This is a genomic window from Cupriavidus sp. 207A1, assembly GCF_057798955.1.
The window spans coordinates 1-56,386 of the sequence record NZ_JBYOJO010000017.1; the positions used below are offsets into that span (position 1 = coordinate 1).

General features: G+C 68.0%; 51 protein-coding genes, 1 tRNA gene and 1 pseudogene (1 of these 53 cut by a window edge). 17 read left to right on the forward strand and 36 right to left on the reverse strand.

Annotated elements, in window-relative coordinates; translation table 11 throughout:
* Both AC3FMM_RS25805 and AC3FMM_RS25810 read right to left on the reverse strand, forming a co-directional pair.
* Positions 1 to 482: amino acid permease (locus AC3FMM_RS25805; protein ID WP_488687661.1), on the reverse strand; the 482-nt coding region annotated here is incomplete at its 3' end.
* A 267-nt stretch (positions 483 to 749) separates the two neighbouring features.
* Entirely contained in the window at positions 750 to 1,844 is a 1,095-nt protein-coding gene (locus AC3FMM_RS25810; protein WP_116312484.1) for a branched-chain amino acid aminotransferase, read from the reverse strand.
* A 543-nt stretch (positions 1,845 to 2,387) separates the two neighbouring features.
* Here AC3FMM_RS25810 and AC3FMM_RS25815 point away from each other — a divergent pair.
* The 3 genes from AC3FMM_RS25815 (at position 2,388) to AC3FMM_RS25825 (ending at position 4,829) form a co-directional block, all read left to right on the forward strand.
* Positions 2,388 to 3,755: a patatin-like phospholipase family protein gene (locus tag AC3FMM_RS25815; protein WP_240987666.1), complete on the forward strand. Its 1,368-nt coding sequence runs from the start codon at positions 2,388 to 2,390 to the stop codon at positions 3,753 to 3,755.
* Between the two features lie 188 nt (positions 3,756 to 3,943).
* Positions 3,944 to 4,423 carry a carboxymuconolactone decarboxylase family protein gene (locus AC3FMM_RS25820; RefSeq protein WP_115709274.1) on the forward strand — a complete coding sequence of 160 codons (480 nt, stop codon included), beginning with the start codon at positions 3,944 to 3,946 and terminating at the stop codon, positions 4,421 to 4,423.
* A 4-nt stretch (positions 4,424 to 4,427) separates the two neighbouring features.
* On the forward strand, positions 4,428 to 4,829 hold the full coding sequence (locus AC3FMM_RS25825; RefSeq protein WP_326348163.1) for a cupin domain-containing protein: 402 nt from the start codon (positions 4,428 to 4,430) through the stop codon (positions 4,827 to 4,829).
* Positions 4,830 to 4,927: 98 nt separating this feature from the next.
* On the opposite strand, the gene AC3FMM_RS25830 is transcribed toward AC3FMM_RS25825, so the two are convergent.
* The 8 genes and pseudogenes from AC3FMM_RS25830 to cyoA form a co-directional block, all read right to left on the reverse strand.
* Positions 4,928 to 5,719: a transporter substrate-binding domain-containing protein gene (locus AC3FMM_RS25830; RefSeq protein ID WP_115709277.1), complete on the reverse strand. Its 792-nt coding sequence runs from the start codon at positions 5,717 to 5,719 to the stop codon at positions 4,928 to 4,930.
* Positions 5,720 to 5,843: 124 nt separating this feature from the next.
* A complete protein-coding gene (locus AC3FMM_RS25835) occupies positions 5,844 to 6,704 on the reverse strand; it encodes a MipA/OmpV family protein (protein ID WP_240987667.1) in 861 nt (286 codons plus the stop codon).
* Positions 6,705 to 6,843: 139 nt separating this feature from the next.
* On the reverse strand, positions 6,844 to 7,077 hold the full coding sequence (locus tag AC3FMM_RS25840) for a hypothetical protein (protein WP_115709281.1): 234 nt from the start codon (positions 7,075 to 7,077) through the stop codon (positions 6,844 to 6,846).
* A gap of 3 nt (positions 7,078 to 7,080) precedes the next feature.
* A pseudogene (locus AC3FMM_RS25845) lies at positions 7,081 to 8,812 on the reverse strand (nitrite/sulfite reductase).
* A 26-nt stretch (positions 8,813 to 8,838) separates the two neighbouring features.
* Positions 8,839 to 9,216, reverse strand: coding sequence for a cytochrome o ubiquinol oxidase subunit IV (gene cyoD / locus AC3FMM_RS25850; protein ID WP_116312488.1), 378 nt, complete (start codon positions 9,214 to 9,216; stop codon positions 8,839 to 8,841).
* Positions 9,213 to 9,854: a cytochrome o ubiquinol oxidase subunit III gene (gene cyoC, locus AC3FMM_RS25855; protein ID WP_116312489.1), complete on the reverse strand. Its 642-nt coding sequence runs from the start codon at positions 9,852 to 9,854 to the stop codon at positions 9,213 to 9,215. The genes cyoD and cyoC overlap by 4 nt, the downstream gene beginning before the upstream one ends.
* 3 nt (positions 9,855 to 9,857) lie before the next feature.
* Complete coding sequence (cyoB, locus tag AC3FMM_RS25860) at positions 9,858 to 11,834, reverse strand: cytochrome o ubiquinol oxidase subunit I (RefSeq protein WP_488687662.1); 1,977 nt, start codon at positions 11,832 to 11,834, stop codon at positions 9,858 to 9,860.
* Between the two features lies 1 nt (position 11,835).
* On the reverse strand, positions 11,836 to 12,846 hold the full coding sequence (gene cyoA / locus AC3FMM_RS25865; RefSeq protein WP_326348164.1) for a ubiquinol oxidase subunit II: 1,011 nt from the start codon (positions 12,844 to 12,846) through the stop codon (positions 11,836 to 11,838).
* Positions 12,847 to 12,995: 149 nt separating this feature from the next.
* Here cyoA and AC3FMM_RS25870 point away from each other — a divergent pair, with 149 nt between their 5' ends.
* Positions 12,996 to 14,396 (forward strand): aminotransferase-like domain-containing protein, encoded by a 1,401-nt coding sequence (locus AC3FMM_RS25870; RefSeq protein WP_442784921.1) that lies wholly within the window; start codon positions 12,996 to 12,998, stop codon positions 14,394 to 14,396.
* Here AC3FMM_RS25870 and AC3FMM_RS25875 read toward each other — a convergent pair.
* Positions 14,393 to 14,614 carry a DUF2798 domain-containing protein gene (locus AC3FMM_RS25875; RefSeq protein ID WP_115706793.1) on the reverse strand — a complete coding sequence of 74 codons (222 nt, stop codon included), beginning with the start codon at positions 14,612 to 14,614 and terminating at the stop codon, positions 14,393 to 14,395. The two genes, AC3FMM_RS25870 and AC3FMM_RS25875, sit on opposite strands and share 4 nt — an antisense overlap.
* 98 nt (positions 14,615 to 14,712) lie before the next feature.
* A complete protein-coding gene (locus AC3FMM_RS25880) occupies positions 14,713 to 15,516 on the reverse strand; it encodes an SDR family NAD(P)-dependent oxidoreductase (RefSeq protein WP_116312493.1) in 804 nt (267 codons plus the stop codon).
* Positions 15,517 to 15,691: 175 nt separating this feature from the next.
* On the opposite strand from AC3FMM_RS25880, the gene AC3FMM_RS25885 reads away from it, so the two are divergent.
* From AC3FMM_RS25885 to AC3FMM_RS25910, 6 genes are all read left to right on the forward strand, one after another.
* On the forward strand, positions 15,692 to 16,642 hold the full coding sequence (locus AC3FMM_RS25885; protein WP_326348167.1) for a GlxA family transcriptional regulator: 951 nt from the start codon (positions 15,692 to 15,694) through the stop codon (positions 16,640 to 16,642).
* 136 nt (positions 16,643 to 16,778) lie between these two features.
* On the forward strand, positions 16,779 to 18,914 hold the full coding sequence (ppk1, locus tag AC3FMM_RS25890; protein ID WP_488687663.1) for a polyphosphate kinase 1: 2,136 nt from the start codon (positions 16,779 to 16,781) through the stop codon (positions 18,912 to 18,914).
* A 48-nt stretch (positions 18,915 to 18,962) separates the two neighbouring features.
* Complete coding sequence (locus AC3FMM_RS25895; protein WP_488687664.1) at positions 18,963 to 19,859, forward strand: AraC family transcriptional regulator; 897 nt, start codon at positions 18,963 to 18,965, stop codon at positions 19,857 to 19,859.
* A gap of 125 nt (positions 19,860 to 19,984) precedes the next feature.
* Complete coding sequence (locus tag AC3FMM_RS25900) at positions 19,985 to 20,653, forward strand: 2Fe-2S iron-sulfur cluster-binding protein (protein WP_488687665.1); 669 nt, start codon at positions 19,985 to 19,987, stop codon at positions 20,651 to 20,653.
* Complete coding sequence (locus tag AC3FMM_RS25905) at positions 20,650 to 21,648, forward strand: FAD binding domain-containing protein (RefSeq protein WP_488687666.1); 999 nt, start codon at positions 20,650 to 20,652, stop codon at positions 21,646 to 21,648. The genes AC3FMM_RS25900 and AC3FMM_RS25905 overlap by 4 nt, the downstream gene beginning before the upstream one ends.
* Positions 21,649 to 21,729: 81 nt before the next feature.
* Positions 21,730 to 24,009, forward strand: coding sequence for a molybdopterin cofactor-binding domain-containing protein (locus AC3FMM_RS25910; RefSeq protein WP_488687667.1), 2,280 nt, complete (start codon positions 21,730 to 21,732; stop codon positions 24,007 to 24,009).
* Positions 24,010 to 24,077: 68 nt separating this feature from the next.
* Here the strand turns inward: AC3FMM_RS25910 and AC3FMM_RS25915 are convergent, their stop codons facing one another.
* From AC3FMM_RS25915 to AC3FMM_RS25940, 6 genes are all read right to left on the reverse strand, one after another.
* Positions 24,078 to 24,947: a phosphodiesterase gene (locus AC3FMM_RS25915; protein ID WP_488687668.1), complete on the reverse strand. Its 870-nt coding sequence runs from the start codon at positions 24,945 to 24,947 to the stop codon at positions 24,078 to 24,080.
* Positions 24,944 to 26,029 (reverse strand): ABC transporter ATP-binding protein, encoded by a 1,086-nt coding sequence (locus tag AC3FMM_RS25920; RefSeq protein ID WP_488687669.1) that lies wholly within the window; start codon positions 26,027 to 26,029, stop codon positions 24,944 to 24,946. The genes AC3FMM_RS25915 and AC3FMM_RS25920 overlap by 4 nt, the downstream gene beginning before the upstream one ends.
* Positions 26,022 to 26,942 (reverse strand): ABC transporter permease, encoded by a 921-nt coding sequence (locus AC3FMM_RS25925; protein WP_414249111.1) that lies wholly within the window; start codon positions 26,940 to 26,942, stop codon positions 26,022 to 26,024. The genes AC3FMM_RS25920 and AC3FMM_RS25925 overlap by 8 nt, the downstream gene beginning before the upstream one ends.
* A gap of 8 nt (positions 26,943 to 26,950) precedes the next feature.
* Positions 26,951 to 27,784 (reverse strand): ABC transporter permease, encoded by an 834-nt coding sequence (locus tag AC3FMM_RS25930; protein ID WP_062799089.1) that lies wholly within the window; start codon positions 27,782 to 27,784, stop codon positions 26,951 to 26,953.
* Between the two features lie 56 nt (positions 27,785 to 27,840).
* The gene (locus tag AC3FMM_RS25935) at positions 27,841 to 28,863 is read right to left on the reverse strand and encodes an ABC transporter substrate-binding protein (RefSeq protein ID WP_473704073.1); all 1,023 of its coding nucleotides are present in this window, start codon (positions 28,861 to 28,863) and stop codon (positions 27,841 to 27,843) included.
* An 83-nt stretch (positions 28,864 to 28,946) separates the two neighbouring features.
* Positions 28,947 to 30,032 (reverse strand): LacI family DNA-binding transcriptional regulator, encoded by a 1,086-nt coding sequence (locus AC3FMM_RS25940; protein ID WP_488687670.1) that lies wholly within the window; start codon positions 30,030 to 30,032, stop codon positions 28,947 to 28,949.
* Between the two features lie 363 nt (positions 30,033 to 30,395).
* Between AC3FMM_RS25940 and AC3FMM_RS25945 the strand changes: the two genes are divergently transcribed.
* Positions 30,396 to 30,472 (forward strand) — tRNA-Asp (locus AC3FMM_RS25945).
* Between the two features lie 152 nt (positions 30,473 to 30,624).
* Entirely contained in the window at positions 30,625 to 32,559 is a 1,935-nt protein-coding gene (locus AC3FMM_RS25950; protein WP_488687671.1) for a SurA N-terminal domain-containing protein, read from the forward strand.
* Between the two features lie 74 nt (positions 32,560 to 32,633).
* Here AC3FMM_RS25950 and AC3FMM_RS25955 read toward each other — a convergent pair whose 3' ends face one another.
* On the reverse strand, positions 32,634 to 33,320 hold the full coding sequence (locus tag AC3FMM_RS25955) for an arylesterase (RefSeq protein WP_116312513.1): 687 nt from the start codon (positions 33,318 to 33,320) through the stop codon (positions 32,634 to 32,636).
* On the opposite strand from AC3FMM_RS25955, the gene AC3FMM_RS25960 reads away from it, so the two are divergent.
* Positions 33,319 to 34,017 carry an ABC transporter ATP-binding protein gene (locus AC3FMM_RS25960; RefSeq protein WP_018005892.1) on the forward strand — a complete coding sequence of 233 codons (699 nt, stop codon included), beginning with the start codon at positions 33,319 to 33,321 and terminating at the stop codon, positions 34,015 to 34,017. The genes AC3FMM_RS25955 and AC3FMM_RS25960 overlap by 2 nt on opposite strands.
* Before the next feature lie 3 nt (positions 34,018 to 34,020).
* On the opposite strand, the gene pgi is transcribed toward AC3FMM_RS25960, so the two are convergent.
* The 11 genes from pgi to AC3FMM_RS26015 all read right to left on the reverse strand — a co-directional run bounded on the left by pgi (position 34,021) and on the right by AC3FMM_RS26015 (position 45,668).
* Positions 34,021 to 35,664: a glucose-6-phosphate isomerase gene (gene pgi / locus AC3FMM_RS25965; RefSeq protein WP_115709331.1), complete on the reverse strand. Its 1,644-nt coding sequence runs from the start codon at positions 35,662 to 35,664 to the stop codon at positions 34,021 to 34,023.
* A 239-nt stretch (positions 35,665 to 35,903) separates the two neighbouring features.
* Positions 35,904 to 37,493, reverse strand: coding sequence for an NAD(P)H-hydrate dehydratase (locus tag AC3FMM_RS25970; protein WP_488687672.1), 1,590 nt, complete (start codon positions 37,491 to 37,493; stop codon positions 35,904 to 35,906).
* A 7-nt stretch (positions 37,494 to 37,500) separates the two neighbouring features.
* Positions 37,501 to 38,808, reverse strand: a complete 1,308-nt coding sequence (locus tag AC3FMM_RS25975; RefSeq protein ID WP_115709335.1) for a D-amino acid dehydrogenase — start codon at positions 38,806 to 38,808, stop codon at positions 37,501 to 37,503.
* A gap of 46 nt (positions 38,809 to 38,854) precedes the next feature.
* Positions 38,855 to 40,165, reverse strand: a complete 1,311-nt coding sequence (locus AC3FMM_RS25980; protein WP_115709336.1) for a TRAP transporter large permease — start codon at positions 40,163 to 40,165, stop codon at positions 38,855 to 38,857.
* Complete coding sequence (locus AC3FMM_RS25985) at positions 40,165 to 40,716, reverse strand: TRAP transporter small permease subunit (RefSeq protein ID WP_414249118.1); 552 nt, start codon at positions 40,714 to 40,716, stop codon at positions 40,165 to 40,167. The genes AC3FMM_RS25980 and AC3FMM_RS25985 overlap by 1 nt, the downstream gene beginning before the upstream one ends.
* 94 nt (positions 40,717 to 40,810) lie before the next feature.
* Positions 40,811 to 41,776, reverse strand: coding sequence for a TRAP transporter substrate-binding protein (locus AC3FMM_RS25990; RefSeq protein WP_115680151.1), 966 nt, complete (start codon positions 41,774 to 41,776; stop codon positions 40,811 to 40,813).
* A gap of 124 nt (positions 41,777 to 41,900) precedes the next feature.
* Positions 41,901 to 43,277, reverse strand: coding sequence for an amidase (locus AC3FMM_RS25995; RefSeq protein ID WP_326348179.1), 1,377 nt, complete (start codon positions 43,275 to 43,277; stop codon positions 41,901 to 41,903).
* Positions 43,278 to 43,439: 162 nt separating this feature from the next.
* Complete coding sequence (locus tag AC3FMM_RS26000) at positions 43,440 to 44,555, reverse strand: ATP-binding protein (RefSeq protein ID WP_488687673.1); 1,116 nt, start codon at positions 44,553 to 44,555, stop codon at positions 43,440 to 43,442.
* 179 nt (positions 44,556 to 44,734) lie between these two features.
* Complete coding sequence (locus AC3FMM_RS26005) at positions 44,735 to 45,067, reverse strand: DUF2188 domain-containing protein (protein WP_326348181.1); 333 nt, start codon at positions 45,065 to 45,067, stop codon at positions 44,735 to 44,737.
* 68 nt (positions 45,068 to 45,135) lie between these two features.
* Positions 45,136 to 45,417: a hypothetical protein gene (locus tag AC3FMM_RS26010; RefSeq protein ID WP_115680154.1), complete on the reverse strand. Its 282-nt coding sequence runs from the start codon at positions 45,415 to 45,417 to the stop codon at positions 45,136 to 45,138.
* Between the two features lie 2 nt (positions 45,418 to 45,419).
* Positions 45,420 to 45,668, reverse strand: coding sequence for a hypothetical protein (locus AC3FMM_RS26015; protein WP_116312519.1), 249 nt, complete (start codon positions 45,666 to 45,668; stop codon positions 45,420 to 45,422).
* A 244-nt stretch (positions 45,669 to 45,912) separates the two neighbouring features.
* Here AC3FMM_RS26015 and AC3FMM_RS26020 point away from each other — a divergent pair, with 244 nt between their 5' ends.
* The 4 genes from AC3FMM_RS26020 (at position 45,913) to AC3FMM_RS26035 (ending at position 53,182) form a co-directional block, all read left to right on the forward strand.
* On the forward strand, positions 45,913 to 46,509 hold the full coding sequence (locus tag AC3FMM_RS26020) for a winged helix DNA-binding protein (protein ID WP_115709348.1): 597 nt from the start codon (positions 45,913 to 45,915) through the stop codon (positions 46,507 to 46,509).
* 189 nt (positions 46,510 to 46,698) lie between these two features.
* Entirely contained in the window at positions 46,699 to 50,745 is a 4,047-nt protein-coding gene (gene purL, locus AC3FMM_RS26025; RefSeq protein ID WP_488687674.1) for a phosphoribosylformylglycinamidine synthase, read from the forward strand.
* 308 nt (positions 50,746 to 51,053) lie between these two features.
* Positions 51,054 to 52,409 carry a purine-cytosine permease family protein gene (locus AC3FMM_RS26030; RefSeq protein WP_473704064.1) on the forward strand — a complete coding sequence of 452 codons (1,356 nt, stop codon included), beginning with the start codon at positions 51,054 to 51,056 and terminating at the stop codon, positions 52,407 to 52,409.
* Positions 52,406 to 53,182: a creatininase family protein gene (locus tag AC3FMM_RS26035; RefSeq protein ID WP_116312522.1), complete on the forward strand. Its 777-nt coding sequence runs from the start codon at positions 52,406 to 52,408 to the stop codon at positions 53,180 to 53,182. Before AC3FMM_RS26030 ends, AC3FMM_RS26035 begins: the two co-directional genes overlap by 4 nt.
* A gap of 8 nt (positions 53,183 to 53,190) precedes the next feature.
* Here the strand turns inward: AC3FMM_RS26035 and AC3FMM_RS26040 are convergent, their stop codons facing one another.
* The 6 genes from AC3FMM_RS26040 to AC3FMM_RS26065 form a co-directional block, all read right to left on the reverse strand.
* Positions 53,191 to 53,490 (reverse strand): hypothetical protein, encoded by a 300-nt coding sequence (locus tag AC3FMM_RS26040; RefSeq protein WP_115709356.1) that lies wholly within the window; start codon positions 53,488 to 53,490, stop codon positions 53,191 to 53,193.
* A 42-nt stretch (positions 53,491 to 53,532) separates the two neighbouring features.
* On the reverse strand, positions 53,533 to 54,327 hold the full coding sequence (locus AC3FMM_RS26045) for a peptidylprolyl isomerase (protein WP_115680161.1): 795 nt from the start codon (positions 54,325 to 54,327) through the stop codon (positions 53,533 to 53,535).
* Between the two features lie 4 nt (positions 54,328 to 54,331).
* Positions 54,332 to 54,658, reverse strand: a complete 327-nt coding sequence (locus AC3FMM_RS26050) for a BolA family protein (protein ID WP_062799129.1) — start codon at positions 54,656 to 54,658, stop codon at positions 54,332 to 54,334.
* A 50-nt stretch (positions 54,659 to 54,708) separates the two neighbouring features.
* Entirely contained in the window at positions 54,709 to 55,248 is a 540-nt protein-coding gene (locus AC3FMM_RS26055; RefSeq protein ID WP_115706832.1) for a septation protein A, read from the reverse strand.
* Positions 55,249 to 55,293: 45 nt separating this feature from the next.
* Complete coding sequence (msrB, locus tag AC3FMM_RS26060) at positions 55,294 to 55,749, reverse strand: peptide-methionine (R)-S-oxide reductase MsrB (RefSeq protein WP_115709359.1); 456 nt, start codon at positions 55,747 to 55,749, stop codon at positions 55,294 to 55,296.
* A gap of 156 nt (positions 55,750 to 55,905) precedes the next feature.
* Positions 55,906 to 56,386, reverse strand: the final stretch of a protein-coding gene (locus AC3FMM_RS26065; protein WP_488687675.1) for a protein adenylyltransferase SelO. It continues 1,106 nt past the right edge of the window; 481 of the gene's 1,587 nt are visible here — the last part of the coding sequence; the start codon falls outside the window, past its right edge — the gene reads right to left on this strand; its stop codon occupies positions 55,906 to 55,908.

The following is a 56,386-nucleotide window of genomic DNA, read 5'->3' on the forward strand; positions in this document are numbered from 1 at the left end:
GCCGGCAGGTTCAGCACGGTGTGCACGCCCGGCACCGAGCCCGGCGCCGCGCTCAGCGCCGCCGGCAGCTTCATGCCGAAGCCCGCCATCAGCGACTGGAAATAGCCCGACCAGCCCACCGACACGGCCGAGGTGGCCAGCCCGTATTCCAGCAGCAGGTCCCAGCCGATCATCCACGCGACGATCTCGCCCAGCGTGGCGTAGCTGTAGGTATAGATCGAGCCCGACACCGGGATCGCCGAGGCGAACTCCGCATAGCACAGCGCGGCAAAGCCGCACGCCAGCGCCGCGATCACGAACGACACCGTCAGCGCCGGCCCCGCGGTCAGCGCGCCGGTGCCGGTCAGCACGAAGATGCCGGTGCCGATGATGGCGCCGATGCCCATCAGCACCAGGTCGACCGGACCCAGCACCTTCCTCAGGGTGGCAGCGTGCGTCTGCGCCAGCATGGCGTCGATGTTCTTGGTTCGGAACAAGCTCATATAGGGATCTCCTGCATGGGTTGTGCCGCGCGCGCGCACGGATCCGCGCCGGAGATGGCGACGAGGCATGCGGTGCGGTGGCATCCGGGCAGCGTGCCGACGGGTAGACGACAGCGCTTGCCGGCATGCAGGTCGCGCGCCGGTCCCGGTAATTTTTTTGGAATTGCCCAGACCGCAGAGGCGGCGGGGACAGATGTCAAGCCAAATCAACGCGGCGAGCGTTGCCCTGCGATGCCTTGCTCGCCGCCGAGGTCAATCACGCCGGTCTCAGTCGACGTGGTGCACCCATCCGAACGGGTCGGCGATGCTGCCGCGCTGGATGCCGGTCAGCAAGGTACGGAGCCGTTGCGTGACTTCGCCTTCGCCGCCGTTGCCGATGGTGAATTCGCCGCCGGCGTGGCGCACCTGCCCGATCGCGGTGACGACCGCGGCGGTGCCGCAGGCGAAGGTTTCCCTGACCCGGCCACTGGCTGCATCGGCGCGCCACGACTCGAAGTCGTAGGGCGTTTCGTCGACCGGAATGCCCTCGTGCCGCGCCAGTTCGATGATCGAAGCGCGGGTAATGCCCGGCAGGATGGTCCCTTTCAGGGGCGGCGTGCGCAGCGAGCCGTCATCCATCACGAAAAACACGTTCATGCCGCCGAGCTCCTCGATCCAGCGGTGCTCCGCCGCGTCCAGGAACACCACCTGGTCGCAGCCCTTGGCCGCGGCCTCGGTCTGCGCAATCAGGCTGGCCGCGTAATTGCCGCCGCACTTGGCGGCGCCGGTGCCGCCGGAAGCCGCGCGGGTGTATTGATCCGACACCCAGACGGTCACGGCGGACTTGCCCGGCTTGAAATAGGGGCCGACCGGACATGCGATCACGCAAAATATGTATTCGGCCGAGGCGCGCACCCCGAGAAAACTCTCCGAGGCGAACATGAACGGGCGCAGGTACAGGCTGCCCTCGCTGCCGGGAATCCAGGCACGGTCAATATCGACGAGCGCTTCCACGGCTTGCAGGAAGGTGGCTTCGGGCAGTTCCGCCATCGACATGCGGGCGGCGGAGGCACGAAAACGCCTGGCGTTTTCCTGCGGCCGGAACAGCGAAATCCTGCCGCCCTCGCCACGGTATGCCTTCATGCCTTCGAAGATCTCCTGCGCATAGTGCAGCACTGCGCAGGCGGGGTCGATCTGGAAAGGTCGGCGTGCTTCCACCCTGGCGTCATGCCAGCCGCGACCGTCGGTCCAACGGATCGTGACCATGTGGTCGGTGAACACGCGACCGAAGACGGGGCTCTCCAGCCTGGCAGCGATCTGCTCGGCGGGGGTGGGGCCGGGATGGGGCTCCAGAACGAACTGCAGTGGATTTTCGGTGCTCATGCTTCAGTGCTCGGGGGGTGTTGGGCCGTACGGCCTGGCCGCCGCGGTAGCGTTGCCGGGGCGGGTGCGCTGCAAGGGAGTATCGGGCAAAGGTGCGGCTTCGGGCAACCGACCGCGGCCTGGTGCGGGCTGGCGCGTGGGGTGGGATTCACGATGTCTGTCTCCGGATGCTTCTTTTTGTTCGGAGCAGTGTATGAAGCGGTCGACACGCAGTAAATTGAAGAATTCCGACATCTGGTATCTGCAAAACGCATAGCGGGCGATGGGTTCCGCTGCCGCCCCGAGGTCTTCGGGTCAGCGATCGTGACGGCGATCCCGTCGGTGGCGAGGTATGTGCCGTGGCCGACGTGATGCCATATCATGCTGAGGCATCCGCCACCGGATGCTTGCGGCAACGCATCTCGACCATCCCATCCAGCAGCCTACGCCACGCCAAGCATGTCTTGTCACGATCCCTCTCTCCGCCGGAACAACTGCCTGCCCGGTCCACCGGGCCGGCCAGGAAGCGGGCGCGGCACCTTCGGCAAGGCCGGCCGCGCCCTGATGGTGCTCCTGCTTGCGGGAGTCGGCGCCTGCGGCTCGCTTTCTCACAATGTCCCCCGCAACCTGCCCCAGGCGGCGGCCGCCAGCGCCACCGTACCGCTGCGTGAACCCGCCGATGTCGCCGGGCCGACTACCGTCGCCATGGCGTTCTCCGGCGGCGGCACGCGCGCCGCGGCGTTCGCCTTCGGCGCGCTGCAGGGGCTTGACGCCATGCGGGGTTCCGGCGGCGCGTCCTTGCTCGACGACGTGGCCTTCATCAGCAGCGTGTCCGGAGGCTCGCTCACCGCCGCCTACTACGGCCTGCACGGCAAGGACAGCCTGGCAACGTTCCGGTCGGTGCTGCTGAAGGACGGCGAGGCCCGGCTGCGCTTCAGCCTCCTTAACCCCTTCAATATTGCGCGGCTCTTTGGCGGGGGCCTCAATAATCGGGAAGACCTCCGGACCTGGCTGGACGAGGACGTGTTCCAGGGGGCCACCTACGCCGACATGTTCCGCCGCGGCAAGCCGCTGGTGTGGATCAACGCCACCAACGTCTATTATCGGGTCGCATTTCCGTTCAGCCAGCTCGCCTTCGATGCGCTTTGCAGCGATCTCGCCAGCTTTCCCGTCTCCGAGGCGGTCGCGGCGTCGATGGCGGTGCCGCTGTTCTTCGCGCCCATCGTGCTGGAGAAACATCCCGAGGCTTGCCGCGCGCCGCTGCCCAACCTGGATCACGCCGAGGCGCCGGGGCAATCGCTGCTGATTGGCGCGTTGGCGGTTGCCGTGCGCGGCCACCGGGATCTGTCCAAGGGCAAGTACATCAAGCTGGTCGACGGCGGCGTGACGGACAACTACGGGCTAGCCACCATTTTCCAGTCGCGCCTGCTGCTGGGCACGGCCTACGGGCCCATGAGCGAGAACGACGCCATCAAGGTGCGCCGGCTGCTGTTTGTCGTGGTCGATGCCGGCCAGGGCCCGCGTGGCGACTGGAACCAAAGCCAGGTTGGCCCGTCGGGGATCGAAGTGGCAAACGCGTCCATCGACGCCGCCATGGCCACCAACGTGCGCATGAGCTATGACGCCTTCGTGCCCATGACGCGCCAGTGGCGCAACGACCTGGTCGCCTATCGCTGCGCCATGCCGTTTGCACGGCAGCAGGCCATCGCCGCAAGCCGTCCAGGCTGGCGCTGCGACGATGTCGAATTCTTCGTCACGCGGATCGCATTCGACTCCCTCGACAAGGCGCGTGCCGCGAGCCTGAACGAGCTGCCGACCCGGCTTCGGTTGCCCGAGCAGGATGTCGATCGCCTGATCGAAGCCGGCCGGGACGCCATCCTGGGCAACCCGGTGATCCGCGAGTTCGAGCGCGAAGCCAACGCGGTCCGGTAGTTCCGCTGCCGGCAGACCCGGCGCAGCCGCATCGTGCCCGACGATTGGTGCCGGCGAGGTAACAGTGCGTGTACTGCTGCGGCACTACCGGTGCGTCCGGCCCACGGCTACGCTTCGTTCCAAGCGGTACCTGCCTGCCATCCGGCGCAGCGCCGCCAGGCATCCCCGCCATCTCAGCAGGAGCGATCATGACGCAACGCCTCAACTACTTCCAGCAGTCTCCGGAGCTGTCCAAGAAGCTCATGGAGCTCAACAGCCTGTTCCCTAAAACGACGGTCGAGCAGCACATTCGCGAGCTCGTCGAGATTCGCGCGTCGCAGCTCAACGGCTGCGCGTTCTGTGTCGACATGCACATCAAGATGGCCAAGATCCACGGCGAGCGCGAGCTTCGGCTGCATCACGTGGCGATCTGGCGTGAATCGACGCTGTTCTCGGCGCGCGAGCGCGCCGCGCTGGCCTGGACCGAGGCCCTGACCCAGCTGCCCGCGCAAGGGGTGCCGGACGATGTCTACGAGCGCGTGCGCACGCAGTATTCCGAGAAGGAGCTGTCCGACCTCACTTTCCTGGTGGGCGCCATCAATACCTGGAACCGGTTGAACGTAGCGTTCCGCATGGTCCCCGGTTCCTCCGACAAGGCCTTCGGGCTGGACAAGGCCAACCTGGAGTAATGCCATGAAACAGTCGATTGCCATGGCGGCGAGCCTGGTGCTGCTGCTGTCGGCGCCGCTGGCCAGCGCCGCGCCGCCGGAAGTGGTGGTCCAGTCTCTGACCACCAGGGCGCTGCCCGACTACGCGGGCAAGGAAGTGCAGATGATCACGGTGGAGTACCCGCCCGGCGGCTTCGACCCGGTGCATCGCCATGACGCGCATGCGTTCGTCTATGTGCTCGAAGGCAGCATCGTGATGGGCGTGAAGGGCGGCAAGGAGGTTACGCTGAAGGCGGGCGAGACCTTCTATGAAGGCCCGGACGACCTCCACACCGTCGGTCGCAATGCCAGCAAGACCAGGCCAGCGAAGTTTGTCGTGTTCCTGCTCAAGAAGCAGGGGGCGCCGGTCTTTACGCCGGTGAATTAGCGCGGTCGTTCTCCCGGGCCGGTCACGGCCCGGGTGCCCGGGTCACGGGGCCAGGATCCGCCGGTATTGCGTCGGGCGGCCGGGCGCCATGCGCCATGCTACTTCCCCAGCCATACCGCACGGCGCGCATCGAACTCCCCGCCGGCCCTGGCCAGGTGCAGCCACTGGTCGACGTACCGCTTGAACACCTCGTCGCCATTCGGCAGCAGATAGCCCATCTCAGCGTACTGCAGCGGCTTGTCGGGATTGACCGCGCACAGCTCGGGATGGGCCTTGCTCTGGACGATGGCTTCGGCGGCCTCGGTGACGAAGACGTCGGCGCGGCCCTGGATCACCTCGTCGAAAATCGTCAGGTTGTCCTTGTGCATGGTCAGCCTGGCCTGGGACAGGTGGGTGCGGGCGAAGCGCTCGTTGCTGCCGCCGGGATTGGCGATCACGCGCACGCCGGGCCGGTTGATGGCCTCCACGGTCTGGAAGCGCTGCACGTTCTCGCAGCGCGTGATCGGTGTCTTGCCATTGACCATGTAGGGCGCACTGAAATAGGCCTGCTTCTGGCGTTCCAGCGACACCGAGATGCCGCCGGCGCCGATATCGCACTTGCCGCCGACGAAGTCCGGCATCAGCGTGGCCCAGCTGGTCTTGACGAATTGCGGTTTGGCGCCGAGCGAACTGGCCAGCGACGTCATCAGGTCCACGTCGAGCCCTTCGTACTGGCCTTCCGACTTCATGAAGCTGAAGGGTTTGTAGTCGCCCGGCGTGCAGACGCGCAGCACGCCCGATTGGGCGACGCGGGTCAATGTGGGCGACAGCCCGGCGGCCGGCGCGGCCGGCTGCGAGAACACCGGGGCGGCGCAGAGCAGGGCAACGGCGCTGACGATCGTCCTTGTCATTGGCATTTTCGTTTTTCTCTGTGTTGGGTTCGGGAAATGTGGCCACGGCGGCATGCGGAAATATATCGCATGCGCCTGCCCCGGCGCCGGTCTCGCGCCGATATGCCATGAGCCGGCCGCGGCCTTATTCCCGGCTTGGTACGTAGGTCGACGACTGACCGAAGATCCAGCTTAGTGCCAGTCCGGCGGCCAGGGCGTCTTTCCGGCGCACCAGCGGGCTGTTCTCGAAGCTGGCGCCGTCGAGCCGGTCGTAGCGGACGAAGGCGCCGAACCAGACATGGCGAAAGCGCTTGGACAGCGAAGCCAGCGCCATGCTGCCGGAATAGCCACCCTGCGCGCTGTAGGCCGGACGTGCCGCGGTCGCGAATTGTTCTTCGACGGAATAGAAATACTGGTTGTAGCGCGCGGTCGAGAACAGTGGCCCCGCCATCAGGCCCAGGTTCCAGCCGGGCAGGCCGCCGACGTTGGCAACGTCGAGGTTCAGGTTGGGCGAGAAGATCCAGCCGATCGCCTTGGGCGACGATTCGACGGTGATGGCCAGCCGTATGGGAAGCCGCAGATCGAGCCTGGTACGGTCCTCGGCGGAACGCCAAAGCGTCACTGCCAGCGACGGCCCGATTTCCACCGCGGTCTTGAGATCCGGCATGCCGCGTCGGACTTCATCCTCGCTGCTCTTGACCGGGAGCGAGAGGCCGAGGCTGACATTGAGCTCGATCCGGTCGCTGTCGAACAGCTTGCCACGCACGCCGTTGCGGTCCGCGCGCAGATGCTCGCCGCGATAGACGAAGTAGGGCACCGGGAATAGCAGGTTGGCGCGTGCATCCGAGCCTCGGTAGTGCGGCAGGGTGATGCCGCCGACTCCGAGCCCGGCTTCCCACAACGGCCGTTCGATGGCATCGAAATCCTGTGCCCCGCAGGCCGTTGCGAAGGCCGCGGCAAAGGCCGGGAGCGCGCGGTAGCGTTTGCGCAGCCTCTTCTCTGGCAAGGCATGCCGTGAACGGCTGGCGCAATGCCCGGTTCGCATGGCGTGGCTCCGGAGAACTTTGGTGGAATTGCGGGGGAAAACCGAACAGGAGCAAAACTTGGCCAAGTATAACCAGAGTGGCTGGCTGCGCGGTTCCCGTTCAGCCTCGGTATTTCTCCCACATCTCCCGCACGATCGGTTCCGGCGGCGGCGCCGGGGCGAAGCCGGCGACATTGGCGAACACGCCGGCAATGCGGCGCCTGAACGAATCGAGGTCCTCGGTCGGCCCCGGCGCGGCATTGGCGATATCGAGAATCGTGTGCAGCTGCTCGGCGGAGAGGCCGGCGATCGCACTCCAGAGGTCTTCGGGGGTGGCACTGGGCAGGGCTAGCATCGGTCATCTCCTCGCGGATGCTGCAGGGCTAGCGCACCGCCGCGCCGCGCTTGCCGCCGTCCGGGTACACGGCCGCCTGGAACGGTGCCAGGCCGATCCGTGCGACCACGTCGACGAAGCGCTCGGCATCGCTGTCGCGATGCGCCAGGTAGGTGCCGATCAGCGTCTCGATCACGTCAGGCACCTGTTCCTGTGCGAACGAGGGGCCGATGATGCGGCCGATCGCCGCGCCGCCGCCGCCGTCCTGGCTGTCGGCGCCGTTCTGCCGGCCGCCCAGGGTGACCTGGTACCAGGCCTCGCCGGCCTTGTCGACGCCGAGGATGCCGATATGGCCGACATGATGATGCCCGCACGAGTTGATGCAGCCCGAGATGTTGAGGTCGAGCTCGCCGATGTCGTGCACGTGGTCCAAGTCCTCGAAACGCTCCTGGATTGCCTGCGCCAGCGGGATCGACACCGCATTGGCGAGCGAGCAGAAGTCGCCGCCCGGGCAGGCGATGATGTTAGTGATCCGGCCGACGTTGGGCGTGGCCAGGCCCGCCGCATCCAGCGCGCGCCACAGCGCAGGCAGGCCGCTGCGCCGCACGTCGGCGAGGATCAGGTTCTGTTCGTGCGAGACCCGCAGCTCGCCAAAGCCGTGGCGCTCGGCGAGGTCGGCCATCAGCTCCATCTGGTCGGCGGTCATGTCGCCCGGCGCGCGGCCGGTTGCCTTTAGCGATGCCGTCACCGCGGCATAGCCGGATACGCGGTGCGGATGGGCGTTGCTGCGCAGCCAGAGCCGGAACGCACGGTCGGTCTGCGCGAGCCGGGCGCTTTCATCGGCATCGTCCGCCGCGGCGGGGTCATAAGGCGGCACGGTGAAGCGCGCCGCCACCGACTCGACGAAGTCTTCGGTGACGGTATCCGGGCCGCCCCGGATGCGCTGCCACTGCTCGGCAACCTGTTCGCGGAAGACCTCGGGGGTGAGGTCCTTCACCAGGATCTTGATGCGCGCCTTGTACTTGTTGTCGCGCCTGCCATGCAGGTTGTAGACGCGCAGCGTGGCCTGCAGGTAGGTCAGCAGGTCCTGCCAGGCGACGAAGGGATTGATCAGCTTGCCGACCATGGGCGTGCGCCCCATGCCGCCGCCGACCCATACGCGGAAGCCGACCTGTCCTTCCTGCTCGACCGCCTGCAGCCCGATATCATGCACGCCGACCGCGGCCCGGTCGGTGGTGGCGCCGCTGATCGCGATCTTGAACTTGCGCGGCAGGTAGGCAAACTCGGGGTGCAGCATCGACCATTGCCGCACGATCTCGCACCACACCAGCGGATTCACCAACTCGTCGGGCGCGATACCGGCAAAGTGGTCGGTAGTGGTGTTGCGGATGCAGTTGCCGCTGGTCTGGATCGCGTGCATCTGCACCGTGGCGAGTTCCGCGAGGATGGCGGGCGCGTCTTCCAGGCGCGGCCAGTTGAACTGCAGGTTCTGCCGCGTGCTGAAGTGCCCGTAGCCACGGTCCCAGCGGCGCGCGATCTGCGCCAGCTTGCGCAGCTGCGTCGACGACAGCATGCCGTAGGGGATGGCCACGCGCAGCATCGGCGCATGGCGCTGGATATACAGCCCGTTCTGCAGCCGCAGCACGCGAAACTCTTCCTCGTCGAGCTCGCCATCGAGAAAGCGGCGGGTCTGGTCGGTGAACTGCACGACCCGCTCGTCGACCAGCCGCTGGTCGATCTCGTCATAGACATACATGGTGAAGGTCTCCTCGCGCCCGTGCGCTAGTCTTTGGCCCGTGCCCGTTCGATCGACATGTCGGTCGGCATCATGTTGAGGTCGGCGTTGTGCATCACCCACAGCGAGCCGGCGACGACGATGACGATCAGGAAGCCGGTGCAGGCGAAGATGGCGGTATTGCCGCGCTGCCCGGGACCGGTGCCCAGGTGCAGGAAGTAGACCAGCTGCACCAGCAGCTGCGCGACGCACAGGCCCACCACCAGCGCGATCGCGGCGTGGCTTTGCAACGCGCCGGTCATCACCGAGGCAAACGAGGCCACGGTCAGCGCCACCGACAGCAGCAGGCCGATGGTGTAGCTGCGCACGCTGCCGTGGGTGGCGTGCTGGTCCGGATGGACGGAATGAAGGTGGGACGGCTTCATGCGAACTCCCGCAGGTAGACGAAGGTGAAGACGCAGATCCAGACCAGGTCCAGGAAGTGCCAGAACAGGCTCAGGCACGCCAGCCGGCGGCGCACGATGTCGTCGAGGCCAAAGCGCCGGATCTGGTGGATCATCACGGCCAGCCAGCACAGGCCCGCGGTGACGTGCAGGCCGTGGGTGCCGACCAGCGTGAAGAACGCCGACAGGTAGGCGCTCACGCCGGGGCCGGCGCCCTGGTGCAGCAGGTGGGCAAACTCGTAGACCTCCATGGCGATGAACACTGCGCCCAGTACGAAGGTGGCCGCCAGCCAGCGGATCATGCGCGGCGCGGCATTGGCGTCCTGGCGCAGCATGGCCAGGCCGAAGGTGTAGCTGCTGAGCAGCAGCACCATGGTCTCGGCGAACACGAACGGCAACTCGAACAGTTGCTGCCCCCCAGGGCCGCCGGCGGTGTTGCCGGACAGCACGCCGAAGGTGGCGAACAACACCGCGAAGATCAGGCAGTCGCTCATCAGGTAGAGCCAGAAGCCCAGCGTGGTGTGCGCGGCGGCATCGTGATGGCCGTGGTCGGCGGGTGCGGTCGCGTGTGCGGCGTCCGGGCCCGGGCGGTGCAGGGTAGGGGATAGCGTCGGGTTCATGGCTCAGGCAGCTTGCTGCAGTTGGGCGTAGCGGGCGCGCTCGATGCGCTCGACTTCGGCGGCCGGGACGTAGTAGTCGACATCGCGGTCGTAGCTGCGCAGCACGAAGGTCGCGATCGCGCCGAGCAGCCCGGCCACGGCGACCAGCCACATGTGCCAGACCAGCGCGAAGCAGGACACCAGTCCGAACACCGACACCAGGAAGCCGGCCGCGGTGGGGCGCGGCATGTGGATGTCCTCGTACCGGGCGGGCTGGCGCCAGGCTCGTCCCGCCTCCTTGTCATCCCAGTGCTGTTCCAGCGAGGTGATGTTCGGGACCTTGGCGAAGTTGTAGAACGGCGCCGGCGATGCGGTCGACCATTCCAGGCTGCGGCCGTCCCACGGGTCGCCGGTCAGGTCGCGGTTGTGCTTGCGGTCGCGGATGCTGACGGCCAGCTGCACCATCATCGCCAGGATGCCGGCGCCGATGACGAAGGCGCCGATCATCGCCACCACCAGGTAGGGATGCCAGTCGACGTTGGCGTAGTGGTTCATCCGGCGGGTCATGCCCTTGAAGCCCAGCACGTAGAGCGGCATGAAGGCCAGGAAGAAGCCGGCCAGCCAGCACCAGAACGACACCTTGCCCCAGAACTCGTTGAGCTTGAAGCCGAACACCTTCGGGAACCAGAAGCTGATCGCCGCCAGGCAGCCGAACAGCACGCCGCCGATGATCACGTTATGGAAGTGGGCCACCAGGAACAGGCTGTTGTGCAGCACGAAGTCGGCGCCCGGCACCGCCAGCAGCACGCCGGTCATGCCGCCGATCGCGAACGTCACCATGAAGCCGATGGTCCACATGGTCGAGGTATGGAAGCGGATCCGGCCCCGGTACATGGTGAACAGCCAGTTGAACAGCTTGACGCCGGTCGGAATCGAGATGATCGACGTCATGATGCCGAAGAAGGCATTGACGTTGGCGCCCGAGCCCATGGTGAAGAAGTGGTGCAGCCAGACGAAGAACGACAGCACGCCGATCGACGAGGTCGCATAGACCATCGACTTGTAGCCGAACAGCGGCTTGTGCGAGAACGTGGCGATGATTTCCGAGAACGCGCCGAACGCGGGCAGGATCAGCACATAGACCTCGGGGTGCCCCCAGATCCAGATCAGGTTCACGTACATCATGGCGTTGCCGCCCAACTCGTTGGTGAAGAAATGCATGCCGAGGTAGCGGTCGGCGGTGAGCAGGGCGAGCGTGGCGGTCAGCACCGGGAAGATGGCGACGATCAGGATGTTGGTGATCAGCGCGGTCCAGGTGAACACCGGCATCTTCATCAGCGTCAGGCCCGGCGCGCGCATGCGCAGGATGGTGACGATGAAGTTGATGCCGGTCAGCGTGGTGCCGAGCCCGGATATCTGCAATGACCAGATGTAGTAGTCGACGCCTACGGTCGGGCTGTAGCCGAGCTCGGACAGCGGCGGGTAGGCCACCCAGCCGGTCGCGGCGAAGTCGCCGACGAACATCGACAGCATCACCAGCACCGCGCCCATCGCCGACAGCCAGAAGCTGAGCGAGTTGACGAACGGAAAGGCCACGTCGCGCGCGCCAATCTGCAGCGGCACGATCACGTTCATCAGCCCCACCACCAGCGGCGTGGCGACGTAGAAGATCATGATCACGCCGTGGGCGGTGAAGATCTGGTCATAGTGGTGCGGGGGCAGGTAGCCGGCCGCATCGCCGTAGGCGATGGCCTGCTGCGTGCGCATCAGGATCGCGTCGGCAAAGCCGCGCAGCAGCATGACCAGGGCCAGGATGATGTACATCACCCCGACCTTCTTGTGGTCGACCGAGCAGATCCACTCGGTCCACAGGTATTTCCACTTGCGGTAGTAGGTGATGGCGCCGAGCAGCGCGGCGCCCAGCACGATCACCACGGCCAGCGTCCCCATGATGATCGGCTCGTGGTAGGGGATGGCCTCGAGGTTCAGTTTTCCTAGCATGTCATTGCTCCATGCGGCCGGGCAGCGCCGAGGAGACGCGCTGGAAGGCCTGCAGAGATTCAGGAGTGTCCGCGCGGCACACCGCGCCGTAGGCCTGCATGTACTTGTCGACCACCTGGTCGAACAGCTTCGGCGTCACCGATGCGTACAGCGTGACCGGGTCCTTGCTGCTGGGCTGCTCCAGCGCGCGATAGGTGTTCGCATCGAGCGCCTGGCCCGAAGCGCGGGCCTTGCCGATCCACGCGTCGAATTCCTCGCGCGAGCTCGCCAGGGTCTTGAAATGCATGTCCGAGAAGCCCGCGCCGCTATAGGCCGCCGACTGGCCGAGATAGACGCCGGGCGACTCGGCGATCAGGTGCAGGCGGGTCTGCATGCCGGCCATGGTGTAGACCATGCTGCCAAGCTGCGGGATGAAGAACGCGTTCATCATCGACTCCGAGGTCAGCCGGAAACTGACGGGCGTGCCGACCGGGATCGCCAGCTGGTTCACCGAGGCGACGCCGTACTCCGGATAGACGAACAGCCATTTCCAGTTCAGCGCGATGACGTCGACCTGCAGCGGCCTGACCTCGGATTCCAGCGGGCGGTACGGGTCGAGCTTGTGCGTGGAGTCCCAGATCAGCACCGCCAGGCAGGCCACGATCACGCACGGGATGCCCCACACCACGATCTCGATCCTGGTCGAGTGCGACCATGTGGGCGCGTAGGTCGCGCGCGTGTTGCTTTCGCGGTAGCGCCAGGCAAACCACAGCGTCAGGAAGATCACCGGGATCACCACCATCAGCATCACGAACAGCGATATCAGGATCAGCGATTTCTCCTGCGCGCCGATGCTGCCCTTGGGATCGAGCAGTTCGAGGTTGCAGCCGCTGAGCAGGGCGCTCAGGCCGGCTGCGAGCAGCAAGACGCCGATACGGTGCGGCCGGGTTGGCGATGGACTGTGGCGGGAGGGCTGGCGGGGCAGCGGGCCTTGTCGGTTCTGGTTTGCCGGCCCGGCGGTAGGTTTGAGCATGTCGGACACCTTGGTTACGGATTACCGAAGGCATCCGGCCACGCGCCCGATTCAAGTGCTGCGTCAGCCCCGCGCGGGCGTGGCTTGTATGGATTCCTTCGGCAATGTCTGGCATGCTATTCGAAGACAAAGGCCATACATCTAGGAAAATTTTGGCAACAGAACCCATACAAGAGGGCGCGATCACGGCCGGATGGGATCTGCGGATCACCACCTCCGGCATCGCCCGCTACCTGCAGATCGTCGAATACATCGAACAAGCCATCGGCGACGGCCGGCTCGTGGCCGGCGACCGCGTGCCGCCGCAGCGCAGCCTGGCGCAAGCGCTCGGCGTCGACCTGACCACGGTCACGCGCGCCTACAACGAGGCCCGGCGGCGCCAGCTGATCGAGGCCAGGGGCGCGCTCGGGACGTTTATCGCCGCGCCGCGAGCGGAGCTGGCGCGGGTGGTCGACATGAGCATGAACGTGCCGCCGCCGCCGGCGGGCGTGGATTTCCATGACCTGTTGCGGCGCGGCCTGAACCAGGTGCTGCTGCGCAGCGACCCGCAGTTGCTGATGACCTATCAGCTTGGCGGCGGCAGTGCTTCGGACCGGTCGGCCGGCGCGCTCTGGCTGGCGCCGATGTTCGGGCCGGTCGACACCGCGCGGCTGGTGGTGTGTCCCGGCGCGCAGGCCGCGCTGGCCGCCGTGATCCTCAGCCGCACCCGGCCCGGCGATGCGATCGTGACCGAACCGCTGGCCTATCCGGGCATCCGCGCCGCGGCGGCGCAGCTGGGCCGGCGCGTGGTGGTCGCGCCGTGCGACGCGGACGGGATGCTGCCCGACGCGCTCGTCGCCGCCCGCGCCGAGGGCGCCACGCTGGCCTACCTCAACCCGACCGCGCAGAACCCCACCACCCACACCATGCCGGCCTCGCGCCGGGCCGAGCTGGCCAGCGCGGCGGAGCGCTGCGACATCGCGCTGCTCGAGGACGATCCCTACTGGCTGCTGACGCCGTCCGCACCGCCGCCGCTGGCGCGCTTTGCTCCCGCCCGCACCTATTACGTCGCGACGCTGTCCAAGGCGCTGAGCCCGGGCTTGCGCACCGCCTATGTGCTGTTGCCCGAAGGCCGCGGCAGCGACGACCTGCTGGCGCCGCTACGCGCCTTTGCGCTGATGCCCGCGCCCATGACGGCGGCCCTGGCGACGCAATGGATCCACGACGGCTCGGCCATGCAGCTGCTCGAAGGCATCCGCGCCGAAGCGCTGGCGCGCTGTGCCCTGGCCAGCCGCTGGCTGAGCGGGATGGGCCAGCTGCCGCCCAGCGGCATCCACGTATGGCACCGGCTGCCGTCCCACTGGTCCGCGCAGCAGCTGGCCAGCGCCGCGCTGGCGGAAGACCTGCGGGTCACGCCCTCCGATGTGTTCTGGGATGGCGCGGGCGCACCCAATGCCATCCGGATTTCGCTGGGCGGGGTGGATGACCGGGCCCAGTTGGCGCACGCGCTGCGCAGGCTGGCGGCGCTGCTGGAGCGCGGACCGCGGCAGCATCCCATCACGATCGTCTAGCGGACCCAGCGCTCGACCCGCGCTTGCAGACGCGGCCCGACCAGCAGGATGGCGGGGATGACGATCACATAGCCGACGCCCCAGGAACGCAACCAGGTCAGTGCAAAGTCCTCGGTGAATCCCACATTGAGAGCGAGCAGGGCGAAGGAGATGATCCCCGTGGTCACCACGCCCATCGACAGCGCGAAGGCGATTTTCCGTTTCAGTTCTACGTTCATGGCGGCTTTCATGGCATAAAAATCAGGAGCGGCAGGTTGCCGGAGGCCGCATGTCCAGCGGATATGGCGCGGACGGCGGGCACTCCGGAGGCGGACCCTTACCGCGCAATGCCGTACCGCGCGGCCGGCTGCGAACGCGAAAGATTTGGCCCCAGCGCGGCGCGTGCCGCCTCGAAGGCCTGCCAGTCCCCGGCGTCAGGCAACGACGGCAGCGTGATCACCTCGCCCTGGTCCAGACCCGCCAGTGCCGCATCGACCAGGTCGTCGCCGTCCATCACCAGCGCTTGCGGCAGGTTCTCGACAGGCTGCCCGGCAACGTCCCAGAACGCCGTGCGGGTCGCCCCTGGCAGCACCGCCTGGACGCGTACGCCGTGGCCGGCAAGCTCATGCTGCAGCGACTGGGTAAAGGCCAGCACAAAGGCCTTGGAGCCGCCGTACACGCCGTTCAGCACCTCGGGCGCGATCGCGACGATCGACGCAATATTGATGATCGTGCCCTGGCCCCGCGCCACGAAGGCCGGCGCTGCGGCGTAGGTGAGGCGGGTCAGCGCCGTGACGTTCAGTTCGATCATCGCCTGCATGGTGTCCGCATCCGACGCCAGCAACGGCGACGCCCCACCGAACCCCGCGTTGTTGACCAGCGTGGTGATGCTGGCGTCCGTCCTCAGGATGTTCTCGACGCGCCGTACCTCGGCCGCCTGGCCCAGGTCGGCGGTCACGATCTCGACGGAACGCCCGGTCTGGTCGGTGATCCGCCGTGCCAGGGTCTCGAGCCGGCCCCGGTTGCGCGCCACCAGGATCAGGTCATGGCCGCGGCGCGCGAGCCGATCCGCGTAGATGGCGCCGATGCCCGAAGACGCCCCGGTGATCAGGGCGGTGCCAGCGTAGGTATGAGTTGTCACGTTGAAGCTCCATAACAGTGGGAAGGCGGTGAGAAGGTCCGTGGCAGCCGGCGGTGCGTATCGCCGCTGCGTGCATCGAAGATTAGGTGCACAATGGCGATGGCAACAATGTCGTAGATCCCACCTTTTATGCCATGGATGGAAATGTGCCTTCCGCCGCCACCAGGAGTTCGCCATGCACCATGTGGCCCTAGCCCTCTATCCCGGCTTCCAGGCGCTGAACCTTGCGGTGTCGACGGTGCTCGAGTTCGCCAACCGGGCGCTTGGCGAGCCGCTGTACCAGGTTCACTTGCTGTCCGAACATGGCGGCCCCGTGGCGAGTTCCGGGGGCTTTGCCGTCAGCACCGCGCCCTTTGGCCGGCGTCGCTTCGATACCGTGCTGGTCGTGGGAGACAATGACGTCATGCCCGCGCCGCCGGCGCTGGTGAAGTTCCTGCAGCGCGCGGCGCGCACGTCGCGACGCATCGGCGCCACGTGTACCGGCGCCTTCACCCTGGCCGAGGCGGGCTTGCTGGCCGGCCGCCGTGCCACCACGCACTGGTATTACGCCGAGGAGCTGCGGCGCCGCTTCCCGGACGTCAGCGTGGAAGAGGACCGCATCTTCATCATCGACGGTCCGGTCTGGACCTCGGCCGGAATGTCGGCCTGCATCGACCTCGCGCTGGCACTGGTGGAGAAGGACGCCGGCGCCGCCGTCGCGCGAGGCGTGGCCAAGAGCCTGGTTGTTTACCATCGCCGCGCCGGCGGCCAGTCGCAATTTTCGGCGCTGCTTGACCTGGAGCCGCGCTCCGATCGCATTCGCGGCGCGCTGGATTTCGCGCGGCAGAACCTGCAGCAGGACCTGTCGGTGGAGCAGCTGGCGAATGCCGCGCACCTCAGCGCCCGCCAGTTCTCGCGCGCATTCCGCGACGAAACCGGGCAAAGCCCGGCCAAAGCCGTGGAGCGCCTGCGCGTGGAGGCGGCGCGGCTGATGATGGAAAGCGGACGCCACCCCATCGACGTGGTGGCCCGGGATACCGGCTTTGGCGATGCCGAGCGCATGCGGCGGGCCTTCCTGCGGGCGTTCGGGCAACCGCCGCAGGCGATCCGGCGCATGGCGCGGGGTGGCGCCTTGCAGACGGCCTAGCTGGTGCAGGCGTCACATTGGCTGGATATGCGTGTTCCGGGGCAGGGCGTCCTTCGCCAACGCCGGAAGCGGAATCGCGCCGGTATGCGCAATACGCCAGCTAGAATCTGAAAACAGCTTCTCTTGGCACGGCATCATGAAACACGAATCCAGCGTTATGCATGACGAGCCGCCGGCCCCGCGCGGGGAGGGCCAGCCGGGCGACCTGGCGGATGCGGCTACGGTGTCCAACGGCAATGCGCTCTATATCAACCGCGAACTCAGCCAGCTGGCGTTCTTTGAGCGGGTCCTGCAACAGGCGGCCGATCCTGCCATGCCGCTGCTCGAGCGCCTGCGTGCGCTGTGCACCTTCAGCAGCAACCTTGACGAGTTCTATGAGATCCGCGTGGCGGGGTTGAAGGAACAGTGCGTGCTGTCGTCGCCGGTGGTCGGCCCGGACGGGCTGACGCCGCAGGCCGTTTACGCCGCGGTCAACCAGCGCGTGCGCGAGCTGGTCAGTCAACAATACCGGCTGTTCAATGACGTGCTGATTCCCGCCATGGCCCGGGAGCAGATTTGCTTCCTGCGGCGGCCATCGTGGAATGCCGCGCAGCAAGACTGGATTCGCGAGTTCTTCTTTGCCGAGCTGATGCCGGTCCTGACGCCAATCAGGCTGGACCCGGCGCATCCGTTTCCGCGGGTGCTGAACAAGAGCCTGAACTTCGCCGTGGAGCTCGAGGGCAAGGATGCGTTCGGCCGCAGCTCCGGCAATGCCATCGTGCAGGCGCCCAGGGCGCTGCCGCGCGTGATCGCGCTGCCAGCGCAGGTGGCCGGATGCGAATACGGCTTCGTGTTCCTGTCTTCGATCCTGCATGCCCACGTCGGCGAGCTGTTCAGCGGCATGACGGTGCGCGGCTGCTACCAGTTCCGGGTTACCCGCAACAGCGAGCTGTTTGTCGACGAGGAAGAGGTCAAGAACCTGCGCGAGGCGCTGCAGGGCGAACTGCCGCACCGGCACCTCGGCGATGCGGTGCGGCTCGAGGTGGCCGACAACTGCCCGCGCGCCATGACCGCGTTCCTGCAAGAACAGTTTGGCCTCGCACCCGCCGAGGTGTTCGCGGTCAACGGCCCGGTCAACCTGGTCCGCCTGATGCAGGTGCCGGACCAGGTCGACCGGCCGGACCTGAAATACCCGCCGTTCCGGCCGGGCTTGCCCAAGGCGCTGCGGGACCAGCCCGATGTCTTCCGCGCCATGCGCGATGGCGACATCCTGCTGCACCATCCATTCCAGTCGTTTGCGCCGGTGGTCGATTTTGTCAGGCAGGCGGCGCAGGATCCGGATGTGGTGGCGATCAGCCAGACGGTGTATCGGGCCGGGCATGACTCGGCGCTGCTGTCGTCGCTGATCGAGGCCGCGCGCAACGGCAAGGAGGTCACGGCCGTGGTGGAGCTGATGGCGCGCTTCGACGAAGAGGCCAACATCGGCTGGGCCGGGCAACTCGAGGAAGTGGGGGCGCATGTGGTCTACGGCGTGGTCGGCTTCAAGGCGCACGCCAAGATCCTGATGGTGGTGCGGCGCGAGGACGGACGGCTCAGGCGCTATGTGCATCTCGGCACCGGCAACTATCATCACGAGACCTCGCGCAGCTATACGGATTTCGGCTTGCTGACCTGCGATGAAGCGCTGACCCAGGACGTGGCTCAGGTCTTCAGCCAGCTGACCGGCCGCGGCCAGACGCAAAGCATGACCCATGTCTGGCAATCGCCGTTTACGCTGAAGCAGCAGCTGCTGGCGGCGATCCGGGGCGAGGCCGAACACGCCCGGGCCGGGCGCAAGGGGTGCATCATCGCCAAGATGAATGCGCTGCTCGAGCCCGAGCTGATCCAGGCGCTGTACGACGCGTCAGGCCAGGGGGTGCGCATCGACCTGATCGTGCGGGGCGCGTGCGCGCTGCGTCCGGGTGTCGCCGGACTGTCCGAGCACATCACGGTGAAATCGGTGATGGGCCGGTTTCTCGAGCACTCGCGCATTTTCTGCTTCCACGACGGCGGCGCCGACAAGGTCATGCTGTCGAGCGGGGAATGGATGGAACGAAGCCTGTCGCGTCGCATCGAAATAAGTTTTCCGGTGCTCGATCCCCGCTTGAAGGAGCGCGTCTTCTCCGAGGGCCTCGAGCCGTACCTGTCCGATCGGTGCGAAGCGTGGATGATGACGCCTGAAGGAAACTATGAGCGCCCGCCCGTGCCGGACGGCGAGTCGGCGCAGCGCATGCTGCTGGCTGCACTGACCTGAGTGCGCCACTGCCACGTATCGCCCCCAGTCCCTGCAAAAGGAACGACCATGACCCTGACTCCAGCCATCGGTCAAGGCCGCCTCAAGGCACGCCAGGCCAGGACCGCTGCCGCGTACACGACCTCCATGCTCGACGGCGGCCTGGTGTTCGACCATCGCCACTGGGCCTGCGGCGAGGCGGAGTTTCGCTGGAAGGCGCCGCGCCACCTGATCGTGCTGACCGAGCGCGGCTCGACCGGCCGCACTTGCTTCTACAGCGAAGGTCGCCTGATGCACGACGGGCGCGACCGGCCCGGCACGCTCAGTTTCGTGCCTGCCCACGCGGAACGCAGCGGGCATTTCCGCGACGCCGACCTGGTCTACACGGCGCTGTGGCTCGATCCGGCGCTGGCGCTGCCGGGTTGCGACCGGCTGGCGCAATTGCCGATGCGCATCAACGGCACCGCCGATGCGGTGGTGCAGGCACTGCTGACCTCGCTCAGCGCCGACATGGCCGCTGGCCGCGTGCCCGAAGCGGTCTACCTGGAGCAGCTGGTGTCGCTGGTGGCGCTGCGCCTCGCCGGCGCCGCGCCGGCCGCGCCCGCGCGCCGCGTGCAGGGGCTGGGCCAGCGATTGCTGGCGCGCCTGACCGACTATATCGATGCGCGGCTGGACGCGTCGCTGTCGCTGTGCGACCTGGCCGGCGTCGCGGGCATGCCGGTGGACACCTTCGCACGGCGCTTCAAGGCGGAGACCGGCATGGCCCCGTATGCCTACGTCATCGACCGGCGCGTGCGGCGCGCGCAAGCCCTGCTGCGCGGCAGCGCGCTGCCGATCAGTGCCGTGGCGCTCGAACTGGGATTTTCGAGCCAGAGCCATTTCACCTCCACCTTCCAGCGCCTGACCGGCACGACGCCGCGCAGCTATCGGCAGCACTTGCGCCGGGATTCTGATAGTTCCGCCTGATATGTGAAAGAAACGCCCCGCTGGCGCCGACATACTGCCGGTGCCGGCCGTGGCGGCTTCCGCTGGGGAAGTCTGTCGCGCCGCGCGGCAGGGACAGGCCCTGCCGTCCTCACCAGGAGCAGGCCATGGATCAGGCGGACCATCCGCAAAACCCCGGTCGCCGCGCGGTGCTGCGCGCCAGCGCGGCGAGCGGCATGCTGTTCGCCGTCGGCCCTGCGCCGGCGCAGGGCGCTGCGCGCCCATCGTCAGCCTCGAACGCCGCGCCCGCCGCCGTGCCGCTCCGCCCGCTGACCTTGCGCATCAACGGCGCGGAACATGCGGTGCAACTGGATGTGCGCACGACCCTGCTGGATGCGCTGCGCAACCAGCTCGGCCTGACCGGCACCAAGAAGGGCTGCGACCACGGCCAGTGCGGCGCCTGCACAGTGCTGGTGAACGGCCGCCGCATCAATTCCTGCCTGACGCTGGCGGTGATGCACGATGGCGACTCCATCACCACCATCGAAGGACTGGCGGACGGCGATACGCTGCATCCCCTGCAAACCGCATTTATCGCGCGTGACGCGTTCCAGTGCGGCTACTGCACGCCCGGCCAGATCTGCTCGGCCGTCGGCATGCTGGCCGAGGTGCGCGCCGGCTGGCCCAGCCATGCCAGCCGCGATGTCGCCGCGCGGACGTTCGCGCTCGACGAGGCCGAGGTCCGCGAGCGCATGAGCGGCAACCTGTGCCGCTGCGCGGCCTATCCGAACATCGTCGCCGCGATCCGCGATGCAGCCGACGGAGGCCGGGCATGATGAGCTTCAGCTACGAGCGCGCCGGCAACGCGGCAGAGGCGGCGCAGGCCGTCGCCAGCCGGGACGGCGCCCGCTTTATCGGCGGCGGCACCAACCTGCTCGACCTGATGAAGCTGGGCATCGAGCAGCCGCGCCACCTGGTCGACATCAGCCGGCTGCCGCTCGCCGCGATCGAGGATACCGCGGACGGCGCGCTGCGCATCGGCGCGCAGGTACGCAACAGCGACCTGGCGGCGGACCCGCGCGTGCGGGCGCGCTATCCGCTGCTGTCGCAGGCGCTGCTGGCGGGCGCATCTGCTCAGATCCGCAACAAGGCGTCGACCGCCGGCAACCTGCTGCAGCGCACGCGCTGCGCCTATTTCTACGATCCGCACATGCCCTGCAACAAGCGCACGCCCGGCAGCGGCTGCGCGGCGATGCAGGGCCACAACCGCATGAACGCCATCCTGGGCGGCAGCGAAGCCTGCATCGCCGTGCATCCGTCCGACATGGCGGTGGCGATGGCGGCGCTGGACGCGCGCGTGCATACCGTGTTGCCGCAGGGCGGCGGGCGCGTCATCCCGGTGCGCGAGCTGCACCGGCTGCCGGGCGCGACGCCGCACCTCGAGACCCAGCTCGCGCATGGCGAGATGATTGCCGCGGTCACGCTGCCGCCCCCGCCGGCTGGCCGCCAGCTTTACCGCAAGGTGCGCGACCGTGCCTCGTATGCGTTTGCGCTGGTGTCGGTGGCGCTGGTGCTCGATGTGGCCGGCGGCCAGGTGCGCGGCGCCCGCATCGCGCTGGGCGGCGTGGCGCCGCGCCCGTGGCGGGCCGACGGCGCCGAACTGTCACTGCCCGGCAGGGCGGCGGATGCCGCCAGCTGGCAGGCCGCAGCCGACGCGGCGCTCGCGGGCGCGCGCGGCCATGGCGGCAACGATTTCAAGATTCCGCTGGCGCTACGCACGGTGCGGCAGGCATTGGCCGCCGCGGCGCAGGGCGTTCCGCAGCGGACCTGACACGGACTGGTGCCCGGGTGCGCGGCTGGATCGGGCCGCCGACCGCTTGCCGCCACGGGCACATGGCGACGGACACGAACCATGACGACAAAGATGCAGGGTAATGCGGGCCGGGGGCCGGGCGCTCCGGTGGGCCTGCCCATCGACCGGGTCGACGGCAGGCTGAAGGTGACGGGCCGCGCCACCTATGCCTATGAACAGCCCGCGGCAGGGCCGGTGCCGCCGGCTTACGGCTATATCGTGGGCGCCACCATCGCGCGCGGCCGCATCGTTGCCATCGATACCCGGCAGGCGCGGCAGGCGCCGGGGGTGATCCATGTGATGACGTATCGGAACGCGCCGGCGCAGCCGGCCTTCGGGCCATCGGTGCCACCCACGCCGCGCGACGTGTTCACGCGCGCGCGGCCCTACCTGGCATCGGACCGCGTGCGCTATTACGACGAGCCGGTGGCGCTGGTGGTGGCCGAGAGCTTCGAGGCGGCGCGCGCCGCCGCCGCGCTGGTGCAGGTGCGCTACCAGGCCGAGCGCGGCGAATTCGAACTGGCGCCGCGGCTGGCCGGGGCCTACAAGCCCCCGCGCACCAATGCCGGATTCACGCCCGACAGCGCGACCGGGGATTTTGCCAGCGCGTTCTCCCAGGCACCGGTGGCGCTCGACGTGACCTATGCCACGCCGTACCAGAGCCACAACCCGATGGAGCCGCACGCCACCATGGCGGTATGGTCGGATGCGGGGCTGACCGTCTACACCGGGTCGCAGACGCTGGGCAACTTCCAGGCGGGCCTGGCCGCCACGCTGCGCATCCCGCCGGAACGGGTGCGCATCGTCAGCCCCTTCACCGGCGGCGGCTTCGGCGCCAAGCTGATCGTCCATGCCGACACCGTGCTGGCCGCGCTGGCGGCGCGCGAACTGCGGCGGCCGGTCAAGATCGCGCTGACGCGCCAGCAGATGTATGCGAACGCCGGCCATCGCGCGGCCATGTCGCATCGCGTGCGCCTGGGCGCGGACCGGGACGGAAGGCTGTCGGCAATGGGCTATGAGGTCTGGTCGGCCACCTGCCGGTTCGAGGAGTATTGCGAGCAGACCGCGGTGTTCGCGCGCGCGCTGTACGCCGCGCCCCACCGCGCGACGCGGCACCGGCTGGTGCCGGTCGACCTGAACCGCGGCGAATGGATGCGTTCGCCGGGCGAGGCGCCGGGCATGCAGGCCTTCGAGTGCGCCATGGATGAGCTGGCCGAGCGCCTGGGGCTCGACCCGATCGAATTGCGCGTGCGCAACGAGCCCGAGCGCGAGCCCGAGACCGGCCTGCCGTACTCGACCCGCAACCTGTTGGACTGCATGCGCACCGGCGCCGCGCGCTTCGGCTGGCAGCACCGCCGCGCCGCGCCCCGCAGCGTGCGCGAAGGACGCTGGCTGGTCGGCATGGGCATGGCCGCGGCGATACGGCCGAACTACCTTGGCGCCGCGGCGGCACAGGTCGCCATGGACAGCCGCGGGCGCATCACGGTGCGGCTCGACATGACCGACATCGGCACCGGCACCTACACCATCCTGACGCAGATCGCCGCCGAGAGCCTGGGTGTGCCGCTGAGCTGGGTGCGGGTCGAACTGGGCGACAGCGGCTTCCCGCGCACGGCGGGCTCCGGCGGATCCTGGGGCGCGGCCAGCGCGGGTTCCGCGGTGGCCGACGCCTGCACCCAACTGAAGGCCCGCATCGTGGCCGCCGCAAGCGGGGCGCACCAGGCCGCGCCCGCGGCGGTGCGCTTCGCCGATGCCAGCGTTACCCTCGGCGCGCAGACGCATCGGCTGGACGACCTGATGGCAAGCGTCGCGCCCGGCGGGCTGCAGGCGCAAGGCCAGGTGGCCGGCATGGGCGAAGCGTACAAGGCGCATTCGCACCACGCCTATGGCGCGCATTTCGCCGAAGTCGCGGTCGACGCCGATACCGGCGAGATCCGCATGCGGCGCATGCTGGCGGTGATCGGCGCCGGCCGCATCCTCAACCCCAAGACCGCGCGCTCGCAGATCCTGGGCGGCATGACCTGGGGCATCGGCGCCGCGCTGATGGAACAGACCCTGCTGGATCCGCGCTACGGCAGCTTTATCAACCACGACCTGGCCGAGTACCTGGTGCCGGTCAACGGCGACGTGGCGCAGATGGAGGTGGTGTTCCTGGACCAACCCGACCCGAACGCCAACCCGTTGGGCATCAAGGGGCTGGGCGAACTGGGCGTGTGCGGCGCGGGGGCGGCGGTGGCCAACGCGGTCTACAACGCCACCGGGGTGCGGGTGCGGGAATTTCCGGTGACGCTGGACAAGGTGCTGGCGGGGATGGAGGCGGCGCAGCGGCTGGCCTTGTGAGGCCGCTCACTGGGCACTGCGGCAAGTATTTTTCCTGGCCGCTGCGCAGGGTTGTACAAGCTATTGCCTCAGTCGATCAGCTTCCCCTGTGCATCGAAGAACGGATACGCAGGTCCGTGGTCCCCGATTGCAACGGCATGGGTGACCAGTCCGTGCACGGGATGCCACCAGTGCAGCAGCAGGCCCGGCGGCTCCATCCGGAAGCGCGAAGCCGCCTGCAGGTCGAGGTCCAGCGCGACCTGGTGCGCCGGGCCGGGCGCGGTCATGGCGATGGTGCCGCCGAAGCGCCGCGTGATATGCCGATGCAGATGGCCGCACAGCACTCGCTCGATCTGTGGATGGCGCCGCACCACGGCTTCGAGCAGCGCGGCGTTCTCCAGGCCCTGCCGGTCCATATGGCCGATGCCGGTGTGGAAAGGCGGGTGATGCAGCATCAGCAGGGTGGGACGCTGCGGGGCGGCGGCCAGCGCGGCTTCCAGCCATGGCAGCGCATCCGGGTCCACGCGCCCGCCGCTATGGCCGGGGACGGTGCAGTCGAAGGCGATCAGCGTCAAGGGCCCCGCGTCGATGCGGTAATGGACCGGGGCGTCGGCATCGCCCGCGGCGAACAGATAGGCGTGATCGGCGTGATCTGCGAATACGCGGCGCAGTGCGCCGCGGCTGTCGTGATTGCCCGGCATCAGCCGCACCGGCATCGGCAAGGATTCAAGGATCCCTCGCAGAAAGCGATATTCATCCTCGCTGCCGAAGTCGACCAGGTCGCCGGTCACCACCGCAACGTCTGGGCGCTGAGGCAACGCCAGCAGCGTGTCGATGCACTGGCGCAGGGCGCCCGCGGTATCCACGCGCCGGTAGGAGAGCCTGCCGCCCGCCTTGATATGCAGGTCCGTGATGTGGGCGACCAGGTAGGGCGTGGCCTGGGGCGCGCTCTGCCTCATGCCGCGCTCCCTACTGACACGGAGGGCGCAGCAGGCACCGTCAACAGATGGCCGGTATCGATGCGCAGGCCAACGCGGTCGCCGGCTACCCAGCGGTCGCGTCGCGCGGTATCGAGCACGATCGGGGCAGGTGCGCCAACATCGACCAGCAGCCGGGTTGCATGGCCAAGGAACAGGGCCGTGACGACACTGCCGGCCACATGGACGTCGGGCGCATTCGGTGCGTCGGCCAGCGCTACGTCCTCGGGCCGGAACATCAGCTCCACCTGCGCCACCTCCATGTGCCGCGGCTCACGCGGCAATGCGCCACCAGGCACGCGCCATACCTGGTGATCCGCAGCCGCCGGCAAGCGATTCATCGTGCCGATGAAGTCCGCGACGAAAGCATTGGCCGGATGCCGGTAGATGTCCTGCGGCGTGCCGCTTTGCGCGATGTGCCCCTTGTCCATCACGATGATCCGGTCGCCAAGCGCCATCGCCTCGGCCTGGTCGTGCGTGACATACACGGTGGTGATGCGCAGGCTGCGCAGTAGCTGGTTGATGTCGGCGCGCAGCGCATCACGCAGCTTGGCATCGAGCGCCGTCAGCGGTTCGTCCAGCAGCAGCACACGCGGCTGCACGGCGATGGCGCGCGCCAGCGCCACGCGCTGGCGCTGGCCCCCGGACAGCTGGTCGACGCGCCGGTTGGCGAAGGCGCCCAGCTGCATCATGGCGAGCATGTCGTCGACCCGACGCCGGCGGGTCTGGGCGTCGACCTTGCGCACGCGCAGGCCATAGCCGATATTCTCGGCCACGGTCATATTGGGGAACAGGGCATAGTTCTGGAACACCATGCCGACGCCGCGCTGCTCGATCGGCAGATGCGTGACCGCTGCGCCGCCGAACAGGACCTCTCCGCCCGTATCGGGAAATTCCAGCCCCGCGATCATCCGCAGCGTGGTGGTCTTGCCGCAACCGGACGGACCGAGCAGCACGACAGTTTCTCCGGCACCGATGTCCAGATTCAGTGGCTCGAGCGCGCGCGTGCCGTCGGGAAACGTCTTGCCGCATTGGCGCAAGGCGATGGGGGTGGGCTCATGCATGGCGGGGGGCCTCCGTCTGTGGCTGGGACTGCGGGGTGCTGTCCGGTCCGGCTGGCGAGTTATGCGAACTGGTGACCGTGCCGGCGAACGGCATGGGCATCTCCTGCACCGGATGTCGTTGGGCCCGCGCACCCAGCGCGGACACCATTTGCATGATCACCAGCAGCGGAATGATCATCAGGAAAAACACGATGGTGTAGGCAGAGCCGATCTCCAGGCGCATCGAGGCATAGCTGTCGGCGAGTCCGACCGGAAGCGTCTGCGTGGTGGGCGTATGGAGCATCCATGTCAGGTTGAATTCGCCGACCGAAAGCGTCACGACCATCAGCGCGCCGGCGAGTATCCCTTGCCGGCAATTGGGCAGCACCACGGTGAAAAAACGCTGCATGCGTGTCGCACCGAGGCTGGCGGCGGCGTCCTCGAGCGTGCGGATATCGATGGCGGACATGATGGCCAGCACCGAGCGCACCATGAAGGGCAAGGTGAACAGCACATGCCCGATCAGGATGAAGACCCAACTGGTGCGCAGCCATGGCAGGCCCCCATACAGCAGGATCAGGCCGAGTGCCGTCGCAAGTCCGGGGATCGCCACCGGCAACATCAGCAATTCTTCGATCAGCCGGGTCACGCGGCTGCGGCGCAGCGCCATGTAATAGGCGGCCGGAACGCCGAGCACCAGCGTGCAGGCCAGGCACGCCAGCGCGATCCATAGCGACAGGAAGATGGTGTTGCGGTACAGGGCCCACACTTCCTCGACCCAGCGCGTGGTCAGGCCGCTCTGCAGCCCGACGAAGATATTGTTGGTGAGTCCGGCCAGCACCGACAGCGCCACGGGGACGGTCATGAACGCGCAAACGGCGAGCGTCAGCGCGAGTTGCGCCCAATAGGCGGAGCCGCGACGGTTGGTCTTCATGCTTGCTCCTACGCGGTGGCGGCAACCGCGTTGCCGGAAAGATGACGCGCCACCGCCAGCAGCGCCCAGGTCACGACCCCGAGCAGGATGGACAGTGCGGCGGCCATGCCGAAGTTGGCGTAGTTGGTGAACTCGTTGTAGATGGTGAGCGGCAGCACATCGAGTTGCGTGGCAAGGGTGAAGGCGGTGCCGAACGCGCCCATGCTGGTGGCGAAGCAGATCGCGCCGCTGGAGATCAGGGCGGGCATCAGCGCCGGCAGCATCACGTCGCGCACCACGCGCCACCGGCCGGCGCCCAGTGAGCGGGCCGCTTCCTCCAGCGAGGCGTCGAGTTTTTCGACCGCCGCCATCACGGTCAGGATCACGCGTGGAATGGAGAAATACAGGTAGCCGACAAACAACCCGGCCATGCCATAAGCAAAGGTCCAGCGCTCGCCGGCGAGCAGGTCGCCCACCGATGCGAGCAGGCCGTTGCGGCCGCCCAGCATGATGACCATGAACCCGATCACCACGCCGGGAAAGGCCAGCGGAAAGGTCAGCATGGCGACCAGCACCGGCTTGCCCGGCACCGGATGCCGCTGCAGGAAGGTCCCCGCCACGCCGGCGATTGCCAGCGTGGCCAGCGTCACCGAGGCCGACAACAGCACCGTGGACAGCAGGCTGTGCAGATAGCGCGGGCTGGACAGCACGGTCCAGTAGACTCCCGCGCCGTTTTCCCCCGCCACGCTGACCGCCAGCAATTTGGCCATCGGCAGGCAGAAGAATGCCAGGAAAACGATCAGCGCCGGCAGCGCGAAGACGATCAGCGTGCGGGCGGTTGGCGCAGTGGTGCGACGGCGCATGGGTTTCTCCATCTCGAGGGGGACTGGCCGGGGCCGACGCGCGCCCCGGCGCGACGTCAGCGCACTTCCTTCAGGTACTGGTCGCTGAAGGCCTTTTGCGCTTCGGCCATCTTGCCGTAGTCGATGGTCTTCGCACGCGCATAGTCCGAGGCCGGCAGGAAGCGCGATTCCACTTCCCTGGACACGGCCTTGGCCCGTACCGGGCGCAGATAGGCATTGGCCCACAGCGACTGGCCGGCGTCGGACAGCACGAAGTCCAGCACCTTGCGGGCTTCCGCCGGGTGCGGTGCCTTGTTGACCATGCTCATGACGTAGGGCACCACCAGCGAGCCCTCCCGGGGAATCACGAAGGCAACGTTGGCGCGATCCTTGTAGCGCGCGCGATAGGCGTTGAAGTCGTAGTCCAGCAGGATCGGGATTTCACCGGACAGCACGCGCGCGTACGCGGTCTGCTTCGGCACGATGGGCTGGTTCTTCTGCAGGTCCTTGAAGAACTTGAGGGCCGGGCCGAAGTTGTCCAGCGAGCCGCCCAGCGCCTGGTTGATCGCCACCGCGCCCACATAGCCGACAAAGGCGCTGGCCGGGTCGAGATAGCCAACCATGCCCTTGTACTCGGGCTTCTGCAGGTCGGCCCATGACTGCGGCACCGGTTTGCCGCGCAACGCGTCGACATTGACCATCAGGCCCAGCGTGCCCGAATGGATGGCAAACCAGTGGCCCTGCGGGTCCTTCAGGCCGTCGGGGATGTCATTCCAGTTGGCGGGCTTGTAGGGTGCCGTCACGCCTTCCTTCTGCGCCTGGATGCCGAACGTCACGCCGTAATACACCACGTCGGCCACCGGATTGGCCTTTTCCGCGACGATCTGGGCCAGTGACTGGCCCGAGTTCTTGTTGTCGTGCGGCACCGTGACGCCGGTCTTCTCCTTGATCGCGCGGATCTGCGCTGCCCAGTCCGCCCATTCCGGCGGGCAGTTGTAGCAGATTGCCGTTTGCGCGGCCGCGGCGTGGCTGAATACGACCGCGCCAATCGTGGGCAGCAGCCAGCGCAAGCGGCGCAGCCAGGACGAAGTCGATTGCATGATGCACTCCTTTTCTAGATACGACGGTGGTGGAAAACGGCGTAGGACGAGGCGATGTCGGCGCTGCTTTGGTTGCAGTGCCGCTAAGCCGGCGGCCCGACGGTAGCGCCTTCGCGCAGCGCGTGCGGCAGCAGCGTCGCGCGCGGCAAGCGGGGGTCAGGCGGGGCCCCGGCGCTGGCCGGCGCCAGCCGTGCCAGCAGGCAGCCCAGCGCACGCGCACCGATCTCGTGGTTGGGCTGCGCCACGGTGGACAGCGGCGGCTCCAGCAACTGGCCGAGCTCGATGCCGTCGTAGCCGAGCACGGATACATCGCCGGGCACGGAGAGCCCCAGGCGCCTCAGGATGGAAATCACACCGATCGCCAGCATGTCGTTGGTACAAAACAGCGCGGTGGGCGCGGATGGCGCTGTGACGAACCGCCGGATGCGCTCGACCTCCGCCGGCGTGTGCGTGGGCGTATGGGCTGGCAGGGACAGCGGCGGCAACGGTTGCAGGCCATGCGCGCGCATCGCGTCCTGGTAGCCCATATGGCGCTGCCTGGCGCGGTCCGACGCGACGAAGGCGCCCGACACCACCGAGATGCGCCGATGCCCGGCAGCGATCAGCGTCTCGACGCCGGCGCGCGCGCTGACGCGGTTGTCCACCGATACCGAATAGCGTTGGCCCCGGCGCGCTGCCTGGTTGTACGCCAGGACATAAGGCACGCCTTCGGCATCCAGCTGTTCCAGCACCGCGCTGCGGGCGGCATCGGCCACCGTCAGCACCATGCCGTCGACGCGGTGACGCAGCAGATATTCGATCCGCTCGCGTTCGCGGGCCGGGTCGTAGCGGCTGGTCACCAGCATCAGCGAATAGCCTTGCGCCAGCGCCGCCTCCTCGATGCCGCGCCAGCATTCGGCAAACACGGCATTCTCGAGCGTCGGCAGCATGACCCCGACGATGCGCGAGCGCTGGGCCCGCAGCTTGGCACCCAGCAGGTTGGGGCGAAAGCCTAGCTCACCCGCCGCCTGCAATACGCGCTCGGCGGTGTCCTGGCGCACCAGTTCCGGATTGCTGAACACGCGCGAGGCGGTCGCCAGCGACACGCCCGCGGCCCTGGCGACATTGACCAGGGTCGCGCCATTGGATGGCGCGGGCGAAGCGGCGAGGGAGGTGGCGTTGCGGCGCATTCGGCAGGTGAGTGCAGGAGTCGGTGCAGAAGAAATGAAAACGTTTTCATTCAAGCCGCAAAAAAACGGGTGTCAAGGACAACCGTTGGTGCGGTGCGCCGCAAGACAAGCGGCGGGGCCATGCGAGTGGCCTGGAAGGCCGGATGAAGGCGATTGTGCGGGGCGCAAGTGACAGCGGGATGACACGAGGGGCGAGGGACCCTCCATGGATCCGTCGCTTGATTGGTTGGGGCCGATGGAGGCCGGCACGAGGGGCCAAATTTAAACGTGCCCCGTATTGCGCTGGTCCGGGAACATACGTTATAGTTTCGCCTCGCTGCTGCGGCGCTGGTACGAAAGTACGCTGCAGCAGGTACCGACACAGGAGTGGTAGTTCAGTCGGTTAGAATACCGGCCTGTCACGCCGGGGGTCGCGGGTTCGAGTCCCGTCCACTCCGCCAGTATCAAGAAACGCCCGCATCGCGGGCGTTTTTCTTTTGCGCCATGGCTTCGCTCCGCCATGTTCGCCACCCTGCACAAAGGGCGCTTGCCCACCGGCTCCTGATAGAATCGCGGAGTTTGTCTTTCGTGCCAATCCACTACCCGAATCCGCATGCTTGATTTCGTACGCAACAACCGGCGCCTGATGCTCTTGCTGCTGCTGGTGCTTGTTTTCCCGTCGTTCGTGTTCTTCGGCGTGGAAAGCTATTCGCGCTTCATGGACAGCTCGCACGATGCCGCCAAGGTCGACGGCCGTGCCATCAGCGTGCAGGAGGTCGACAACGTGGTGCGCGACCAGAGCGAGCGCGCGCGCCAGATCCTGGGCGCCAACTATGATCCGCGCCAGTTCGAGGGCCCGGAGGCACGCAAGGCCGTGCTCGAGCAACTGATCCAGCAACGCGTGCTGGCCAATGCGGTGACCAGCGAGCACCTGACGGTGTCGGACGCCAGGCTGCTCGAAGAGATCAGCAACCTGCCGGCGATCGCGCAGCTGCCGCGCGGCAAGGACGGCAAGATCGACGACAAGGCTTACCTGCAGCTGCTGCAGTCGCAGGGCATGACACCCGAGCAGTTCGATGCGCGCATGCGCTTCGAGCTGGCCACGCAGCAGCTGGGCGGGTCGATTGCCGCGACCGCGTTCGTGCCGAAGTCGCTGATCGAGCGCCTGATGGCGGTGCGCGACCAGCAGCGCGAGGTGCAGGCGCTGCTGTTCAAGCCTGCCGGCTACACGGCCAAGGTGCAGCCCGACGCCGCCGCGCTGAAGGCCTACTATGACAGCCACCAGCAGGACTTCTCGGTGCCCGAGCAGGCCAAGGTCGAATACCTGGTGCTGTCGGGCGAGGCCCTGGCCGCGTCGCAGGCGGTGACGCCGGAAGAGCTGAAGTCATACTACGAAAGCAATATCGCGCGCTTCCGCGTCGACGAGCAGCGCCGCGCCAGCCACATCCTGATCAGCGCGCCGAAGGACGCGCCGCCGGCGCAGCGCCAGGCCGCCAAGGACAAGGCGACCAAGCTGCTGGAAGAAGTGCGCAAGCAGCCGGACAGCTTCGCCGACGTCGCGCGCAAGAACTCGCAGGACCCGGGTTCGGCCGCGAAGGGCGGCGACCTCGGCTTCATGGGCCGCGGCGCGCTGGTCAAGCCGTTCGAGGACGCCATGTACGCGCTCAAGGAAGGCCAGATCAGCGACGTGGTCGAGACCGACTTCGGCTACCACATCATCAAGCTGACCGGCACCAAGCCCGCCGAAACCAGGCCGCTGGAGGCCGTGCGCACGGAGCTGGAAGCCGAGCTGCGCAAGCAGTTCGCTGACAAGAAATTTGCCGAGCAGGCGGATGCCTTCGGCAATACCGTCTACGAGCAGGCCGACAGCCTCAAGCCCGCCGCCGACAAGTTCAAGCTGACCATCCAGACCGCCGACTACGTCACGCGCCAGCCGAATCCGGCGCTGGGCGCGCAGAGCCCGCTGAACCACGAGAAGCTGCTCAAGGCACTGTTCAGCGACGACGCGATCAAGAACAAGCGCAACACCGAAGCCGTGCAGGTCGCGCCGAACACGCTGGTGGCCGCGCGCATCGTCGCGTACCGCCCGGCGACCGTGCGCAAGTTCGAGGAAGTCGAAGCGCAGGTGCGCGAAGGCTATGTCGCGCAGCAGGCCGCGGCGCTGGCGCGCAAGGATGGCGAGGCGCGACTGGCCGCGCTGAAGCAGGCCGACAGTGCCGAGGGTTTCGGCGCGGTGCAGACGGTGTCGCGCACCAAGGCCGAGGGCATGACGCCGCAGGCGGTGGAAGCCGTGATGCGCGCCGATGCCGCCAAGCTGCCGGCGCTGGTCGGTGTCGACCTGGGCGCGCAGGGCTATGCGGTCTATCGCATCACCAAGGTCAGCCAGCCGCCGCAGGCCGATCCGGCCCGCCGCCAGGCCGAGGCACAGCAGCTGGCGCAGCTGGCCGGCCAGACCGACCTGCAGGCCTTCTATGAAAGCCTGAAGGCCCGCTCCAAGGTCAAGCTGCTGACGCCGGCCGGCGCGACGCAGGAGCAGGGCGCGGAGTGATCCGCGCCAGGCCGGCGCTACGCCGCCACGCCCGAATCAAAAACCCCTGCCATGCGGCAGGGGTTTTTTTATGTTCACTTCGCGCCGCTGCGCTTGAGCAATGGCTTGAGCTGCGGCCACACCGTGTCGAGCAAGGCGGGCTGCGCCGCGGCGGTCGGGTGGATGCGGTCGGGCTGGAACCAGTCCTGCCGCGCGATCACCTGGTCGAGGAAGAACGGCACCAGCCGCACCTTGTATTCGCCCGCCAGCCTGGGATAGAGCGAGACGAACTTTTCGGTGTAGTCCTGGCCATAGTTGGGCGGGATGCGCATGCCGATCAGCAATACGCTGGCGCCGGCCTGCTGCGCGGTGGTGACCAGGTTGCGCAGGTTGGCCTCGGTGGTGTGCAGCGGCAAGCCGCGCAGTGCGTCGTTGGCGCCGAGCTCGATCACCACGATGGCGGGGCGGTGCCGCGACAGCAGTTCGGGCAGGCGGGTCTTGCCGCCGATGGTGGTCTCGCCGCTGATGCTGGCATTGACGACGCTATAATCGAAGCGCTCTTGCCGCAGCCGGTCCTGCAGCAGCGTGACCCAGCCCGCGCCGCGCGCAATGCCGTATTCGGCCGACAGGCTGTCGCCCAGTACCAGCAGCGCGGGGGCGGCGGCCCGGGCCGCGGTCTTGGCCGGAGCCTGGGCCCGCGCCGGTCCGGCAGCCGCAATCGCCAGCGCCATGCCGGCTGCCAGCAGCAGCCTGCGCTTTTTCCCTCGGATCCCTATATCCATGTCTTCTTCCATTCTTGCAGTCGAATCCCTTGGAAAGACCGTAGCCGACACGACCGGTTCGCTGACGATTTTGCACGACGTGACGTTTTCCGTCACGCCGGGCGAAACGCTCGCCATCGTGGGCGCGTCCGGATCCGGCAAGTCGACGCTGCTGGGGCTGCTGGCGGGGCTGGACCTGCCCAGCACCGGCACGGTGCGGCTGCAGGGCCAGGACCTGTACGCGCTGGACGAGGACCAGCGCGCCGCGGTGCGCGGCCGGCATGTCGGCTTCGTGTTCCAGTCGTTCCAGCTGGTGGGCCACCTGACCGCGCTGGAGAATGTGATGCTGCCGCTGGAACTGCGCGGCGAAACCGCGCAGGTGCGCGAGCGCGCCGTCGACATGCTGCAGCGCGTGGGGCTGGGCGCGCGCCTGGGCCACTACCCGCGCACGCTGTCGGGCGGCGAGCAGCAGCGCGTGGCGCTGGCGCGCGCCTTCGTCGCGCGCCCCGACATCCTGTTCGCCGATGAACCGACCGGCAGCCTCGATACCGCCACCGGCGAAGCGGTGATCGCGCTGATGTTCGAGCTGAACCGCGATGCCGGCTCGACGCTGGTGCTGGTCACGCACGACCGCTCGGTGGCGTCGCGCTGCGGGCGCGTGCTGACCATCGACGCCGGCCGCGTGGCCAGCGACGAATGGATCGGCCTTGAGGTCTAGCGGCTAGCTGGCCGCGCCCGCCTGCAGCACCGCGCGGGCACGCGCGATCAGCGCGGCGGTGGAGGCATCGTGCTGGCCGGTGGCGGTGCCGGCCAGTTCGGCCTCGATCGGCCGCGCCAGGATCTTGCCCAGCTCGACGCCCCACTGGTCGAACGAGTTGATGCGCCACACCACGCCCTGCACGAAGGTGCGGTGCTCGTACAGCGCAATCAGCGCGCCCAGCACATTGGGCGTCAGGTCCTCCATCAGCAGCGTGTTGCTGGGGCGGTTGCCGTCGAACACCATATGCGCGATGCGCACCTCGTCCTTCAGCCCGCCGGCGCGCAGCTCGTCGGCGCTGCGCCCGCGCATCAGCGCCTCGGCCTGGGCGAAGCAATTGGCCAGCAGCTTGGCGTGATGGCCCGGCAGCCGGCGCGGCGGCACCAGCGGCGCGACGAAATCCACCGGCACCACCTGCGAGCCCTGGTGGATCTGCTGGAAGTACGCGTGCTGGCCGTTGGTGCCGGCCGTGCCCCACACCACCGGCGAGGTATGCGTGCGGATGGGCTGGCCGTCGAGCTGCACCGACTTGCCGTTGCTCTCCATCTCCAGCTGCTGCAGGAAGGCGGGGAACAGCTCCAGCGAGGTGGAATAGGGCGCCATGCAGCTGGTGGGCAGGTTCCAGAAATTGCGGTACCAGATGCCCAGCATGCCGAGGATCACCGGCATGTTGCGCTCCAGCGGCGCGCTGCGGAAATGCTCGTCCATCGCGCGCCCGCCGGCGAGGAGGTCGGCAAAGGCATCGAAGCCCACCGCCAGCGTGATCGACAGGCCCACCGACGACCACAGCGAAAAGCGCCCGCCGATCCAGTCCCAGAACTCGAACATATTGGCCGGGTCGATGCCGAACTCGCGCACCGCCTCGGTATTGGTCGAGACCGCGACGAAGTGCTTGGCCAGGTCCTGCTCGGCCACGCCGCCGGCGACAAACCACGCGCGCGCGCTGCGCGCGTTGGCCATGGTCTCGAGCGTGGTGAAGGTCTTGGAGCAGACGATCACCAGGGTCCGCTGCGGATCCAGCCGCACCAGGGTCTCGGCGAGGTCGGTGCCGTCGACATTGGAGACGAAGTGCATGCGCGGCGCGGTGTTGCCATCCGCATCGGCGAGATGCGACAGCGCCCGGCACACCATGCGCGGCCCCAGGTCGGAACCGCCGATGCCGATGTTGATGACATCGGTGATGCGCTCGCCGGTCGCGCCCTTCCAGGCGCCGCTGCGCACGCGCGCGGAGAAGTCGCGCATGCGCGCCAGCACCTGCTGGATCGCCGGCACCACGGCTTCGCCGTCGACCTTGTAGCCGGCGCCGGCGGTGGCGCGCAGGGCCACGTGCAGGGCCGCGCGGTCTTCGGTGGTGTTGATATGCTCGCCCGCGAACATCGCGTCGCGACGGCGGGTGACGCCGGCCTCGGCCGCGAGCTGCATCAGCAGGCTCATGGTCTGCGCGGTGATGCGGTTCTTCGAGTAGTCGAGATAGAGACCGGCGGCCTCGAGCGAGCATTGCGCGACGCGCTGTGCGCCTTCGCGATCGAACCAGTCGCGCATCTGGGCGTCGCGAAGGGTGTCATGGTGCCGCAGCAGGGCGTTCCAGGCGTGAAGGTCAGTGGGCATGCAGGACTGGCGTGCAGGACTAGCGGGGTTGCGGGGCGCGAGCCGCGTGGCATTGCCGGCTTGCAAGACGGAGCGGTAAGTATATCGCCAGCGATCGCGGCATCGAGGCTCGCGGCGGCGTCATATCGTTACCACTTGCAACATAACAGCCGCGGCGCCGAGCCGGTATCGGTCGTTGTCTGACGGCAGGTGCGGCGGGCGCCGCCGATATGCGCCGGAACGCGAAGCTCGCGCTTGCCTTACGCTTGCGCTGCGTTCAGCAACTGGTTGAATACGCCGCGGGCCGGCGCATACAGTTCACCTGCCATGACGCCTGCCGGGCCCGTGCCTTGTTCGACCAGCACATCGGCGGCACGGCCATGGATCCACACTGCCGCCTGCGCCGCGGCCAGCGGCGCCATGCCTTGCGCCAGCAGCGCGCCCAGCATGCCGGCCAGCACGTCGCCGGTGCCGGCGCTGGCCAGCGCCGCGTTGCCGGTGGGGTTCAGCGTCCACGGGCTGCCGTCGGGCGCGGCGATCACGCTGCCCGATCCTTTCAGCACCACCACGGCCTGCCATTGAGCGGCCAGCGCCGCGGCGGCGGCGGGGCGGTCGCGCTGGATCTCGGCCACCGGCACGCCCATCAGCCGCGCGGCTTCGAGCGGGTGCGGCGTCATCACGGTGGCGGCGCCGCGCGCGGCCAGCGCACCGGCCAAGGCAGGATCGGACGCCAGCAGGTTCAGCGCATCGGCATCCAGCACCAGCGGCTGCGTCGCGGCCTGCAGCAGCCGCGCGAACTGCTGGCGGGCGTTGGCATCGGTGCCCATGCCCGGCCCGATCACCAGCGCCGACATCGACGCCAGTGCCAGCGCGTCCACGGCATGCAGCATCAGCTCCGGATGCAGCGGATCGAGCAGCGGCGCCGGCTGCGCCAGGAAGCCGATATGCACCTTGCCCGCGCCAAGCCATTGCGCCGCCCGTGCGCCAAGCAGCGGCGCGCCGGTCATGCCGAGGTTGCCGCCGATCACCGCCAGCGAGCCATGCGTGCCCTTGTTGCTGGCGTGGCGGCGGCGCGGCAGCGCGGCACCGAACAGCGCGGGGCCGTTCACCAGGCCCTGCGGTGCTTCGCGCGGGGGATAGTCCAGGCCGATCGGCGCGATCTCGACCGCGCCGGCGCAGTCGCGCCCGTCCAGCGTCAGCAGGCCGGGCTTGGCGGCAATGAAGGTCAGCGTGCGCCAGGCGCGCACGGCCGGCGCGCCAGCGCCGGTGTCGGCGGACAGGCCGCTGGGAATGTCCAGCGCAAACACCGGCAGCGCGGCGCGGTTGAGCTGGTCGATCCACCACGCCATGCGGCCATCGGCGGGGCGGTTCAGGCCGATGCCGAGCAGGCCATCGACGATCGCGGCGGTGCCGGCGGGCCAGTGCGGGTCCTGCGCGGTCTCCACCTCGGCCATCACGCTCGACGGCACGCCCGCGGCCTGCGCCTGCTGCCACGCGGTGGCGGCATCGGCCGGCAGGCGTTGCGGATCGGCGGCGAGCCAGACTTGCACCGCGCGCCCGGCGCGATGCAGCTGCGTGGCGGCGACCAGCGCGTCGCCGCCGTTATTGCCCGGCCCCGCCAGGAACAGCAGCGGCCCGTCGGGCGCATGGCAGGCGAGCCAGCGCGCCGCCGCCGTGCCGGCGCGCGACATCAGCGTGAAGGCCGGCAGCTGCGCCAGCGCGGCGTGCTCGAGGCGGCGGATCGCGGCCACGTCGTAGAGCGGCACCGGGGCCGGCGCGGCCGCATCGAGGGCGAGCCAGTCTTGTTCGTGGCAGGTGGGCGTGATGGCGGTGGCGGCAGGGCGGGTCATGTCGGGCTCAGTTGGCCGGCCCCAGCCCGTAGCGGTCGGGCAGCAGGCCTTCCATGTCGATGTCCGGACCGTCGCGGCCGGCGGCAGCGCCAGCGCTGGCGGCGATCTGGTCAGCCGCAATCTTGCCTGATCCGCAGCTCATCGCCCAGCCCGTCGAACCATGGCCGAGGTTCAGGAACAGCCCCGGCACCGCGGTGGGGCCGATCAGCGGCGGCCCGTCGGGCAGCATCGGCCGGGCGCCGGCCCATTGCGTCGCCTCCTGGTAGTTGCCGGCCACCGGGAACCAGTCGCGTGCGACCTTGACCAGCGTGTTCAGCGCGGCGGGGCGCAGGTCGAGCCGGCGCGAGCCCAGCTCTGCCGTGCCGGCCACGCGCAGCCGATTGCCCATGCGCGTCATCGCGACCTTGTACGACTCGTCCATCAGCGCGCCCAGCGGGGCCTGCAGTTCGTCGCGGATCATCACCGTCACCGAATAGCCCTTGACCGGATACAGCGGCACGCGCAGGCCCAGCGGGCGCAGCAGCGCGGCGCTGTCGGCGCCGGCGGCGACCAGCACGCGCTCGGCACCGAGCACCGCGGCAGAGCCCTGGCCGCCGGGTTCGGTCAGCTCGATCTCCAGCTTGCCGGCCGGGCCGGGACGGATGCGTGTCACCGCGGTGTCGAAGCGGAACGACACGCCCGCGGCTTGCGCATGCCGGTGCAGCGCGCGCACGAACATCGGGCAGTTGCCGGATTCATCTTCCGGCAGGTGCAGCCCGCCGGCCAGCGGCGTGCCGGCGGCCAGCCCCGGCTCGATCTGGCGGCATTCGGCGGCGCTGACCAGCCGGTGCGGCACGTTGTTCTCGCGCAGCAGGGCGATGGCGGGCCCGGCCAGGTCCAGCTCGCGCGCGGTGCGGAACAGCTGCAGGTAGCCCTGCGACTGCTCGTAGTCGATCTCCAGCTCGCTGCGCAGCCGGTGCAGGCAGGCGCGGCTGTAGAACGCCAGCCGCTGCATGCGCAGCTTGTTGGCGCGGTAGCGCTCGAGCCGGCATTCGCGCAGCCAGCGCGCGATCCAGCGCCACATCGCCGGATCCGCGGCGGGGCGGAACAGCACCGGCGCCTCGCGCGCGAAGAGCGTGCGCAGGATCTTGGCCGGCATGCCGGGCGCGGCCCAGGGCGTGACGTAGCCGGGCGCGATCACGCCGGCATTGCCGAAGCTGGCTTCCTGCGCCGGCGCGCCGCGGCGCTCTAGCACGGTCACGTCGAAACCGGCCTGGCGCAGGTACCACGCCGAACTGACGCCGATCGCGCCGGCGCCGATGACGATCACATGCATCGCTGCGCGAACCTCCCTCGCGTGTCCGTTGCCGTCCCGGCCAAGGCTATTTGACCTCCTGCTGCATCACCGCGTCGGGCAGCCAGGTCACCACGCCGGGCCAGATCGTGACGATGGCGATCGCCACCACCATCATCATGAAGAACGGCAGCGAGACCCGCGCGATGTAATTGCTGTCCTTGCCTGTCATGCTCTGCAAAACGAACAGGTTGAAGCCGACGGGCGGCGTCACTTCGGCAATCTCCACCAGCAGCACGATGAAGATGCCGAACCAGACCAGGTCGAAGCCGGCCGCCTGCACCATCGGCAGCACCGTGGCGGTGGTGAGGGCGATCATCGAGATGCCGTCCAGCGCCGTGCCGAGCACGATATAGATCACCGTCAGCACCGCGATCAGCGCCCACGGCGACAGCTGCAGCGCGGCCACCCACTCGGCCAGCGCGCGCGGGATGCCGGTAAAGCTCATGGTCACCGACAGGAACGAGGTCGCGCCCAGCACGAACATGATCATCGCGGTCAGGCGCGTGGCCGACATCAGGCTGTCCCAGAATGCGGCGCGCGTGAGCGACCCGCCCGCCCACGCCAGCGCCAGCGACGCGACCACGCCATAGGCCGCGGCTTCGGTGGCGGTGGAGTAGCCGGTCACCATGATCGCGGTGATGAAGGCGATCAGCACGATGCACGGCAGCAGCTGCCGGATCGACGCCAGCCGCGCGCGCCAGTTGAAGTGCTCCGACGCCGGGGTCTTGTCCGGGTTGGCCAGCGCCCAGACCACGATGTAGCCGGAAAACAGCAGCATCAGCAGCAGCCCCGGGACGAAGCCGGCCAGGAACACGCGGATGATCGACACATCCGCCGAGACCGCATACACCACCATCGTGATCGACGGCGGGATCAGGATGCCAAGCGTGCCGGCGCACGACAGCGAGCCCAGCGTGATGCGCTCGTCGTAGCCGCGCCGGGTCAGTTCGGGCAGCGCCGACTTGGCGATGGTGGCGCAGGTGGCCGCCGACGAGCCCGACACCGAACCGAAAATGCCGCAGCCCAGGATGTTGACGTGCATCAGCCGCCCGGGCAGCCAGCTCAGCCATGGCGACAGCCCGCTGAACATCTGCTCCGACAGCCGGGTGCGGAACAGGATCTCGCCCATCCACACGAACAGCGGCAGCGATGCCAGCGTGTACGAGGCGCTCGACGACCACCACGCATTGGCCAGGCTGACCAGGGCCTCGCGGTCGGAGAACACCACCAGCCCGAGCCACGACGTGACCGCGATGGCCACGGGAATCCACGCGCCCAGCGCGAGGAAGACGATCAGCACCAGCAGCAGGATCAGTGCAACCACGACCGTGCTCATCAGACCGTCTCCCCGAAATCGCCGGCGGCCAGCTTGGCCTCCTGGGCCAGCTGGTAGCGCGGCTTCTGCCGCCGCACCACGCGCAGCCATTCGTCCGCGACCGCCAGCAGGAACCCCGCGCAGCCCAGCACGGCGAAGCTCTGCGGTATCCACAACGGGATCACGATCTGGCCCTGCGAGACATCGCCGATCTCCCAGCTCTGAAACGCGAAGGTGCCCAGCGCCCAGGCCGCATAGGCGGCGAACCCCAGGCAGATGGTGAGAGAGACCAGTTCGAGCAGCCAGCGCCGGCGCGGGCCGACCGCCGACAGCAGCATCTCCACGCGCACGATGCCGCCATGCTGGAAGGTCTGGCCAAGCACCAGGAAGGCGGAGGCGGCGCACAGCCAGGCCACGATGTCGTCGCCGCCCTTGAAGATCACCGAGGTTTCGCGCGACAGCGACATCAGGATCATGATCACGCAGACGGCGAGGATGCACAGCGCGCCGAGCGCGGCGAACAGGTCCAGCAGGCGGTCGAGCCAGCGCTTGGAAGAGGGGGCAGTGGGCATGATGGGCGGCGAAGATAAGGATGGGCGCCCCGCATGGCAGCCGGCGCGGCCGCGATGCAGGGCGCTGGAGATCGGTGGACGCGGGTCCCCGGGCCTACTTGCGGTAGGCGTCGAGGATGGCCTTGCCGTCAGGGCCCGCGCTCTTGGCCCAGTCGTCGACCATGGTCTGGCCCAGCTTCTGCATGTCGGCCTTGAGCTGCGGCGACGGCTGCTGCACCGTCATGCCGTTCCTGGCGAGCGTGGCCAGGTATTCCTTGGTCTTCTGCTCCGATACCTGCCAGCCGCGCTTCTCGGCGTCGGCGACGGCCTTGAGCAGCGCATCCTGGGTGGGCTTGTCGAGCGCCGCGAAGGCCTTCTTGCTGACCACCAGCATGTTCTTGGGCAGCCAGGCATCGACCGCATAGAAGTACTTCACGCTCTCCCACACCTTGGTGTCGACGCCGGTCGCGCCCGACGACATGAAGGAGTTGACGGTGCCGGTGGCGAGCGCCTGCGCCAGGTCGGCGGCCTGGATCGTGACCGGCTGCGCGCCGACCAGCTCGGCGATGCGCGAGGTGGCGGGATTGTAGGCGCGCCACTTCAGGCCCTTCATGTCGGCGGCCGAATTGATCGGCTTGTTGGCGTAGATGCCCTGCGGCGGCCAGGCCACCGCGTACAGCAGCTTCAGCCCCTGCTTGTCCAGCACCTTCTCCGTGACCGGGCGCGAGGCCTGCCACAGCTTGTAGGCATCGGCATAGCTGGTGGCCAGGAACGGCACCGCGTCGACGCCGAACACCGGGTTCTCGTTGGCCAGCAGCGACATCAGGATCTCGCCCATCTGGACCTGGCCGGTCTGCACGCCGCGCTTGATCTCGTTGGCCTTGAGCAGCGACCCGTTGGGATGCAGCACGATCTTGAGCTTGCCGCCGGTGGCCTTGTCGACGTCGCTGGCCATCTGCTGCAGGTTCTCGGTGTGCAGGTTGGCGACGGGGTAGCCGGTGGGCAGGTCCCACTTGGTGTCCGCCTGTGCCGCCACGGCGGCCAGCATCAGCGTGGCCGCGATCATTGCCTTGACTCGCATCTCGATCTCTCCTGGTGTGCGCGCGGGGGCGCGGTTGTACAGCGGGTTGCGTACTACCTGGTGCCACGCGCGGGGCTGGCTCGGGCCCGGCGCATGGCGCAAGATCAACGGCGCGGCGGCGGGCTCAGTCGGCGCGCGCTAAGGGCTGCATGATGGGCTGCACGATGCGTTCCAATGCAAGGGCCGTGCCGAGCAGGCTGGCGTCGCGCATTGGCCCGTGCGACAGCATCAGGCCCACCGGCAGCTCGTCCGGCGCATGGCACGGCATCGATACCGAACAGCCGTCGAAGAAATTGAAGGCGGAGGTATTGCGCAACAGCAGGGCATTGACGCGGAAGAACTGCGCGTCATCGGTGCGCAGCGGCGCCATCTCGGGCGCCACCATCGGCACGGTGGGGCAGACCACCGCGTCGAAGCCGTCCAGCCGCGCTTCCATGCGGGCAATCCAGTCCAGCCGGGCGCGGCCCAGGTCGATATAGTCGGCGGCGCTGATGCCGGCGCCGCGGTCGATGCGCGACGCCACGCGCGGGTCGTAGCGGTCGCGGCGGGCCGCCAGCAGGTGGCGGTGGATGGCATAGGCCTCGGCCGCGCTGAAGCCGCCATGCGCGTTCAGCGCGGCCAGTTCACCGAGCTCGGGCAGGTCGACATGCTCCAGCCGCACGCCGGCGGCCGACAGCCGGCCCAGGGCGCGGTCGAAGGCGCGTGCCACCACGGGGTCGAGATCGTCCAGCAGCAGCTGGCGCGGGATCGCCAGCCGCGTCGCGGCCGCATCGGTCACGCGCGGCAGCACCGCGCTGTCGGCAATCACGCTGTCCACCGCGATGCAGTCGCCGACCGTGCGCGCCATGGCGCAGGCGGTGTCCAGTGTGTACGACAGCGGGAAGGCCCCGGCCAGTGGCACGCGACGCGCGGTGGGCTTGAAGCCGGTGATGCCGCACAGCGCGGCCGGGATGCGGATCGAGCCGCCGGTGTCGCTGCCGAGCGCGGCCACCGCCAGCCCCAGCGCCACCGATACTGCGGCGCCGGACGACGACCCGCCCGGGATGCGGGCGGCGCCTTCGCCGCCGGCCGGATTGGCGGGCGTGCCGTAATGGGGATTGATACCCACGCCGGAGAACGCGAACTCGGTCATGTTGGTGCGCCCCACCAGCGCTGCCCCGGCCGCGCGCAGGCGCGCCACCACGGGCGCGTCGGCGGCGGCCGGCGCGGCATCGGCGCGCACCAGCGAGGCGGCGCGGGTGACCTCGCCGGCCACGTCATACAGGTCCTTGACCGAGACCGGCAGGCCCGCCAGCGGATGCAGCGCCTTGCCGGCGCGGCTGGCGGCATCGGCGGCACGCGCCACCTGCGCGGCAGCCTCGAAGGTGCTGTGCAGGAACACGGCCTCGGCCGCCGGCGTGGCCGCCCGGGCCGCGGCCTGCTCGACGATCTGTGCGCGACTGGTGCCGCCGTCGCGCAGGCGGGCGTTGAGGGTATCGAGGTCGGGAAGCATCAAGGGCATGGGTCTGCAAATGAGGTGCGGCGGCGCGCGCAGCGCGCGCCGGGGGGCGGCCTGGGAACCTCAAGGGTAGCAAGAAGCCCTGCAAGGCGACAGATAGGGATGGCCTCTATGTCGTGGCGCGCGCCGCGGCAGTGCCGGGGTGGGGTGGGGCGAAGCCGCCGGCTAGGCCTGGCGCGGCAGGCGTACCTCGAACAGGGTCCCGGCCGCATCGGAGCGGGCGTCGATCGAGCCTTGGTGGGCCCTGGCGATTTCGCTGGCGATATACAGCCCCAGCCCCAGGCCGGGGGCGTTCTTGTCGTGCGGATCCTCGCCGCGCCTGAGCGGGTCGAAGATCTGGCCCAAGGTCTGCGGATCGATCGGCGGGCCGCTGTTCCAGACCGACACATGGACCTGCGCCGCTTGGCCCGTGACGGTAACCCGGACCGGCGTGTCCGCCGCGCCGTACGTGACCGCATTGGTCACCAGGTTGGAAAGCAGCTGCTGCAGCCGCGCACCGTCCCAGACGCCCTGCAGGTTGCCCTCGGCGGCGAATTCGATGCGGTGGTCCGGGTGGGCGGCGCGCAACTGGTCCACGGCATCGCCAAACACCTGCGCCAGGTCGATCGCGGCGGGCGCGATGTTGATGCCCAGGCCAAGCTTGGTCCGGTTGAAATCGCACAGGTCGTCCAGCAGCGCATTCATGCGGGCGCCGCTGCGGATCAGCCGGGTCGCGGCTTCCGATACCTTTTCCCCGGCGTTCAGCGCGGCCAGGTATTGAGCGGTGGTCTGGATGGTCTGCAGCGGGCTGCGCATGTCGTGCCCCAGCATGCCGAGCAGCAGGTTGCGCGCCTGCTCGACCTGCGCATCGAAATACCCGACGGATTCCGTGACGGCCTGGTCGATGGCCTCGTTGAAGCGGACCATGTCTTCGAAATCCGATGGGCCCGGGTGGCCGTCATCGATCCACAGCCGCAGCACGCTGGCACGCAGGGCCCGGTACTCGCTGACCATCTGGTTGATGTTGAAGCCATGGCGTGCCCGCAGCAGCGCGTGGGTCTGGGCCGCGGTTTCCGGAGCATCGGGCAGGCGGGGCGACCGCCCCATCGACTTTTCGCGCTGGGCGCGGCGCGTTTGCGGGGTGGACAGATCCTTGATCACGGCATTCAGGATCTGCTGCGCGTGATCGCGCAGGGCGGGCGCATCCATGTGTCTTGCGGCCGGCATCAGGGTGCCGGCAAACGCCTCCCACTCCCTCAGGATGCTGCTCATGTCGCGCCTGATGAAATCAGCAAGTCGCATGTCTGCTTCGGCAGGATTGGACAAACCGGTCTATAGACCTGGTCAGTAACATCTTACGCGATTGCCGGCGCAGTGCTTGATTGCGGCGCCCTGGGCGCGCACGGCCGCGCTGACCGCGACTGTGACGGCAAGTGCTGTCGCGGCCATCGGGCAAGTCCGCGCTGCGACCGGCCGCGCGGTCAGCCGTGTGACTCCTCGGGGGTGACGGCGGCGCGCAGGCGCAGGCCACCGTCGTGGCAATGGATATGCAGTTCGCCGTTCTCCCGCCTGGCTCGTGCCCAGCCCGCCGAGATCGCGTCCTCGAGCGTCGGGAACCGTTGCCGTTGGGGCCGGCTCTCGCAGTCCAGCGCCCAGCCAACGTCGGCCGGTGTAACGCGAATTATTCGCGCTTGCATATTGCCTCCCGGGGTCCGGGCCAAAAAAGCGCCCGCTACGTGCAGCGGGCGATCAAAAGCCGAATGGGTGAACGCATCCGGCAGTGCGATATTGCCGCGCCGCAGTCGCCATAGCATATCCCTACTCGAGTGGTAGGGTGGCAGAAATGCATCACGTCTTGATGCTTGGGAGCCCGGCCGGGACCTCAGGCGGGTTCCGCGCGATAGGCCGACCAGTAATAGTGGCTGTGCCGGTTATGGCGCGCGAGCTTCTTTACGATAAAGAGCCGCACCGTGCCCAGATGGCCGGCCTCGACCAGGACCTCATGGTGATTGGGCGCCTCCGCCGTGGCGCGCGGCAGGGTCTGCAGCGCGGCGGCGACATGGTGTCCCTGCACTTGCGCCAGGATGCCGTTGGCCCCGGCTACCGGATACCCCGGCGTCGCGGCCGGCAGGTGGCAACCGGCGGCACGTTTGCTGTTGCCCATGCTTACCTCCGCCCGGGCACGATGCGCACCCCGTCCCGGCAGACCTCGATCCGAGGCTGGTGGCCGTAAGCGCGCAGCAGCCGCACATCGCTCCTGGCGGAAGCCGGAATGTCCTGACGGCAAGCCAGGGCGCTGCGGCTGATGTGAAAGGCGCCGCAGCCGGGGCAGAGGTAGAGATAGCCGCGGGGCGCGGCGCGCGTGCGCTCGGCAGCAGCGCCGCAGAGGGGGCAGTTTGCGGGTTCGGGCGACATGGGGGGCTCGGGTTGATACTGTATGGATATACAGTATAGCGTCTCCGCCCGGTCTGAGAAGCTTCCGAGAAACCCCTGAGGTCTGTCCAGATATTCCAGCCGGGGCGCGGCCCCCGAAATGTCGTTTTATTCGTGGTAATTCACCGATAAACTGTCAGGCCGAAGGCGGCGGCCGGCGGGTCGATCCGGCGCAACCGGGCCCCCCGGACGCCTCGAATGCCCCCAATCGAAAGGAAACTCCCGCATGTCACGCAAGCCCGCCGAAAGCGCGCCCGCCGCCGCAGCCGCCGGAGCCGATGCCAGCGCCGGCCGGCCCGCTACCGCACTGTCGCGCGCCGCCGGCGCGAATATCGTGTCGTCGTCGCACCTGGTGTCGGTGCGCAGCCCCGAGTTGTCGGAATTCGAGTTCGGCCTGAACACCGCCTACAACGCCTACAGCCGCTGGGTGGTGCGCTGCATGGGCGCTGCCGGCGTGCGCGACCTGACCTTCCTGGACGTGCTGGTGCTGCACCACGTCAACCACCGCGGCCGGCCCAAGCGGCTGGCCGATATCTGTTTCGTGCTCAACGTGGAAGACACGCACCTGGTGACCTATGCGCTGAAGAAGCTGCAGGGGCTGGGGCTGGTGAGCGGGGAGCGGGTGGGCAAGGAGGCCACCTATTCGACCACCGCGGCCGGCGCCGAGGCGTGCTCGCGCTACCGCGAAATCCGCGAGCAATGCCTGACCAGCAATTTCACCGCGGGCAGCGAAGAGAATGCCGAGATCGGTGAACTGGCCCGGCTGATGCGGGTGCTGACCGGCCTGTACGAGCAGGCTGCGCGGTCGGCGACGTCACTCTGACCCGTTCATTGCGCGCAAGTGATGCATAAGCATTATCACGATCCGTGCTGACACAGCGCGGCCGTGATGTCGCAGTGCAAAAAGCGGGGCTCGGCAAGGTACAATAGCGGTTTCCCGCCAGCCGGCACCCCATGCAGCGGTGCCGGCCAAGCTGCAGCCCCTACCTCTCGCCTCCCGACCGCTACGATCATGGCGCATTTCTCGTGCTTCCCCGGCGCTTTGGCGCTCTCCGCCTTCCGTCAGCAACGCCTGCTTACCGCTCTCCGGCAAATCGACGCCGATATCGAGTCGGTGCACGGCCAGTTCCTGCATTTCGTCGATGCGCAGACGCCGCTGTCGGCCGACGACCAGTCGCGCGTGGCGGCGCTGCTGACCTATGGCGCACCGTTCGCCGAGCAGCCGGAGGGCGACCGCTTCGTGGTGATCCCGCGCTTCGGCACGATCTCGCCGTGGGCCAGCAAGGCCACCGACATCGCCCACAACTGCGGCCTGACCCATATCCACCGCATCGAGCGCGGCATCGAGATCACCGTGGTCTGCAAGAAGGGCCTGCTGCGCGGGCGCAAGTCGCTGGATGCGGACACCCGCGCCGCCGTCGCCGCGCACCTGTTCGACCGCATGACCGAGACCGTGGTCGCCTCGCGTGATGATGCCGCCGGTTTGTTCCAGGAACTGCCGGCCAAGCCGCTGCGCTTTATCGACATCGCCGCCGGGCGCAGCGCGCTGGCCGCGGCCAACGTCGAGATGGGCCTGGCGCTGTCCGAGGACGAGATCGACTACCTGGTCGACGCCTATGCAAAGCTGGAGCGCAATCCGACCGACGTCGAGCTGATGATGTTCGCGCAGGCCAACAGCGAACACTGCCGCCACAAGATCTTCAACGCCACCTGGACCATCGACGGCGTGCAGCAGGACAAGTCGCTGTTCGCGATGATCCGCAATACGCACCAGCTCAATCCGCAGGGCTCGATCGTGGCCTACTCGGACAACTCGGCGGTGATGGAAGGCGACGTGGCGGAGCGCTGGTTCCCGCGCGGCGACGACCACAAGTACGGCCGCCACGAGGCGCTGACGCACACGCTGATGAAGGTGGAGACGCACAACCACCCGACCGCGATCTCGCCGTTCCCGGGTGCCTCCACCGGCGCCGGGGGTGAAATCCGCGACGAAGGGGCAACCGGCCGCGGCGCCAAGCCCAAGGCCGGCCTGACCGGCTTCACGGTATCCAACCTGATGCTGCCCGAGGCGGTCGAATCGTGGGAAAACGACCGCGACGCCGCCCAGCCGGTGGCGCACCGCAACCCGGACGACAAGCCCGGCGTGACCGGCAAGCCGGACCGCATCGCCTCGCCGCTGCAGATCATGATCGACGGCCCGCTCGGCGGCGCCGCGTTCAACAATGAATTCGGCCGCGCCAACCTGGGCGGCTACTTCCGCGTCTACGAGCAGAACGTCGGCGGCACCGTGCGCGGCTACCACAAGCCGATCATGATCGCGGGCGGCATCGGCAATATCGATGCCTCGCACACGCACAAGAACCCGCTGCCGGCCGGCACGCTGCTGATCCCGCTGGGCGGCCCGGGCATGCGCATCGGCATGGGCGGCGGCGCCGCCAGCTCGATGGCGACCGGGACCAATACCGCCGACCTGGACTTCGACTCGGTCCAGCGCGGCAACCCCGAGATGGAGCGCCGCGCGCAGGAAGTGATCAACGCCTGCTGGCAGCTCGGCGACGCCAACCCGATCCTGTCGATCCACGACGTCGGCGCCGGCGGCATCTCCAACGCCTTCCCTGAACTGGTCGACGGCGCCGACCGCGGCGCGCGCTTCGACCTGCGCCAGGTGCACCTGGAAGAGTCCGGCCTGTCGCCGGCGGAAATCTGGTGCAACGAGTCGCAGGAGCGCTATGTGCTGGCGATCGCGCCGGACAGCTTCCCGCAGTTCCAGGCCATGTGCGAGCGCGAGCGTTCGCCGTTCGCCGTGGTCGGCATCGCCACGGAAGAGAAGCAGCTGCAACTGGTCGACGCCAGCGTCGACGCCGCGCTCAAGGAGCACTACGCCGTCGACATGCCGATGGACGTGCTGCTGGGCAAGCCGCCGCGCATGCACCGCGACGTCAAGCGCGTCGAGCAGCCGCTGCCGGCCGTGGACGTGACCGGCATCAGCCTGGAGCAGGCCGTGCGCGATGTGCTGCGCCACCCGACCGTGGCCAGCAAGTCGTTCCTGATCAGCATCGGCGACCGTACCGTGGGCGGCATGAACGCGCGCGACCAGATGGTCGGCCCGTGGCAGGTGCCGGTGGCCGACGTGGCCGTGACCACGCTGGACTACAAGGGCAACGCCGGCGAGGCGATGACCATGGGCGAACGCACGCCGCTGGCCGTGATCGATGCACCGGCTTCGGGCCGCATGGCGATCGGCGAGGCGCTGACCAACCTGGCGGCCGCGCCGGTCAAGGACCTGGGCAAGGTCAAGCTGTCGGCCAACTGGATGGCCGCCTGCGGCGTCGAAGGTGAAGATGCGAAGCTGTACGACACCGTGCATGCCGTCGGCATGGAGCTGTGCCCGGCGCTGGGCATCAGCATCCCGGTGGGCAAGGATTCGCTGTCGATGCGCACCAAGTGGCAGGACGAGGGCGTCGACAAGGAAGTGGTGGCGCCGGTATCGCTGATCATCTCGGCCTTTGCCGCGGTCGACGACGTCAACCGCACGCTGACGCCGCAACTGCGCACCGACGCCGGCGACACCGTGCTGATCGCGGTCGACCTGAGCCGCGGCAAGAACCGCATGGGCGGCAGCATCCTGGCGCAGGTGACGCAGCAGGTGGGCGACAGCGCGCCGGACGTCGACAACGCCGAAGACCTGAAGAACTTCTTCAACGTGATCCAGCGCCTGAACCGCGAGGGCAAGCTGCTGGCCTACCACGACCGCTCGGATGGCGGCTTCATCGCCACGCTGGCCGAGATGGCCTTTGCCGGCCATTGCGGCATCTCGCTGAACGTCGACATGCTGGCGCTCGATCCGCAGCAGGAGCAGGACTACGGCGATGCCAAGAACTGGGCCCAGCAGATCGCCGAGCGCCGCAACGACCAGACCCTGCGCGCGCTGTTCTCGGAAGAACTGGGTGCGGTGGTGCAGGTGCGCATGGAAGACCGCGATGCGGTCTTCGCGGTGCTGCGCGAGGCCGGCCTGTCGGCATGCAGCCATGTGGTCGGCAAGCCCAACACCTCCGACCAGGTCGAGATCTATCGCGACGCCAAGAAGGTGTTCGGCGCCTCGCGCACCGACCTGCAGCGCAACTGGAGCGAGGTCAGCTGGCGCATCGCGCGCCTGCGCGACAACCCCGCCTGCGCCGACAGCGAATATGACCGCCTGCTCGACGCCGCCGATCCTGGCATCAGCCCGGTGCTGACCTTCGATCCGGCCGAGGACATCGCCGCCCCGTTCATCGCCACCGGTGCCCGTCCGCGCGTGGCGATCCTGCGCGAGCAGGGCGTCAACTCGCAGATCGAGATGGCGTACAGCATGGACCGCGCCGGCTTCGACACGCACGACGTGCACATGAGCGACCTGATCGCCGGGCGCGCCAACCTGGCCGACTTCACCGGCTTTGTCGCCTGCGGCGGCTTCAGCTACGGCGACGTGCTGGGTGCGGGCGAGGGCTGGGCCAAGACCATCCTGTTCAATGCGCAGATGGCCGAGCAGTTCGCCGCCTTCTTCAACCGCCAGGACACCTTCGCGCTGGGCGTGTGCAACGGCTGCCAGATGATGAGCAACCTGGCCCCGATCATCCCGGGCGCGGGCGCCTGGCCCAAGTTCACGCGCAACCAGTCGGAGCAGTACGAGGCGCGCTATGTCACGGTCGAGGTGCAGTCGTCGCCGTCGATCTTCTTCGCCGGCATGGAAGGCAGCCGCATCCCCATCGTGGTCGCGCACGGCGAAGGGTTTGCCGACTTCTCGCAGCAGGGCAATATCGACCAGGCCCATGTGGCGCTGCGCTTCGTCGACAACTACGGCGCGGTCACGCAGACCTATCCGCTCAACCCGAACGGCTCGCCGGACGGCATCACCTCGGTGACCACCGTCGACGGCCGCTTCACCGTGCTGATGCCGCACCCCGAGCGCGTGTTCCGCGCCGCGACCATGAGCTGGGCGCCGGATGCATGGAAGCAGGTCGCCGATGGCGGCAGCCCCTGGATGCGGATGTTCCGCAATGCGAGGAAGTGGGTGGGATAAGCACCAGCCTGGGGCCTGCGCCCCTTCTCCCAGGCAAGAGCCACCGGCAGCGCCGGTGGCTTTTTAGTTTTTTGGCGATGCAAGCCGCCAATGCGCGGATGCCGACGGCCATTTCGCTTCGCTTCATCGAATCTGCCGCATTTTCCGCCGCCTTCGCACTGTTAATCTCGCGCTGACTCACGATCGGATGCGGGGCCGGTGTCCCTGCACCCGGCTCGCTCACCCACGGAACGGTCACGGAATGGTTGATTCGGAGATCCCGCATGAATCAGAAGGCGCAGTCGTCCCCGGCAGTTGATGCAGACTATATGTTGGCCCCGGTCCCGCCCGATGCGCGCAGGCCGACCTGGAAGCAGGTGATGGTGTGGGTCGGGTTCGGCTACGTTGCCACCGGCCTGTTTATCGGCGGTACGCTGGCCGGCCCGGCAGGCGGAGCGGGCGTTTCCTTTCCGATGGCGATGCTGGCCATCGCCATCGGCATGGGCATCCTGTTCGTGCTGACCTCGCTGCTGGGCGTGATCGCGCAACGAACCGGGCTGAGCCTGGCGCTGCTGTGCCGTTATGCCTATGGCGCAAAAGGCATGAATTTGCCGATGCTGGCGATGGGGCTGCTGACGCTCGGCTGGTTCTCGGCGATCACGGGCATGGTGGGGGATATCTGGGGGGCCTTTATCGGCAACCCGAGCGGCATCGTGGTGTTCGACCCGGGCCGGCTGGGATACCAGATCGCCCCCATTACGCTGGAGGTCTTTGCGGCATGCCTGCTCTGCGGACTCTTGTTCACCGCGACTTCCATGTCCGGCATGAAAGGGCTGGAGCGGCTGGCGGTACCGGTGGCGCCCGTCATCATGCTGATCGCGGTGCTGGTCGGCATCGGCATGCTGGACGAAGGCGGCGGGCTCGGCAGTTTTGTCGCGGCCTCGTCGCAGAAGCACGGGCTGCCGCTGCCGTCGGCCGTCACCATGCTGGTGGGGAGCTGGATTGCCGGCGCCATCATGGGCGTCGACCTGTTCCGCTTCTGCCGGAACGCCCGGGCGGTCTGGCTGGGTTCGGCCGCCTGCTTCCTGCTGACCAATCCCTTGCTCAATATCGTCGGCTATATCGGCACCGTCACCGTCGGTGAATACAACTACGTGTCGTGGATGCTGGAAAAGAGCTTCCTGCTGGCACTGGCGGGCGCGGTCACATGGACCTTGTCGCTATGGACCACCAACGACGCCGAGCTCTATTGCAATGCGCTCTACACCGGTCCCGTGCTGCAGTCCTGCGGCTTCGATGTCAGCAAGAAGCAGCTCGTGCTGGTGGCGGGCCTTGCCGGCACCGTGCTCGGTGCGCTCGGCTTCTACCAGATGTTCTTTTCGCCATTCATCAACTACCTCGGCATCATGGCGCCGCCGCTGGCGGGCCCGCTGCTGGCGGATTTCTACATCAAGCACAAAGGCCGCTATGACGTCCGCGAACTGGATCAGCAGCCGGAGTACAACCGGGCGGGCGTGGGCTCGGCACTGATCGGCATGGTGCTGGGGCTCGCCCTCGAGCTGAACCAGTGGCTGGTGGCCTGGCCCAATGGCCTGGTGGCGCTGCTGGCCACCGTGCTGCTGTACTTGCTGTTGCACCCGATATTGAGCGCGAAGCCGCGCCCGCTGGCGGAGAAGGCATCATGAAGAAGGTCTTCCTGAATGAATTCTCCACGGCCGAGCTGGAGGCCATGTTCGCCGCCGGCAACCTCGACAGTGCGATCACGGTATTCGGCAGTTGCGAGAGCCATGGCGGCCACCTGCCGCTGGGGCCAGACCTGTTCGTGCCCACCGAAGTGGCCCGGCAGGCGGCGCAACGACTTGCCCGCACTGTGGTGGTCCCGGGCGTGCCGTTTGGCACCTCGATGCACTACAACGCCAATCCGATGGCGATCTCGCTTCGCTTCGAGACGGTGACGGCCGTCGCCGAGGATATGTTCGAGAGCCTGCTTGCCTACGGCATCCGGCACATCTTTGTGCTGAACGGCCATGACGGCAATATCGCGCCGCTGGAAATCGCACAGCGCAAGGTCAAGCAGCGGCATCCGGAAGCCGTGTTCGCCTTTATGCCCGCTTGGTGGTACCTGGTTGGCAAGCTGCTTGGGGAAGACTTCTTCGCCGAGTGGGACGGGCTGGGCCACGGCGGCGAAGGTGAAACCTCCATCACCATGGCGGTGCGCCCGGAATTGTGTGACCTGGGCAAGGCCGTGCGCCAGATGCCCGCTGACAGCATCCGCCTTGGCGAGCGCGTGCAGATCATGTGGGATATCGCTGAAGTTTCCGCGACCGGTGCCACGGGCGATCCTACGCGGGCCAGCGCGGAGAAAGGCAGCAAGATGCTCGATGCCCTGGTGGCGCTGGTCGTCGACAGTATCAGGCAGCTCGACGACGAAGGCTGGCGTTACGATCGCCGACAGTGAGGGACGCTTCAACCCCGGATCGGCGCGCGCAAGCCTGAGCTCCACGACGCAAACGCATAAGTCAGCACGCGCCTGGTTTCAAAACCGGGGGGCGGCGCGATCTCGCCGCGAGCCTCCTTGTATGCCACCACGGCATGCAGGATCTTCTCGGGCGAGTAACGGTCCCGCAGGGGAAGGTGGGGATGGAGCCGGCGCCAGCCGGGGGCGGCGCCGTCCAGGGTGGCCCAGGCCAGTGCGCAATAGCACAGGCCCCGGGACGAGAGATGCCAGAGCTGCCAGTAGCGGCCGGTCGTCTGCACGCGCTGCATCCTTGATGGCTGCAGGGCCGGCGGGGGCGACCGGCCCGCGGCTTACTGGACCTTGGCCTTGTCCTTCAGGGCCTTCATCATGGCCTGGAACTGCTCGCGCTGCCAGTTCTGGTCGCCCATCAGCATCTGCGTCAGCTGCGGCTTCACTTCTTCGAACGACGGGATCTTGGCGTCGCGCACGTCGACCAGCTCGATGATGTGCCAGCCGAACTGGGTCTTGACCGGGGTGTCGGTCATCTGCCCCTTCTTCAGGCCGGTCATGGCCGCCGAGAACTCGGGCACGTAGCTGCTGCTGTTGGCCCAGTCCAGGTCGCCGCCGTTGGCGGCCGAGCCCGGGTCCTTCGAGGCGGCCTTGGCCTGGTCCTCGAACTTGGCGCCGCCCTTGATCTTGGCGATGATGGCCTTGGCGTCGGCTTCCTTTTCCACCAGGATATGGCGGGCGTGGTATTCCTTGCCATTGCCGAACTGCGACTTGATCTTGTCGTATTGCTTGCGCAGCTCGGCGTCGCTGGCGCCGTGGGTCTTGACGTAGTCTTCGAACACCGCACCGGCCAGCACGTTCAGGCGCGCCTGTTCCAGTTGCTCCTGCACGTCGTCGCGCTGGGTCAGGCCGCGCTTGTTGGCTTCCTGCACGAGCAGTTCGCGGTCGATCAGCATGTTGCGGGCGCGCGTGCGCAGCTCCGGGCTGTCGGGCTGGCCGGTGCCGGCGATCAACTTGTCCAGCTTTGCCGACGGAATGGCCTTGCCATTCACGACGGCGGCATTCTGGGCGATGGCCGGCAGGCTGCCGGCAGCAAGCACAGCCGCCAGGCTGAACGAGAGGACGGTGGTCTTCATGGAATCAGGTCTGAGAGTTGCTGGAAGAATCGCGTGAGGGTGCGAGGGATTGTGCGCGGGATTGGTACTCTTGGTCGGTGAACGCAGTCACGGCCAGGGCGTGGATCTGCGTGGGGAACAGACCGCGCAGCGCATCATACACCATGCGGTGTCGGGCAACCCGGTTGTGACCCGCAAAGCGCTCGCTGACGATTGTCACGTCGTAATGTCCGCCGCCGGACGCGGCGCCGGCATGTCCGGCGTGCAGCGCGCTGTCGTCGCGCACGGCCAGGTGGCTGGGGGCGAGCGCTGCGCGCAGCATTGCCTCGATCGTAGCGGGATCGGCTGCCATCGGTGGTTTCCTTCGGTTTGTGGGAACGAAACGGGGGCGGCGCGCCGCCGTCAGTCCTGGGTGTTTTCCGGCATGTGGCGCGACAGCCAGACGCTTTGCGCGACGATGAAGACCAGCATCAGCCCCATGCTGCCGAACAGCTTGAAGTTGACCCAGGCCTCGGTCGAGAACTGGTAGGCCACGTACAGGTTGAGCACGCCCATGGCGGCGAAGAAGCCGGCCCACGCGAGATTGAGGCGCGCCCACACCGGATCCGGCAGGGACACCTGCTTTTCCATCATCGCGCGGATCAGGTTCTTGCGCCACACCAGCACCGAGCCCAGCAGCGCGGCCGCGAACAGCCAGTACAGCACGGTCGGCTTCCACTTGATGAAGGTTTCGTTGTGCAGCACCAGGGTGGCGCCGCCGAAGACCGCGATGATCAGCAGGCTGACCCACTGCATCGGCTCGACCTTGCGGTGGCGGAACCAGACCCAGCCGATCTGCACCACCGTGGCGCCGATGGCCACGGCGGTGGCGGTGTAGATGTCGGCCAGCTTGAAGGCGGCAAAGAAAAGAATGACCGGGAACAGGTCGAACAGGAATTTCATGCGGGTCCAGGTTGTGCCCGGCGTCTGGGCCGGGCCATTCAGGCGTCAGGGCTGCGGGTCGCGTTTGGGCGCTTCGGCAGCGTGGGCATCGTCCGCCGCACGCTGCGCCGGGTCGCGATCGTCGAATTTTAGCGCAGCCGAGTTGATGCAATAGCGCAGGCCGGTCGGCGCCGGCCCATCCTCGAACACGTGGCCGAGGTGGCTGCCGCACTCCTTGCAGCGGACTTCGACGCGCGTCATGCCGTGGCTGTGGTCGACATGCTCGGCAATGACCTCGCCGTTGATCGGGCGGAAATAGCTGGGCCAGCCGCAGCCGGCATCGAACTTGGTGGCCGATTCGAACAGCGGCGTGCCGCAGCCCACGCAGTGGTAGATGCCCTGGTCCCAGTGATCCCAGTAGCGGCCGGTGAAGGGGCGCTCGGTGGCGGCCTCGCGGGTCACGCGGTATTCGATCTCGGAGAGTTGTGCACGCCACTCGGCGTCGGTCTTGGTGGTGGTCATGGTTGTCCTCGCGGTGTTCCTTGGAGTGGATGGCCGGTCAGGCGTTCAGCGTCCACGCTTGTCCTTGCGGTTTGTCCACGGCATTGGTCGCCGGAATTGCGCGAACCTCACACCGGCTTGCGCCGGCTTGCAGGCGTGCGGTGCCGGTTGTAGTCGTCAGGATGAGCAACTCACCTCCAGCCCCGCGGCCCAGTCCGGCGGCAGCGCCGCGTAGTGCTCGGCCTCGGGCTGTTCGTCGAACGGGCGCGACAGCACCGCCAGCAGCCGGTCCACCTCGCTGAAGTCCTTGTCGCGGGCACGGCGGATGGCGGTTTCGGCCAGGTGGTTGCGCAGCACGTACTTGGGGTTGACCGCCAGCATTTCCAGTTCGCGGGCGGCATCGTGCGATTGCTCGGCGCGCAGGCGCACGCGGTAGTCGGCCACCCAGGCGTCGAAGGCGGCGCGGTCGAGGAACAGGTCGCGCACCGGCGCGTCGCGCGAGGCATCGGTGGACGAAATGCCGCACAGCTTGCGCCAGAACAGGGTGTAGTCGACGCGCTGGCCGTGCAGCAGCTGGAACAGGCGGGTCAGCAGCGGCTCGTCGGACCTTTCGCTGGCAACCCGGTCGCCGCCTGCAGGTGGGCGCAGGCCCAGCTTG

Coding starts and splice junctions, on each gene's coding strand:
- AC3FMM_RS25810 (WP_116312484.1), bottom strand. CDS start 1,844: ATGAGCACCGAAAATCCACTGCAGTTCGTTCTGGAGCCCCATCCCGGC.
- AC3FMM_RS25815 (WP_240987666.1), top strand. CDS start 2,388: ATGGTGCTCCTGCTTGCGGGAGTCGGCGCCTGCGGCTCGCTTTCTCAC.
- AC3FMM_RS25820 (WP_115709274.1), top strand. CDS start 3,944: ATGACGCAACGCCTCAACTACTTCCAGCAGTCTCCGGAGCTGTCCAAG.
- AC3FMM_RS25825 (WP_326348163.1), top strand. CDS start 4,428: ATGAAACAGTCGATTGCCATGGCGGCGAGCCTGGTGCTGCTGCTGTCG.
- AC3FMM_RS25830 (WP_115709277.1), bottom strand. CDS start 5,719: ATGACAAGGACGATCGTCAGCGCCGTTGCCCTGCTCTGCGCCGCCCCG.
- AC3FMM_RS25840 (WP_115709281.1), bottom strand. CDS start 7,077: ATGCTAGCCCTGCCCAGTGCCACCCCCGAAGACCTCTGGAGTGCGATC.
- cyoD (WP_116312488.1), bottom strand. CDS start 9,216: ATGAAGCCGTCCCACCTTCATTCCGTCCATCCGGACCAGCACGCCACC.
- cyoC (WP_116312489.1), bottom strand. CDS start 9,854: ATGAACCCGACGCTATCCCCTACCCTGCACCGCCCGGGCCCGGACGCC.
- cyoB (WP_488687662.1), bottom strand. CDS start 11,834: ATGCTAGGAAAACTGAACCTCGAGGCCATCCCCTACCACGAGCCGATC.
- cyoA (WP_326348164.1), bottom strand. CDS start 12,846: ATGCTCAAACCTACCGCCGGGCCGGCAAACCAGAACCGACAAGGCCCG.
- AC3FMM_RS25875 (WP_115706793.1), bottom strand. CDS start 14,614: ATGAACGTAGAACTGAAACGGAAAATCGCCTTCGCGCTGTCGATGGGC.
- AC3FMM_RS25885 (WP_326348167.1), top strand. CDS start 15,692: ATGCACCATGTGGCCCTAGCCCTCTATCCCGGCTTCCAGGCGCTGAAC.
- ppk1 (WP_488687663.1), top strand. CDS start 16,779: ATGAAACACGAATCCAGCGTTATGCATGACGAGCCGCCGGCCCCGCGC.
- AC3FMM_RS25895 (WP_488687664.1), top strand. CDS start 18,963: ATGACCCTGACTCCAGCCATCGGTCAAGGCCGCCTCAAGGCACGCCAG.
- AC3FMM_RS25900 (WP_488687665.1), top strand. CDS start 19,985: ATGGATCAGGCGGACCATCCGCAAAACCCCGGTCGCCGCGCGGTGCTG.
- AC3FMM_RS25905 (WP_488687666.1), top strand. CDS start 20,650: ATGATGAGCTTCAGCTACGAGCGCGCCGGCAACGCGGCAGAGGCGGCG.
- AC3FMM_RS25910 (WP_488687667.1), top strand. CDS start 21,730: ATGACGACAAAGATGCAGGGTAATGCGGGCCGGGGGCCGGGCGCTCCG.
- AC3FMM_RS25915 (WP_488687668.1), bottom strand. CDS start 24,947: ATGAGGCAGAGCGCGCCCCAGGCCACGCCCTACCTGGTCGCCCACATC.
- AC3FMM_RS25920 (WP_488687669.1), bottom strand. CDS start 26,029: ATGCATGAGCCCACCCCCATCGCCTTGCGCCAATGCGGCAAGACGTTT.
- AC3FMM_RS25925 (WP_414249111.1), bottom strand. CDS start 26,942: ATGAAGACCAACCGTCGCGGCTCCGCCTATTGGGCGCAACTCGCGCTG.
- AC3FMM_RS25930 (WP_062799089.1), bottom strand. CDS start 27,784: ATGCGCCGTCGCACCACTGCGCCAACCGCCCGCACGCTGATCGTCTTC.
- AC3FMM_RS25935 (WP_473704073.1), bottom strand. CDS start 28,863: ATGCAATCGACTTCGTCCTGGCTGCGCCGCTTGCGCTGGCTGCTGCCC.
- AC3FMM_RS25940 (WP_488687670.1), bottom strand. CDS start 30,032: ATGCGCCGCAACGCCACCTCCCTCGCCGCTTCGCCCGCGCCATCCAAT.
- AC3FMM_RS25950 (WP_488687671.1), top strand. CDS start 30,625: ATGCTTGATTTCGTACGCAACAACCGGCGCCTGATGCTCTTGCTGCTG.
- AC3FMM_RS25960 (WP_018005892.1), top strand. CDS start 33,319: ATGTCTTCTTCCATTCTTGCAGTCGAATCCCTTGGAAAGACCGTAGCC.
- AC3FMM_RS25955 (WP_116312513.1), bottom strand. CDS start 33,320: ATGGATATAGGGATCCGAGGGAAAAAGCGCAGGCTGCTGCTGGCAGCC.
- pgi (WP_115709331.1), bottom strand. CDS start 35,664: ATGCCCACTGACCTTCACGCCTGGAACGCCCTGCTGCGGCACCATGAC.
- AC3FMM_RS25970 (WP_488687672.1), bottom strand. CDS start 37,493: ATGACCCGCCCTGCCGCCACCGCCATCACGCCCACCTGCCACGAACAA.
- AC3FMM_RS25975 (WP_115709335.1), bottom strand. CDS start 38,808: ATGCATGTGATCGTCATCGGCGCCGGCGCGATCGGCGTCAGTTCGGCG.
- AC3FMM_RS25980 (WP_115709336.1), bottom strand. CDS start 40,165: ATGAGCACGGTCGTGGTTGCACTGATCCTGCTGCTGGTGCTGATCGTC.
- AC3FMM_RS25985 (WP_414249118.1), bottom strand. CDS start 40,716: ATGCCCACTGCCCCCTCTTCCAAGCGCTGGCTCGACCGCCTGCTGGAC.
- AC3FMM_RS25990 (WP_115680151.1), bottom strand. CDS start 41,776: ATGCGAGTCAAGGCAATGATCGCGGCCACGCTGATGCTGGCCGCCGTG.
- AC3FMM_RS25995 (WP_326348179.1), bottom strand. CDS start 43,277: ATGCCCTTGATGCTTCCCGACCTCGATACCCTCAACGCCCGCCTGCGC.
- AC3FMM_RS26000 (WP_488687673.1), bottom strand. CDS start 44,555: ATGCGACTTGCTGATTTCATCAGGCGCGACATGAGCAGCATCCTGAGG.
- AC3FMM_RS26005 (WP_326348181.1), bottom strand. CDS start 45,067: ATGCTATGGCGACTGCGGCGCGGCAATATCGCACTGCCGGATGCGTTC.
- AC3FMM_RS26010 (WP_115680154.1), bottom strand. CDS start 45,417: ATGGGCAACAGCAAACGTGCCGCCGGTTGCCACCTGCCGGCCGCGACG.
- AC3FMM_RS26015 (WP_116312519.1), bottom strand. CDS start 45,668: ATGTCGCCCGAACCCGCAAACTGCCCCCTCTGCGGCGCTGCTGCCGAG.
- AC3FMM_RS26020 (WP_115709348.1), top strand. CDS start 45,913: ATGTCACGCAAGCCCGCCGAAAGCGCGCCCGCCGCCGCAGCCGCCGGA.
- purL (WP_488687674.1), top strand. CDS start 46,699: ATGGCGCATTTCTCGTGCTTCCCCGGCGCTTTGGCGCTCTCCGCCTTC.
- AC3FMM_RS26030 (WP_473704064.1), top strand. CDS start 51,054: ATGTTGGCCCCGGTCCCGCCCGATGCGCGCAGGCCGACCTGGAAGCAG.
- AC3FMM_RS26035 (WP_116312522.1), top strand. CDS start 52,406: ATGAAGAAGGTCTTCCTGAATGAATTCTCCACGGCCGAGCTGGAGGCC.
- AC3FMM_RS26040 (WP_115709356.1), bottom strand. CDS start 53,490: ATGCAGCGCGTGCAGACGACCGGCCGCTACTGGCAGCTCTGGCATCTC.
- AC3FMM_RS26045 (WP_115680161.1), bottom strand. CDS start 54,327: ATGAAGACCACCGTCCTCTCGTTCAGCCTGGCGGCTGTGCTTGCTGCC.
- AC3FMM_RS26050 (WP_062799129.1), bottom strand. CDS start 54,658: ATGGCAGCCGATCCCGCTACGATCGAGGCAATGCTGCGCGCAGCGCTC.
- AC3FMM_RS26055 (WP_115706832.1), bottom strand. CDS start 55,248: ATGAAATTCCTGTTCGACCTGTTCCCGGTCATTCTTTTCTTTGCCGCC.
- msrB (WP_115709359.1), bottom strand. CDS start 55,749: ATGACCACCACCAAGACCGACGCCGAGTGGCGTGCACAACTCTCCGAG.